Origin of the sequence: Pandoraea pneumonica (assembly GCF_049918595.1) — a bacterium.
Classification (GTDB): Bacteria; Pseudomonadota; Gammaproteobacteria; order Burkholderiales; family Burkholderiaceae; genus Pandoraea; species Pandoraea pneumonica_A.
This window is the reverse complement of sequence record NZ_JBNCRZ010000006.1, coordinates 171,226-227,751: the sequence shown is the minus strand read 5'-3', so window position 1 is coordinate 227,751 and position 56,526 is coordinate 171,226. Positions and strand designations below refer to the sequence as shown.

The window sequence follows — 56,526 nt, the reverse complement described above, 5'->3', positions numbered from 1 at the left end:
GCCGAAGTGCTCGAAGCGAAAACGCAATGGCAGACGGAAGCGCAGCGCATTGCGGGCGAAGCCGCGCGCCTGCGTGGCTTGGCTGCGACCTTCGAGCGCTGGCACGAACAGATGATTTCGCTCATGACCCAGAACCAGGACATGCACGCGAAGAACCACGAACTGGCGTCGATCGTGCGGCACGTGCTGATCGTCTCGCTCAATGCGTCGATCGAAGCGGCACGCGCAGGTACCGCCGGGCGTGGCTTCGGCATCGTCGCGAGCGAAGTGCGCGCGCTGGCGACGCGCTCGGAAGAACTGTCGAAGAGCTACCGCGACAGCCTGCATCGCAACGACGTGACGACGACGGCGACGTTTCAAGACATTCAGGCGGGCGGCAAGATGATTGCGGCGTCGCTCTCGAGCGTCGAGTCGCTGGCGCATCAGTTGCATTCCCGTCTTCACTAAGCAGGTGGCGTTGTGATCAGCAATCACGCACGCGAGAGTTTCGAGCGCATTCTCCACAAGGCAGCCCGCACGCGGCTGGCCCGTTCGGTGGATGCGCCTTGCGAGATCGTGCCGTTGGGTACCCGCCAGACGGAACCGGCGAACGATGCCAGCATCGATCTCGCCAAGCGTCATGCGAACGTGGTGGTGCTCACGATTTCGTCGATCGGCTTTCGCATGCTGCTGATTCTTCATTTCGACGAAGACGATGCGACGGCGGCGTACTTCGTGGGGGACGCGCAGGACAAATCGTTTCGGGAAGCGTTTCTCGAGATCAGCAATCTGTGCTGCGGTGCGATCAATCAGGAACTGCTGAACTACTTTCCCGACCTGGGCATGTCCACGCCTTATGTGCTCAGTGCGCGCTGCGTGCCGCATCTCATGCAACTCAAGCCGAATCACCTCGCGTCGTGGGAAATCACACTCGACGGTTCGGTGCGCCTGGCCGCCACGCTGTGCGTTTGCGCACATGCGCCGCTCGACTTCGTGGCCGAAGTGAGCGAGACGCAAGACAGCGGCGGCGAGCTGGAACTGTTTTGAATTCGCCCTACGTCTTGGCAAGGAACCCAATACGATGAACCGAAGCACCCCCCGCGAGTCGGTGAGCCATTTCCTGATCCTCGACGACAACGTCGAACACGAATATCCCGAAGCGCTTGTGCGCGGGATGATCGACATCACCGATGGCGCTATTCGTGGCCTGTTCGGCGACGTGTCCGTGACGTGCGAGTCGCCCAGCGTCGTGCGCGATCGCATCATCTTCGGCGAAGTCTTCAGCCTGATTCCGCTGGAGAGCGCGTGGTGCCGCGGCTACATGATGATGCAGGCCGAGCAGGTGCCGTTCATGCAACTGCTCGAACACACGGGCCGTTGCGAAGGGCAGGCCGGATTTCGAGAACTTAACGGCATGCTCGGCGAGATGACCAATCTCATCTGGGGCGCGTTCAAGAGTCGCTTCATGGGCGCCCCGGCTGCTGTTGACCACACGCAGGTGCAGGTGCCGCTGCTCATCAATCACAAGCAGAAGTACATCTCGTTCGGCACCGATAACCCGCAGCTGTGCTTTGTCTATCAACTGACCGATCCGGTGAGCGGGCAGATCGTCACGCTGCATCAGCACTTCGTCTTCAGCCTGAACTGGTCGCCCGAAGCGTTCCGCGAAGCGGCGCAAACGGTGGCAGAGCCGGTCGAGACCGGCGCGCTGGAAATGTTCTGAGCCACGGGCTCGCTATCTATCCAACATTCACCCATACACAAGGACAACACCATGTCGAAGATTCTCGTGGTCGACGATTCGAGCACCGTGCGCGACGAAGTCGCCGGTTTTCTGCGCAAAAACGGCCTTGATGTCGACACGGCCGTCGACGGCAAAGACGGTCTCGCGAAGATCAAGGCCAGCCCCGGCGTGAAGCTCGTCATCAGCGACGTGAACATGCCTAACATGGACGGCCTGACGATGGTCGAGAAGATTCGCGGCGAGCTCGCCAACAGCTCGGTCAACGTGGTGATGCTCACCACGGAGAGCAGCCCGGCGATGAAAGAGCGCGGCAAGGCCGCCGGTGTGCGTGGATGGATCGTCAAGCCGTTCAAGGGCGACGCCGTGCTCGAGACGTTCCGCAAGCTCGCCAGCTAAGGCAAAGCGGTTATCGAGCGATGCGATGGCGGTCTGGTGCCGCCTTCGCGCGCTACCGCACGCATTCCCGCACATTTCATACCGCTCATCGATGCGATGATTCGCGCGCCGGACCGTCGCCAGCGCGCAGCGTCGGCGTTACACTGCTGACTTTCCCGCATCACGCGAGACCCTGCGTATTCTCGCTATCTCACCATGAGCGTCGTTTCCCAGAAAAAGAAGCCGGCTCCGGCCGAAGTCGTCGCGCCAGTATCCGGCGACGACGCGGCGCCCGATACCAACACGGCCGATGGTCGTCCGCGCCGCTCGAAACTGCGCCTGACCTACGTCATCGCCAGCCTCGACCGCTTGCTGCGCCGCCACATGTCCGAAGCCCTCGCGCCGCTGGGGCTCACACTGGCGCAGTTCACGGCGTTGTCGGTGCTGGACGCTCGCGGCAAACTCTCCAACGCGCAACTCGCACAGCGCTCGTTCATCACGCCGCAATCGGCCAATGAGGTTGTCGGCGTCATGGCGTCGCGCGGATGGATCACCCGCGAGCCCGATCCCAATCATGGCCGCATCGTGCTGCTGCAACTGACCGACGAAGGCCGCACGGTCCTCGCGCAATGCGAGGCCGTCGCCAAAGAGATCGACGCCCGCATGCGCACGGACGTGAGCCGCGAAGATGCGGCGGCCGTGCAACGCCACCTGGAAATGTTCGTGCGCAATTTGCGCGACTGAACGCCTCGTCACCCGGACGTCTCCGGATGACTTTTCCCTGACTTCCTGTCGTTTTTGACGCAGATCGGAGCGCACCCCGCCCGGGTGCGCTCCGGGTTTGTCCCGAGCCTCTCTTGGCTTGTATTGTCAGGTAGCTTGATATTAAATGGAGGCCGCTGCGGCACTGTCGCGCCTATTGCACTTGCGTCGTTAATATCAGGTTTCCTGATTAAATGAGGGCGAGGCATCGGCACATCCCGCAGGTCATTACATCAGGCGCCGTCTGTCGCACGTCGACGGGCGGTAGCAGGAGTTCATGGAGATCACAGGAGACACTATGGAATCGAATCGGGAGGGAGGCGCGCCGTCGCTAACGCTGGGGAGTGAGCGTGCGGGCAGCACGGCGAACCCGGTGGTGCTGACGCTGGCGTTGTGCTTTGCCGTGGCGCTGCTCGAAGGGCTCGACCTGCAATCGGTCGGTGTTGCCGCACGCGGTATGGCCAAGGAGTTCGGGCTGAGCGTGGCGCAAATGGGCATCGCCTTTTCGGCGGGGACATTCGGACTGTTGCCCGGCGCAATGGTCGGCGGTCGTCTCGGCGACAGCATTGGCCGTAAGCGCGTGCTGATGCTCTCGGCGGCGATGTTCGGCGTGCTCTCGATTGCTACGGCATTCGTGTCCGATTTCTGGATGCTGGTGATCGTGCGTGTACTCACGGGTATCGGCCTTGGCGGTGCGATGCCGAACCTTATCGCGCTGTCGTCTGAAGCGGTCGCGCCGCGCTTGCGTGGCACCGCCGTGAGCATCATGTATTGCGGCATTCCGTTGGGCGGTGGCATTGCCGCGACCATCGGCATGCTCGCGGTGAGCGATGCAGACTGGCGTCATATCTTCTACGTGGGCGGTGTCGGGCCGTTGTTGTTGCTACCGCTGCTTGCTGCCTTCCTGCCGGAATCGAAAGCGTTTGCCGATGCCACGTCGCAAGGCCAACGCACGACGCCTGCGCCGGTCATGTCGGTGTTGTTCTCCGAAGGCCGTGGCATGTCGACCGTGCAACTGTGGCTGAGCTACTTCTGCACGCTCATCGTGCTGTACTTCCTGCTCAACTGGCTACCGTCGCTGATGGGCTCGCGTGGCCTCGCACGCGGCGAGATTGGCTGGGTGCAGATTCTCTTCAACGTAGGTAGTGCTGTCGGCGTGCTGTGCCTTGGCTTGCTGATGGACCGCGTGCGCATGTCACTCGTGATCGGCGGGATGTATCTCGGCATGATCGCCTCGCTGATCGGACTCGCCGCTGCGCAGGGCTTCGCCGTACTCGCAACGGCGGCTTTCTTCGCAGGCATGTTCATCATCGGCGGGCAATCGGTGCTCTATGCGCTGGCGGCGGCCTATTACCCGACGGCCATGCGCGGTACCGGCGTCGGCGCGGCCGTCGCTGTCGGGCGTATCGGCTCCGTCGTCGGGCCGCTCGCGGCAGGCATGTTGCTCGCTGTGGGCAGCAGCGCTGCCGTGGTCATCGGGGCCAGCGTGCCCGTGACCATCGTTGCGGCGCTCGCCGCCCTCACGCTCATCCGTCGTCCCCGCGCAGCCGACTGACCCGGTCGTTCACTGGTTGGCTTCGCTTATCGCGACGGATGGCGTTCGGCACGCCCCCGTCGCGTTTTTTCGTGTGCAGCCGCTGCACGCTGGCTGTGCTTGCCGACGCAGACCAAAACATCAAAACAACACCGATAACATTGGAGACTCGCATGGCCCTTTCTTCTCGCACGCTTCTTTCGCTGTCTGCCGCTGCGGCACTCGCTGCGCCCGGCTTCGCGGCCGCCCAATCGAACGTCACGTTGTACGGCATCGTCGACACCGGTATCGAATACGTCTCGCATGCGAGCGTGAATGGCGCCGTGTGGCGCATGCCGGGGGTGACCGGCGAATTGCCGTCGCGCTGGGGTTTGCGCGGCTCGGAAGATTTGGGCGGCGGTCTCGCCGCGATCTTCCAGTTGGAGAGCGGCTTTAACCTGCGTGGCGGCGATCTGGGGCAGGGCGGCCGGTTGTTCGGCCGACAGGCGTTCGTCGGCGTGAAGAGCCCGTACGGCACGCTCTCGGTCGGACGTCAGTACACGATGACGTACTACGCGCTGCTCGGCTCCGACGTGCTCGGCCCGGATATTTATGGCATGGGCTCGTTCGATGCTTACATTCCGAACGCGCGCACCGATAACTCGATTACTTACCAAGTCGGCTGGCAAGGGCTGACCTTCGGCGTGGGCTACTCGTTCGGGCGCGACAGCGGCGGCACGGGCAATTCGCCGGGGCAAGGCACTTGCGCGGGGCAAGTGCCGGGGCAGTCGATGCAATGCCGCGACTGGTCGGTCATGCTGAAGTACGACGCGAGCAACTTCGGGGTGGCGGCATCGTATGAAGAACAACGCGGTGGTACCAATGCGGCGGCCAATTTCTTCGACGGACTTGCGACGACCGCACTCACCAGCAGCAGCGACATCGATGCGCGCGCGACGGCAGGGGCCTACTACAAATACGGGGCGTTCAAGGTCGGCGGTGGCTGGCTGGGACGTCGTGTGTCGACAGCTTCGGTCAACACGCACTCGAACCTGTTCTATCTCGGCGCGGCGTACAACGTCACGCCTGCATGGCTCGTCGACGGGCAGGTGTATCGCATCATCAACAGCGACCACGACACGCGCGGCACGATGACCACGCTGCGCGCCACGTACTCGCTCTCGGTGCGCACGGCGGTCTACGCGCAAGCGGCGTATCTGTTCAACAGCGCCAAGGCAGCCTATTCGGTCAGCGGCGGCGGTGGCGGCACTACGCCCCCGGCAGGCGTGGGCCAGACCGGCGTCATGATGGGCATGCGCCACACGTTCTGATCACCGCGAGTTTCGAGATCAGGGTTTCCCCTGAAAACAACGGGCTTGCAATGTAAGGTTGCCTGATATTAAATGTGTCCATAGGCAGCACCGCGCGCCACTCCCGGCGCGCGGCGAGAGACCGCCGGACACTTGGGATTTACGCAAAATGAATGCATACGAAGGACGCTGGAAAACGATCGACGTGAAGGTGGAAGGCGGCATTGGCTGGGTCACCTTCAATCGTCCGGAGAAGCGCAACGCGATGAGCCCGACGCTCAACAGCGAAATGATTCAAGTGCTCGATGCGCTCGAACTCGACGCTGATGCTCGCGTAGTGGTGCTGACCGGCGCTGGCGCTGCGTGGACGGCGGGCATGGACTTGAAGGAGTACTTCCGCGAGATCGACGGTGGTCCGGAGATCGTGCAGGAGCGCATTCGCCGCGACGCGTCCGACTGGCAATGGCGCCGTCTGCGCATGTACGCCAAGCCGACCATCGCGATGGTCAATGGCTGGTGCTTCGGCGGTGGCTTCTCGCCGCTCGTGGCCTGCGATCTGGCCATTGCTGCCGACGACGCCGTGTTCGGTCTGTCGGAAATCAACTGGGGCATTCCGCCGGGCAATCTGGTGAGCAAGGCCATGGCCGATACCGTGGGGCATCGCCGCGCGCTGCACTACATCATGACCGGCGACACGTTCAACGGCGCACAAGCCGCCGAGATGGGACTGGTGAACGAAAGCGTGCCGCTGGCTCAACTGCGCGAGGCGACCATTGCGCTCGCAGGCAAGCTGCTCGAGAAGAACCCGGTGGTGCTGCGCGCCGCCAAGCACGGCTTCAAGCGCTCGCGTGAACTGACGTGGGAGCAGTGCGAAGACTACCTGTACGCCAAGCTCGATCAGGCGCAACTGCGCGATCCGGAGCATGGCCGCGAGCAGGGCCTGAAACAGTTCCTCGACGACAAGTCGATCAAGCCGGGTCTGCAAGCTTACAAGCGCTGAGCACCGGGCTGCGGCGAGCAACACAACAAGCAAGACGACGAGTGCAAGCGCGAGAGGAGACAAAGCAATGCATGAAGTACAGATGCTGATCGGCGGCCAGTGGCGCGGCGCGCAGAACGGCGCCACGTTCGAGCGGATCGACCCCGTCACTGGCGAGGTCGCCTCGCGTGCCCCTGCTGCGACATTGGCCGATGCCGACGCCGCCGTCGATGCCGCACAAGCCGCATTCCCCGCGTGGGCAGCACTCTCGCCGGGCGCACGCCGTGCGCGGTTGCTGGCAGCGGCAGAGCGCATGGATGCGCGTGCGGCCGAGTTCATCGCTATCGGCGCCGCAGAGACGGGCGCCATGGCGAACTGGTACGGCTTCAATGTGATGCTCGCAGCGAACATGCTGCGCGAAGCTGCGGCGATGACCACGCAGATCGACGGGAGCGTGATTCCTAGCGACGTGCCCGGAAGTCTTGCGCTGGCAGTCCGCTCTCCGGTTGGCGTGGTGCTTGGCATCGCCCCGTGGAACGCACCGGTGATTCTCGCGACGCGTGCGCTTGCCATGCCGCTCGCTTGCGGCAACACGGTGGTGCTCAAAGCCTCGGAGCAATGCCCGGGCGTCCATGCGCTGATCGGTGCATGTCTGCATGAAGCGGGGCTCGGCGACGGCGTGGTCAACATCGTGACCAATGCGCCTGCGGACGCGGGCGACATCGTTGCGCGGCTGATTGCGCACCCCGCCGTGCGCCGTGTGAACTTCACCGGTTCGACGCACGTGGGCCGCATCATCGCGCGCGTCGCTGCGGAGCATCTCAAGCCTGCATTGTTGGAGTTGGGCGGCAAAGCGCCTGTGCTGGTGCTCGACGATGCCGATCTCGATGCCGCCGTCGACGGTATCGCCTTCGGTGCGTTCTTCAATCAAGGGCAAATCTGCATGTCGACGGAGCGCGTGATTGTCGACGCCCGCATCGCCGACGCCTTTGTCGAGAAACTCACGGCCAAAGCGGCGAAGCTTCACGCCGGTTCGCCGACATCACCCGATAGCGTGCTCGGCGCAATGGTGAGCGCGCAAGCGGCCTCGCGCGTGGCGGCGCTTGTCGAAGACGCGCGCGAGCATGGCGCACGTTTGCCGCTGGGCTGCCGCGTCCAAGGCGCGATCATGCAGGCCGCGATTGTCGATGGCATCACGCCCGCGATGCGTTTGTACCGCGAAGAATCGTTCGGCCCCGTGGTGACGATTCAACGCGTCGATGGTGACGACGAAGCCGTGCGCGTAGCGAACGACAGCGAATTCGGTTTGTCGGCAGCGATCTTCAGCCGCGATGTCTCGCGCGCGTTGCAGTTGGCTAAACGTATCGAGTCAGGCATCTGCCACATCAATGGTCCGACCGTGCATGACGAAGCGCAGATGCCGTTCGGCGGCGTGAAATCGAGCGGTTACGGACGCTTCGGCAGCAAGGCGTCGATTGGTGAATTCACGGAACTGCGCTGGATCACCGTGCAGACGACGCCCCGGCATTACCCCATCTGAAGGCAAACGGTGCCCGTCGCGATAGACGCCTGAGAGCGTCGCGCGGCAGGCCGGACGCAGGAGACAGTGTTTTGAACCAAGGCAACATCCCGGCTGGCGCCGCAGCGCACCGCTATCGTCACGTCGCTATCGGCAACCCCGGTGTGGCGTTTCGACGCGAGGGCGAGTTCTGGTATTTGCGCTCGCGTGAAACCCTCGGCGATTTTCCCGAGCGGCTGACCGATCGTCTCGTGAGCGGTGCAGCACAGCACCCGGAGCGTTGGCTCATTGCCCGCCGCGGTGCCGACGGTGAATGGATCGGTATTAGCTACGCCGAGATGCTGGCGCGCGCACGCTCCATCGGTCAGGCGTTGCTCGATCGTGGGTTGTCGCAATCGCGTCCTATCGCCATTCTCTCGGGCAACGATCTGGAGCACTTCCAACTGGCCCTCGGCGCGATGTTCGCCGGGGTGCCGTTCGCGCCGATTTCGCCTGCGTATTCGATCGTGTCGACCGATTACGGGAAATTGCGCCACACGCTCGGCTTGCTGCAACCAGGGCTGGTCTATGCCGCGGATAGCAAGCTCTATGGCCGTGCGATGGATGCTGTCCTTGGCGACGATGTGATCCGTGTCACCGCCGATGGCGCGAATGGCACGCTGGCGTTCGATGCGTTGCTCGACACCGCGCCACGCGATATCGACGCAGCGCATGCAAAGGTCGATGGACAAACCATCGCCAAGATTCTTTTCACCTCCGGTTCGACGCGTCAGCCGAAGGCTGTGCCGACCACGCAACGCATGCTGTGCAGCAACCAGCAGATGTTGCTGCAAACGTTCCCGACATTCGGCGAAGCACCGCCCGTGCTGATCGATTGGCTGCCGTGGAATCACACGTACGGCGGCAGCCACAACGTGGGCATTGCGTTGTACAACGGCGGCACGCTGTATATCGACGACGGCAAACCCGTGGCAGGCAAGTTCGAAGAGACGCTGCGCAATCTTCGCGAGATTTCGCCGACGGTCTATTTCAACGTGCCGAAGGGCTGGGAAGACCTGGCGATCGCGCTGGAGAAAGATGCTGAACTGCGCGAGCGTTTCTTTGCCAAGGTGAATCTGTACTTCTTCGGCGGCGCTGGATTGTCACAGGCGGCGTGGGATCGGTTGGAGCGCGTGACCGAGACGCACTGCGGCGAGCGCATTCGCATCATGTCGGGTCTCGGGATGACCGAAACGTCGCCGAGTTGCATGTTCACCACCGGCCCGATCATGCGCGCGGGTTACATCGGATTGCCCGCGCCCGGCTGTGAAGTGAAGCTCGCGCCCGTGGGCGGCAAGCTCGAAGTACGCTTTCGCGGGCCGAATGTGATGGGCGGCTACTGGCGTCACGAGGCGAGCGATCCTGTCTTTGACGAGGAAGGTTATTACTGCACCGGCGATGCCGCGACCTTCGTGGATATCGCGCAGCCGGAGATCGGTCTGCAATTCGATGGCCGCATTACCGAAGACTTTAAGTTGAGTTCAGGCACGTTCGTGAGCGTCGGGCCGCTGCGGGCACGCGTCATTTCAGAAGGCGCACCGTACGTGCAAGACGCGGTGGTGACGGGCATCAATCGCGACGACATTGGGTTGTTGGTGTTTCCGCGTGTGGACGATTGCCGCAGGCTCAGCGGGCTGGCGTCCGATGCACCTCTCGCCGACGTGCTGGCGTGCGCACCGGTGCGTGAGTTCTTCGCGGGCCTATTGCAGAAGCTGAACGTGCAAGCGGGCGGTAGCGCGACGTACGTGGCGCGACTGTTGCTGCTCGATATTCCGCCGTCGCTCGATCGTGGCGAAGTTACCGACAAAGGATCGATCAATCAACGTGCGGTGCAGGATCACCGCGCGGCCAGCGTCGATGTATTGCATGCCGCACAACCGGGTGACGATACGCGCGCCATTCTGGCCCCGGCGAGACGCTGAGATGACTTATCCGGAAGTGCGCAGTGCGCCGGACGATATCGCGTTCGTACTGGAGCGTTTGGGTGTGGGCGATGCGCTGATGCGTCTCGCGCCATTCCGTGAGTTCGACACCGCAACACTGATGCAGGTGGTGGAGGAGGCGGCGCGCTTTTCTCGCGAGGTACTCGCACCGCTCAATGCCGTTGGCGATCGGGAGGGTTGTCATTGGCAAAACGGTGAAGTGCGCACGCCCACGGGGTTTGCCGATGCTTATCGCCAATACCGAGACGCGGGCTGGCCGTCGCTGCCCTGCGACCCCGCGGTGGGCGGCCAAGGCTTACCCATCGTCGCGCAAGTGGCATTGCAGGAACTGAGCGCTGGCGCGAATCTCGCATGGACCATGTACCCGGGCATCTTGCACGGCGCTTACGAATGCGTGCATCGCTTCGGCAGCGCCGCGTTGCAAGATGCATGGCTCACGCCGCTGGTGAGCGGCGAATGGCTCGCGACGATGTGTCTGACGGAACCGGGCGCGGGCAGCGATTTGGGCCAGATTCGCACGCGCGCCGAGTGGGTCGACGAGCAGACAGTGCGTGTGACTGGCGAGAAGATTTTCATCTCCGGCGGCGAGCAGGATCTCACGCCGAACATCGTGCATTTGGTGCTGGCTCGAACCGCCGATGCTCCGGCGGGCAGCGCGGGGTTGTCGCTCTTTCTCGTGCCGAAGTGGTTGCTTGATGGCGAACGAAACGCTGTTCATTGCACCGGTATCGAACACAAGATGGGCATTCGCGGCAGTGCCACGTGCTCGATGGCTTTCGAACGCGCTACCGGCTATCTCGTTGGACGACCGCATGGCGGCCTCGAAGCGATGTTCGCGATGATGAATTCGGCGCGGCTGCATGTCGGGGCTTCAGGCTTGGGGCTAGCACAGCACGCCTATGAGATGGCAGCACAGCACGCCGGTGAACGCGTTCAGTCGCGCGTGCCCGGTGCTCCGGCGGGAACACCCATTGCAGGACACCCGGCCGTCTGGCGCTTGCTTGAGGGGCAACGCGTCGCTGTCGAGGGCGCGCGTCTGCTGCTGTATCGGGCCGCACTTGCCATCGATGAGGCGAATCACGCGGACACAGACGACGCCCGGCGACAGGCCAATGCGCTGGCCGCGCTACTCACCCCGATCGTCAAGGCAATGCTCACGGAGCAAGCCTTCGAGGGGGCGAGTGCGGCGCTGCAAGTGTTCGGCGGCTATGGGTATGTGGAAGAGACGGGCATCTCGCAGGTCATGCGCGACGCGCGTATTCCGATGATCTACGAAGGCACGAACGAGATTCAGGCCATCGATCTGTTCATGCGTAAGGTTGTTCGCGATAACGGGGCAGCGCTCGGGCAATGGCTTGACTGGGTAAGTGCGCAATTGAGCGCGGCGCATACCATCGACACGCTTCACGGATTTCGTGATGCCTTCGTCTGTGTCGGCGAATGGCGCGCTTTGCAATCGCAAGCCATCGCATTGGCGCAAACGTCGCCTCGCGCCGCGTTGTGTGTCGCGGGCGAAGTCATGCGTGTAATTCATGGGCTGTCGATGGCGGGGCTTTGGGCGCAGGCGGCGCTCGCCGACACCGATGATGCGTTCGGCAAACGCCGCGCTGCACGTTACTGGCTCAAATTCGAACTGCCGGAAACGCGCCGTGCGATGCACATCGTCGCCGCGCAAATTGCCGAACCGGAGACCGTCGAATGAATCTCGATAAAGTCGTCGCCATCGACACACACGTTCACGCGGAAGTCTCGTGCTGTCAGCCACCGGACCTGTTCGGCAAAGCGTTTGACGATGCCGCCGACAAATACTTCGGCACTGTGCTCAAGCAGAATCGCCGTCCGACGATCCCCGAGACCATCGCTCATTACCGCGAGCGCAACATCGGCTTTGTGATGTTCACGGTCGATTGCGAGGCGAACATCGGCCGTCGGCGAATACCGAATGAAGAGATCGCGGGCTTCGCGCAGGAGAACGCCGACATCATGATCGCGTTCGGGAGCATCGATCCGCACAAGGGCCGCATGGGCGTGCGTGAGGCGCGTCGGCTGGTCGAGGAATTCGGCGTACGCGGGTTCAAGTTCCACCCGACGATGCAGGGCTTCTTCGCCAACGACCGTATGGCGTACCCGATGTACGAGCTGATCGCCGAGTACAAGCTGACGGCGGTATTTCACAGCGGACATTCGGGCATTGGCTCGGGCATGCCGGGCGGTGGCGGCCTGCGGCTCAAGTTTTCCGAGCCGATTCATCTGGACGACGTGGCGACCGACTTCCCCGAGATGAACATCGTGATCGCGCACCCGTCGTGGCCGTGGCAGTCGCAGGCGCTCTCCATCGCGCTGCATAAGCCGAACGTTTATATCGACTTGTCGGGCTGGTCGCCGAAGTACTTCTCGCCGGAGCTGATGCAGTACGCGAATTCGCTGCTGCGCGAAAAGATGCTGTTCGGCTCCGACTTTCCGTTGATTACGCCTGACCGTTGGTTACGCGACTTCGAAACAGTGGGATTCCGCGACGAAGTCAAACCGCTGGTGCTCAAGGAAAACGCGGCCCGGATGCTCGGGCTTGCCACATCGCAAAGCACCGTCACGGCCTGATGCCCCTGAAATCAACGAAGCCCCGGCACGCCGTAGCGCACGCGCGCGGCGTCACGCATGGCGCTGATGAGCGTTTGCTCGGGCGGCGTGGGCATGGTGTCGTTGCGCCAGAGAATGCCGATGGATTCCTCGGTGCCTTTGGTCGCGAAAGGCAGGGCGCACAGCGCGCCGTCGGCGAGATCGTCCTGCACGGTGATCTCGGAGGCGATCCAAACCACATCGTCGCGCAGCGTCATGGCGCGTGCGAGGGACATCGAGAGCAATTCGGAATAGTCGTCGAGCGCGCCCACACCATGCGCTCGCAAGAAACTGTCGGCGGTGTGGCGCAGGATCGTGCCGTGGGGCGGGAGCACGACGTGGTAACGCGCAATATCGGCCATCGACACGGTGCGCTGCTTCACCAGTGGATGTTCAGGGCGGACCACAACACAGAGCGGCGTGGCGTACAGATGCTCGAACGTGAGCCCCGTCATGCCTTCCGGCCCGGACAAACGGCCGAGGGCGAGCGCGACGTCGCCCGACTTCAACTGCGCGAGCAACTGCTGATTCGCGCCCGTATGCACCTGCACCACGATGCCGGGCCACTCTCGCCGGAAAGCTTCGAGCACGGCGGGCATCATCGCGGCGGCCAGCGTGGGCAAGACGGCGATCTCGATGACGCCCCCCGTCTGGCCGACGGCGCGCGAGAGCACGTCGATACCCTGACGCAACGCACTCACGCTCGCGCCCGCATGGCGCAGGAACAATTCCGCCTGTGCGGTCGGGCGCGCGCCGTTGCGGCCCCGGTCGAACAGGCGCACGCCGAGCAGGCCTTCGAGCTCGGCGATGGTCTTGCTCACCGCTGGCTGGGTGATGGACAGCGCCTCGGCCGCCCGTTGCAGGCTGCCGTGCTGCGCGACCGCCAGCAGGCATTGCAAGTGGCGCAGCTTGATACGCCCGTCGAGTAGATGTCTTTCCATGCCGGAAAGTTATGAAAAGCCTAAGAAAATGTCAATAAATATATCCGTTGATTATGGATATAGTGTTGGCAACGAACCATAGAAACTGGCAGCAAGGGCGTGTGAACCAGCCTTAAGCCAGACCCGTCAACACAAAATGGAGTGAGACCATGTCGAAGTCGACAACCGTCCTGCGCCCGCGCGATTGGGATTCGCATCCCAAGCTCATCGACAGCGGATATAAGTCCACCGCGCTGCGGGGCCCCAAGGAACTGCTCGTTCCCGTCAAACAGAATCTGGCAGACCTGCGCTCGCCGGTCTACGGCAACGGCATCATCGGCGCGCTCGACAGCGATCTGACGCGTAATGCCGTGCGCAATGGCGAGCCGCTCGGCGAGCGCATCATCGTCACGGGACGCGTGCTCGACGAAGGCGGCCGTCCGGTGCCCAATACCCTCGTCGAACTGTGGCAGGCGAACGCCTGTGGCCGTTATGTGCACAAGGTCGATCAGCACGACGCACCGCTCGATCCGAACTTCCTTGGTGCGGGCCGCGCCATGACGGATGCGCAAGGCCGTTACAAGTTTCTGACGATCAAGCCGGGTGCCTACCCGTGGAAGAACCACCACAACGCGTGGCGTCCGCAGCATTTGCACTTCTCGGTGTTCGGCCAGTACTTCGCCACCCGTCTCGTCACGCAGATGTACTTCCCGGGCGACCCGCTGCTCGCTTACGACCCGATTTTCGAGGCAACGCCGGCGCATGCCCGCGATCGCCTGATTGCGCGCTTCTCGATGGACATCACCGAGCCCGACTACGCGCTGGGATACGAATTCGACATCGTGCTGCGCGGTGCCGACCAAACGCCGATGGAGTCCTGAGCCATGTCCAACTACAAGCAAACGCCCTCGCAGACCGTCGGCCCGTACTTCGCTTATGGCCTCTCGCCCGAGCAGTACCTGTACGACTTCAAGAGCGCTTTCACGCCTGTGGCTGCCACCGACCGCGCGAAGGGCGAAGCGATTCGCCTGATCGGTCAGGTGATCGACGGCGCGGGTAACCCGATCAACGACGCGCTCATCGAAATCGTGCAAGCCGACGCCGACGGGCGTTATGTGCAGACGGCCGAGGATATCGAGCGCACTGGCTTTGCCGGTGCGGCGCGATGCGGTACGGGCACCGACGCCGAGAACCGCTTCGTGATCGAGACGATCAAGCCCGGTTCGACGGGCCCCGGCGAAGCGCCGCGCATCGACGTGGTTCTCACGATGCGGGGCTTGCTCAATCATCTGTTTACGCGTATCTATTTCGACGATGAGGCAACTGCCAACGCGGCAGACCCCGTACTGCAACAGGTGCCGTCCGAGCGACGCCACACGCTGGTCGCGCGCCGTGAGGTGATTGGCGGGCGTGTGACGTACCGGTTCGATATCCGGATGCAGGCGCACGGGGGCCAAGCGGAGACGGTCTTCCTCGACCTCTGACGTCGGCTGAAATTGGCGCGGCTTCGGGCTGCCGGCACTAAGGTGCTGGCGGCCCGTCGCCGTATCTGCATTTTTGCAATGCAACAACCACCATCGACTCTCCGATGACGGAACTGCTTGACTCCTTGCTGCGCGGCGCTGCCGTGTCGGCGCGCTTCTCGCGCGACGCCACGTTGCAGGGCATGCTCGACTTCGAAGTGGCGCTCGCGCGCGCCGAAGCCGATACCGGCCTGATCCCGGCGTCAGCCGTGGCACCGATTGCGACTGCCGCGCGTGCGGCCGATCTCGATTGGCCCGCCATGCGCGACGCCGCCGCTTGCGCGGGCAATCTCGCTATCCCTCTGGTCAAGCAACTGACGGCGCGCGTGAAAGCGCTCGATCCCGAAGCCGCACGTTTCGTGCACTGGGGCGCGACCAGTCAGGACGCGATCGACACTGGCCTCGTGCTGCAAGTGCGTGGCGCACTGGATGACCTTGGCGGCGACCTCGACGGCCTGATCGCGCAGTTCGCCGATCAGGTACGTGCACATCGCGCGACGGTCATGATCGGGCGCACGTGGCTGCAACACGCATTACCCATCACCTTCGGTTTGAAACTGGCAGGCACGCTCGACGCGCTGCTGCGCGCACGCGCCGACTTACTCGCGCTGCGCGAGCAGGTGCTGTGTGTGCAGTTCGGCGGTGCCGCAGGCACGTTGGCCTCGTTAGGCACGCAGGGGCCTGCGGTCGGTGCGGCGCTGGCGAAGCATCTGGGCTTGGCGGATGCCGCAACACCGTGGCACGGCCAGCGCGACCGCATCGTACGCGTCGGTAGCTGGGCCGCGTCGCTCACCGGCTTGCTGGGCAAGTTCGCCCGCGATACGGCGATGCTCACGCAAACGGAAGTGGGCGAGATTGGCGAAGCCTCCGGCCCGGGCCGAGGCGGCTCGTCGACGATGCCGCACAAACGCAACCCGGTCGGCTGCGCTGCCATCCTGGCTGCGGCCGCACGCACGCCGCAACTCGCGGCGACGTTGTTCGGCGCGATGCAGCAGGACCATGAGCGCGGGCTGGGCACGTGGCACGCCGAGTGGGAAACGCTGCCCGAACTGCTCATGCTGTGCGGCGGTGCGTTGGCGACGTCGCGTGCGCTGATCGACGGCTGGACGGTCGATGCGGCGCGCATGCGTGCCAATGTCGATATCACGCATGGTCTGATCATGGCTGAAGCCGTCACGATGGCGTTGGGCGAATCGATGGGGCGGCTCGAAGCGCATCGCCGCGTCGAAGCGCGTTGCCGCGACGCCGTCGCGCAACAGCGTGACCTGCTCGATGTTCTGCGCGAAGACGATGAGATCACGCGCGTGCTCTCCGATGACGCCCTCGTGCGGCTCACGGACCCTCAACATTATCTGGGCGCTGCCGAGACGTTTGTGAGCCGCGTATTGGCGCTCGCGGACGCGGCGGCCCCCGACTCCTCTCAAGACGGGAAACCCCAATGAACGATCAAGAACGCTACGACAACGGCATGCAGGTGCGCCGTGCTGTGCTGGGCGATGCGCACGTCGACCGCACGCTCACGCGCCGCAATGAATTCAACGACGAGTTTCAGAACTTCATTACGCGCTTCGCATGGGGCGATATCTGGACGCGCCCGGGACTCACGCGCCACATGCGCAGCATGATTACGCTCTCGTTGCTCATCGCGCTGAATCGCGGCGACGAGTTCCGCATGCATGTGCGCGCAGCATTTAACAACGGCGTGACGCGCGACGAGATGAAAGAGCTGTTCATGCACGCGGCGCTGTACTGCGGATTGCCCGCCGCGAATCAAGCCATTCACGATGCCGAGAAGGTGTTCGCGGAAATGGAAGCGGCCGAGCCCGGTTCGACCACGCGCACGCGTGACGACGCACAAGGCTGAGGAGACGATTCGAATGACCGTAGAACGTCTGATCGACGTAGGCGATGCCACGTTGCGCGTGGCCATCGATGGTGCCGACCATGCACCGGCACTCGTGCTGTCCAACTCGCTGGGCACCACGCTCGAGATGTGGGCGCCGCAAGTGAGCGCGCTCTCGCGCGACTTCCGCGTGATTCGCTACGACACGCGCGGTCATGGCGGGTCGTCGGTGACCCCGGGGCCATACAACCTCGCCCAATTGGGGCGAGACGTAGTGGCGCTGCTCGATGCGTTGGGTATCGCTCGCGCGAGCCTTGCCGGTGTATCGATGGGCGGTATGACGGGTATGTGGCTCGGTATTCACGCACCCGAGCGTTTGGATCGTCTGGCGATCGTCTGCTCGTCGGCGCACATCGGCGGTGAAGACGGTTGGAATACTCGCATCCGCGCAGTGCAGGCCGATGGCATGGGCGCTGTGACGGATGCAGTCGTATCGCGCTGGTTCACGCCGTCGTATCCGCAACGCGAACCCGCCACGGTCGATGGCATGAAGGCGATGTTCCGGTCGCTCTCGCCGGAAGGCTACGCCGCCGCATGCGGCGCTGTGCGCGATATGAATCAGTTGGACGAGATCGCCGCGATCAAGGCGCCGACGCTGGTGATTACCGGTTCGGAAGATATGGCGACGCCGCCTGCAATGTCGACGGCCATCGTCGAGCGCATTGCCGGGGCGCAGCAGGTGATCGTGCCGGGGGCGCATTTGTCGAACATCGAATGCGCTTCGGCCGTGACCACGGCGTTGTCGTCGTTCCTGCGCGGCGAAGCGTGACCCTACAGCGCTTGCGGCACCTCGTCGCCTAAATGCTCGTGCTGGGCCGAGCGCCGAAACGCTGACGGCGTGACGCCCACATGCCGCTTGAAGACCCGGCAGAAGTACGCCGGGTCCTGAAAGCCGAGTTCGTACGCGACGTGCGATACCGGCGCGGGGATGTAGATGAGTTTGCGGCGGGCTTCGAGCATGAGGCGATCCTGCACCAGATCGAACGCCGACTTGCCCGCGATACGTCGGCATAGCCGGTTGAGCTTGCTTTCCGTCACGTGAAGCTTTTCCGCATACGCGGGCACACTCCATGCCTCGGTGTAGTGCGTTTCCACCAGCGCGCGAAAGCGTGCGAATAGATCGAGTTCTGTGCGTCCGGCGCGCGACGCAGAATCGTGATGAGCGCGCAATCGCGTGAGTAGCAGCAGCACGCTGCGCGTGAGCCATCCGACCATCTCCGCATGCCCGAGTTGCGGGCGCGAAAACTCGTCCATGATCAGGCCCAGCAGGGTATAGAGGCGGTCGCGCGTTTGCGGGGCGTCGCCCAGCGCGAAGAGCCACGGTTTGCGCAGCAGCGATTCGATATCGGCATCCACGCCGAACGCGGCATCGAACGGCACGCTCTGCGCCATCGTCAACACAAAGCCATGCGCACCGCGGCTGAAGCGGAAGTTGTGCACTGCTGAGGGATGCACCGTGATGACAGCGGGGCCTTCCACTTCCCACGTCTCGTCGTCGACGTTGGCTTCTACGGTGCCTTCGAAGATCGCGAGTACTTGAAACAGTCCCAAATGGCGGTGCGTATCGATATGCCAGTCGTACAAACGGCTGCGCGTCTCGATCCATTCGATATGGACGAAGTCGCCACTGTCGGTCTCATGCAATTCGCCGTAGAGCGAGAACTCCGGAATGGCCTCGCGCGCCGCGCGCAGCCGGGATGACGAGCCTGACATACTGGTTTTCCCTTGGGCGAAGTTGTCGGAAAAGTACAAGAAACTCGTCGATTCATCCATTCAATGCGACGCGCGCGGTCCATAAGATATGACGCATTCGCCCCTCGTGACAAGGTATCTGCGCGTGTTTCGACATGCTCGTTTACACGCAGTCCGAAGTTGGTGCAATGCGTGAAGTGCAGCCAAGAAATACAACGCTCGCGCATGCCGTTTGTGTCCGCAGAGGGCGACGCAAATTTCAGGAGACAACCTTATGCGTACCCATTACCCCGTCGTGATCGTCGGCGCTGGCCCTGCCGGGCTGCTGCTTTCCCATTTGCTGCACTTGCAGGGCATCAAATCGATCGTGCTCGAATCGCGCTCGCGTGAGGCGGTCGAATCGACCATTCGCGCCGGTGTGCTGGAGCAGGGCACGATGGATATTCTCAACGAGACGGGCGTGGGCGAGCGCATGCGCCGTGAAGGGGCGGTGCACCACGGTATCGAACTGGCGTTTGGTGGCGCGCGTCATCGCATCGCGCTCACCGAATTGACCGGACGTGCCATCACGGTCTACGCGCAGCACGAGGTCATCAAGGATCTGATCGCCGCACGCGAGGCCGTACAGGGCGAGATTCTGTTCGACGTGTCCGACGTCTCGGTGCACGACGTCGATAGCGCGCAACCCAGCGTGCAATTCGTCGTGGGCGGTCAGAAGCATCGTCTGACCTGCGACTTCATCGCGGGGTGCGACGGCTTCCATGGCGTATGCCGCGCGGCAATTCCGTCCGACGTGCGCGAGGAGTACCAGCGCGTGTACCCGTTCGGCTGGTTCGGCGTGCTGGTCGAAGCCCCGCCATCGTCCGACGAGCTGATCTATGCCGCCCACGAACGCGGCTTCGCGCTCATCAGCACGCGCTCGCCGATGGTGCAGCGCATGTATTTCCAGTGCGATCCCGCGGAGCGCGCGGAAACTTGGAGCGACGAGCGCATCTGGCACGAACTGCACACACGCACGGAGAGCGACGACGGTTGGCGCCTGAAGGAAGGGCGCATCTTCCAGAAGAACGTCGTCGCGATGCGCAGCTTCGTCGCGACGCCCATGCAGCACGGGCGGCTCTTCCTCGCGGGGGACGCGGCGCATATCGTGCCGCCCACGGGCGCCAAGGGGATGAATCTGGCCGTGGCGGACGTGTGGCGTCTGGCGCGCGCGCTCGACGACTTCTACCACCGCGATACCGAAGACGCGCTCAAGGGCTATTCAGAGGCGGCGCTCAAGCGCATTTGGCGTGCGGAACACTTCTCGTACTGGATGACGCGCATGCTGCACCGTCTGGACGACGCCTCGCCGTTCGAGCAGCAAATGCAGCGGGCCGAGCTGGAGTACGTGGTGAGCTCGCGTGCGGCGTCGCTGACGCTGGCGGAAAACTATGTCGGGCTGCCGCTGGCCTGACGGCTGGCCGTGCTATAAGGTTCGCACCCCGGCCCACGCTGCCGGGGGCATAACCGCCCGTTATGGATGGTCTGACGAAAGATCATTTCGAGCGGTGGAGGAAAGACGTACAGTAGCGTCAAAATCGGGACAAACGTGCGGGGCACCCGCCGTCTACGCAAGACGCAGCCCGATTCAGAACGACGACATACGGAGCGCCAAAGCTCCGAGGAGACAGCTTCATGACCCAGACGCGCACGGTGGATGTGCCCGCCTATATCAACGCACAACGGTTTTCCGGCTACCAGTGGCTGGTGCTGATTCTGTGTTTCTTCATCGTCGCCATCGACGGATTCGACACAGCAGCTATCGGCTACATTGCGCCCGCACTCGTGCAGGAGTGGGGCATCGATAAGGGCTCGCTCGGCCCAGTACTCTCGGCGGCGCTGTTCGGTCTGGCAGGCGGTGCGATCTTCGCAGGCCCGCTCGCCGATCGTCTCGGACGCAAAACGCTGCTCGTGCTCTCGGTGGTGTTCTTCGGCGTGGCCAGTCTCGCGACGGCCTTTGCGCAGGATCTGACCACGCTCACCGTACTTCGCTTCCTGACGGGGCTCGGCCTTGGCGCAGCGATGCCCAATGCCGTGACGCTGATCTCGGAGTTCGCACCTGAAGCGCGGCGTGCGGTGATCGTCAACACGATGTTCTGCGGATTCCCGTTGGGCGCATCGGTCGGCGGCTTCGTCGCCTCGTGGCTGATTCCGACGTTCGGCTGGCATAGCGTGCTGGTGCTGGGCGGCGTGTTGCCGCTGCTGCTTTCAGTGTTGCTGATTTTCTTGTTGCCCGAGTCGGTGAAGTATCTCGTCGTGCATCAAAAACCGGTGGAACGCGTGCGTCGCATTCTGTCGCGCATTTCGGGCGAGTCGCTGGACGATGTGGCGACATTCACCGTCATCGAGGCTGCACCGAAGCGCGCCGCGTCGCCCATCGGCGTGGTGCTCTCGAAGCAATACGGGTTTGGTTCGGTGATGTTGTGGGTGACCTACTTCATGGGGCTGGTGATCTTCTACCTGCTCACAAGCTGGATGCCGATCTTGTTCAAGGATGCGGGCTTCACGGTGCAGCGTGCCGCGTTGATTACCGCGCTGTTCCCGCTGGGTGGCGGTGTCGGCACGATTCTGTCGGGCTGGCTGATGGACAAGTTCAACGCACAGAAGGTGGTGGCTTTCGGCTACGCGCTGACGGCGGTGCTGGTCTATGCCGTAGGGCAGGCGATGGGCGATATCGGCATGCTGGTGACGCTGATCTTCCTCGCAGGCACGGCAATGAACGGTGCGCAATCGTCGATGCCGTCGCTCGCCGCGATGTTCTATCCGACGCATGGCCGGGCGACGGGCGTGGCGTGGATGCTTGGGATTGGCCGCTTTGGCGGTATTGCGGGGGCACTGCTGGGCGCGGAACTGATGCGCCGCCATCTGGGCTTCTCGGCGACGTTCTCGCTGCTGGCGATTCCGGCGGTGATTGCAACCATCGCGTTGCTGGCCAAGAACGCTTGGGAGCGCGCACGTGGCGATCAGGTGTCGCCGCAAGACGCCGCCGACGCGCGCAAGTCTGCCGCGATGCACTGACCATCGATTGACCGTAGTTGTTGTGTTGACGCGGCGCCTTGTGCGCCGCGTTTTTTATGGTCGACGGAGTTAAGGCGTGTCGGCGAAGAAATCATCATCGACCTTGGGGAGAGCCCGCAATTCGGATGCCTTAAATTGAAGCTCTTTCGGGATCATTTCTTTAACGTTTGGACGTCTGCGAAATCCGGTGAAAAGTGAGTAATCTAAGATGTAGGCTTCAAATCTTTCCCCAGCCTTTCTCGGAGTGATCGACTGATGGATTAAGTGAACCATGCGGAGATCGCTTAGCACTTGAACTACTATGCGTTCCGATGAAACATCACTTCTTACGAGAAATGCATTTATCTTGTTTACATCTAGACACAGCTTTTCCAGGCTGGTCAGAGCCGTCCGAAGAGTTCCTGCTTCATTTCTGGCGTCTCGTTGAAGATCGTCCATCTTCTGCTGCCCAAATTCACCAATTGCCACATTGACATCGGATAGCGTGATCGTCGCATGACGGTTTCGGTTGGCATGCTCCAAAGATCGGCCAAACATCTGGAGAAAATCTCTGGGAACGCCGGCATTTGCCCACGCCAATCTCCGAAAAGCCTTCTCTGGGATAACGGAATTTGTCAGGCTATAACCAACAGCCCTCAAGAATCCTTCCAAGATGGCCCTGAGGTGTGTTTCGGCAGCCTCTGGATTTTCCAGTGTTAGATCAAGTGATATATATTGCGCATCGCCCGGGACTTGTAGGCCTTTGTGTGTCGATGGCGAGTAAACATTGAGTAGCGAGCTGAGACCAGCAACCTTGATCCACCCGTTTGCGCCTTTTAACGCGGCATTGAGTGTGTGTAATAGCGAAGGTTGAGAGTCGTGCCTGATTAAGTGAAAATCGTCAAGGAATACAAAGGCGTTACAAGATAAGTTCTTTGTAAGGGATGTAAGTGCTCGCTTGATGATAACGGGCGCTCGTTCTACTGAGACTTTTCCTGAGCTAATGTCCTCGGAGGCTTTGAGTAGTGGTGCCGTGTCGACGCTGGCCGCAGACCTTGTGGCGACTTCTTGCGCAGAAGCGGCCAACGTCGTGCACACGTCGTACATTACCTCTCGAATTAATTCTTCACCTTCGAGAGTTGAGTACGTCTGCATGTCGAGGACAGCGACGACCGACGCAGTTTGGGCGAGTAACTCTGTTGCTCGACGGATCAACGTAGACTTTCCAACTCCTCGACGCCCTCTAACGATATGTGAGGCCGGTTGCGCGAGTTGATGATCCTCTCTCTTTTGGAATGGCACATATGGCACCGTATATCCTTGAGTAGAGGCCCCCTGTGAGACTTCTCGTGTCGATCTTGTCAGGAGGGTGAGAAGTGCGCTGGCCTCAATAGACGCAGGGAAGCTTTTTGATTTTACTGGCGCAAGCGCCATTGCCCCCCGGAAGGGATTGTCTTCATGAAGACTGTTCTGACTTTCATATAGGGCGTACTCATACAGCGGTGCCTCTTTGCCAACGGAAAACTTGAGGAACTCGCGATTTCCAATTATCGCTCTGATAGATGGGACGCCTGTCACACCGATTTCGCGTTCAAACGCGTCGATGGCTTCACGGGCACTCGTATCTATAGTTGTCTGAGAAGTCATAGCGTCATACCACATTTTTTGTTCAGATAATCTTTGGCCGCGACTAAGAATGCTTCTGCGTCGGCTATTGCCTCGCTTGGCCTCATCGTATTTTCGGAGGTTGTGGAGCCCCAATTGTCGTAATCAGCGCGCAGACGATGCTCATACAATTTGCCGACTCTGCTCGCCCAAGACCCCACATCAGGAAAGTCGCGAGGCAAATCCGATGAGGCTTTGCTATGGTCGTCACCCTTTAGGCTCACATTGCCTTGGACCATATAACGAACGCTCTTTGACGCGTTGTAGGCCGCATAATAGGCACGGGAAAAGCACGCTCTCGAGCATCCGGATTTTCTTATCTTTTTTGCTTCATCGAGATGCTCCTCTGCCAAACGAAACCAAGAGGCTCCTACATGCTTCGCGTATTTCGATAATCCGGGCGTCGGCCATCCAAGTGTGCTTAGTTTTCGCTCCAACTCAAGGAAATTGGACGACAGTTTCATGAATTCCAACTCATGTACTGGTAGTTTATTCGTTGCCATGGATCGTCGCGAAATAATGCGATGTGTAATCGATGGCAGATTCTACATTCTTATGTTTTGTAAGTTGTTGTGCGTCGTCCGAAAACTTATATTTCGGCTCTGGGAGAAATCAGCGGTTACAGACGCTCGATCATCGCCATCGCGGCAGCGGGATTGCGCTCTTTGAAGCCGCTGATGACATACAGGTAGACATCGCGGCCTTTCACTTTGGGCGGGGTGCCGGAGACGGTGTCGAGATCGGCGGGCATGCCGCCGTTGGCGAATGTCTTGGCGCGCTCGATCCAAGTGGTCATGGCTTTGGGGGCATAGCCGAGTTTGTAGCGCTCTTCGGTCCCCATGATTCGCGCATAGACAAATGGTGCCGTGATGTCGGCAATGCACGGAAATTCCGCGTCGCCTGCCAGCACGACGGCCGCCTTGTACTTCCGCGCCAACGCGATGAACTCGGGCGCCGCGAAACTCTCGTGCCGTACTTCGAGCGCGTGGCGGATTGGGTGACCGCCCGCCGAAGTGGGTAACAGGTTAAGGAAGGTTTCGAAGTCTTCCGCGTCGAATACTTTGGTCGGTGCGAACTGCCAGTTCACCGGGCCAAGCTTTTTGCCAAGTTCCAACACGCCACTATCGAAGAATCGTTGCACCGATTCCCCGGCGTCGGCAAGCACGCGGCGATTCGTGGCGAAGCGCGAGGCCTTCACCGAAAACACAAAGTCGTCCGGAGTTTCGTCGTGCCAGTTGCGAAACGTCGCGGGTTTTTGCGAGCCGTAGTACGTGCTGTTGATTTCGATCGAGGTGAGATGTCGGCTGGCGTATTCGAGTTCGCGGCGCTTGGGCCATTTCTCGGGATAGAACGTGCCTTGCCATGGTGCGAAGTTCCAGCCGCCCACGCCGATACGAATGCGGTGGCCGGTGGAGACGTCTTTCGATTTCGAAGCTGCCATCGGGAAAGGGCGCGAGAGGCGCGTTCGGGTGACGAGTGTCCCGATGGTGAGACACCCACACGGCGCGCGTCAATGGAGGCGACACGCGCAGTGTGGGTATTGCGGCGAACTTAGTTGTGTCGGCGTCCGAGATGAAGCATGCGCTCGCGCACTTGCTCTTCGGCACGCCAATGCTCGGCCGGTTTGACCAGATCGCTGCGGCTGATGATGCCGATGAGACGGCGTGACGTGGCGTCGGCCACAACTGGCAGACGCTCCAGGCCGTGGGCGGCAAAGCGCGCCGAGACGATGCGTCCGGTCTCGCCGGGCAACGCCACGAGCGGCGGATTCACGCCGTACAACTGGCCCAGCGTTTGCAGACCGTTGTCTTGTGCGCGGGTGAGTGCTTGCCGGTCAACCATGCCCAGCACCGCATGCGTAGCGTCGGTCACGGGATACGCGCGATGACGCTGACCGGCGCCGAAAGCCTGCGCGGTGGCATCGTCGATGGACATCGCCGCCGACAGGGCGACAGGCTCGCGCGTCATCAGCTCGCCGACGTGCAGACGCTCAAGCGGATCGACACCGTATTCGCGATGAATGTGGCGTCCACGTCGCGCAATCTTCTCGGTCATGATCGAGCGCGGCATGATCCAGATACTTACGCCGTAGGCGACGCCGCAAGTGAGCAGAAGTGGCAACAACGCGTTCACATCGTGCGTCAGGCCGAGCGCAAAGACGATGGCTGTCAGCGGCGCACCGAGCACGCCCGCAAGCGTGGCCGCCATACAAATGAGCGCCCAGAGCGAAACGTCGCCGCCCGGCAACACCGGCGCGAGCAACGTGCCGAGTCCGGCACCGATCATCAATAGCGGGGCCAGCACCCCGCCCGACGTGCACGAGCCCAGTGCGATGGCCCAGATAACCGCCTTGACCAGCAGCAGCGCGAGCGCTGCATGCATCGTGAAGTGCCCCGCGAGCAAGTCGGCAATGACGTCGTAACCGACGCCCAGTGCGCGCGGCTGCAAATAGCCGCCGATACCCACGGCGAGGCCGCCGATGGCGGGCCACCACATCCAATGCACCGGCAGCTTGTGAAACGCGTCTTCGATGGCGTAAAGCGCACGCGACATGCCTGCCGACAACACCCCCGCGCAGACACCGGCAATCACACAAGACACGAGCGCGATCGGTACCACGGGCGGTGTCGTCATCGGGAACAGCGGCCCGGCTTCGAGCATCAGGGGCCGGGCAAAACCAGCAACGGCGCATGCCACGATGACCGGCAACAAACTGCGAGGGCGCCATTCGAATAGCAGTAACTCAACGGCGAGCAACACCGCAGCGACCGGCGTGCCGAAGACGGCGGTCATCCCGGCGGCTGCCCCGGCAACGAGCAGCGTCTTGCGCTCGGCGGCGCTCAGATGGAACGCCTGTGCGATGAGCGAGCCGACCGCGCCGCCCGTCATGATGATCGGGCCTTCGGCCCCGAACGGTCCGCCGCTGCCGATGACGATGCCCGACGACAGCGGTTTGAGCACTGCCACGCGCGGCGACATCTTGCTCTTGCCGAAGAGAATCGCTTCGATCGCTTCAGGAATACCGTGCCCGCGAATCTTGTCGCTGCCGAAGCGTGCCATCGCACCGACGATTAACCCGCCGATTACTGGGAGCGCGATAACCGCCAGCCCTAACGTGTTGTGCGCTGGGGAGTTCGGCGCGAAGGACAGCGTCTGATAGAAGAACAGGTTGGTGAAGCCCTGAATCAGATGCAGCAGCAACCACGCAGCAGGCACGCCGCAGAAGCCGATGAAAGCCGCCAGCGCAATGAGCCGAGGCAGCCCCGGCGTTTGCGCAAAATCGCGCGCATGCGCAGGCGGGGCCATCGGAGAAGTCGTATCGGAAACGGATGACATGAACTGGCCGTTGCTTACAGGTGAACGCCACGAATGTGGAAGATGTCCGCGAACGTCGTCAGTTCGTTGCGGTGTTGTGCGGCAAGTTTGGCGAGGCACGCTTCGCCCACAGACGAGAGATGCACTTCGACGACGCGCCGGTCGCTCTCGTTTTGGCGACGTGTGACGAGCCCGGCCTTTTCGCATCGCGCGACGAGTGCGACCACGCTGTGATGCACGGCTTGCAGGCGCTCCGCTAATTCACTAATCGACGCCCACTCGCGTCCCGGTATACCTTTCACGTGCAGCAGCAACAGATACTGTTGCGGCGTGATGCCACCTTCTCGCGCGGCCGTCTCGCTGAAGTTCAGAAACCGGCGCAGGCGATAGCGAAATTCCGAAAGCGCCTCGAAATCGCTCTTGTTCAGGGCGTCGGCCGTGATGGGGGCCGGGTCGTTGGCGGCAGGCGAAGTGGCGTGGGTCATGATTGAATGGGTTTCGAATGGGTTCTGAATAGGTCGAAAGCGATTAGTAACGAAGCATAGGCCCGAAAGCGCAAAAATATATCACGACACGATATATTTTTCGGGCTTAGGGATAGCCGGGGATGACAAAGCGGGGGCGGGGCGTGCAGAATCGCAAAAAAACGAGACTCAGTAGTGACTGGAACTCGATCCCCGCCGAGACGTCGCCAAATGTGGTGACGAGCGCCGTCCGAGCGGGCCGACCTCTGACAGGGAGGAGACATGGCTTCCACGGTCCGGCGCCACTGGCGTGCGGGTACGTTGTTGTTGATTTCGGTGGCGTTGGGCTCGACGGTCGCCGCTTATCACTACGCCACAGGCTTCGAGCTTGGTGGCGGTGTCTTTCAGCAAATCGGATTCGGACGGGCTGACGCAGCGCCAGTGGCGCAAGCGCGCGGCGCGCCGCCGTCGGCGTGCGAGGGCAGCGATTGCCCGCCTCGTGTGACGACCACTTCACACTGATGCACTGACGCATCGACCACTCATGCACTCACGCATTTGCACTGCGTGCCAATGCGACGATGCCCGCACGAGACTCATCTCATGCGGGCATCGGTACGGCCCCCGTTGTGGGCGGCCGTCAGTATCAACGGTGAGTGGGATTCCGCTTAGAACGTGTGACGCACGCCGATGGTCATGGCGCTTTGCGTGGCATCGCGTCCCGGTGCACCGCCGGTCACACCCGGGTTGTACATATTCCACGCACGCAGGTTCGCGAAATACGAGTAGATGTCGGTGCGCTTGGACAGGAAGTAATCCACCCCGACGTTGAACTGGAGCAGGCGGCCGGTATCCGGAGCGCCGACGAACGAATAGCGCGAATGCAGCACCGCGCCGACCAGTTCAAGGTTCGGCAGCACCCAGTAGTTCACACCCACGTCGAACACATTGGTCGCATTGTTGTTCGAGCCAGCGGCGGCGAAAGCCCCGGTGCTTGCCGCGCTGGTGAACGTGGTGGCGAACGGTGCCGAAGTGCCGCCAAAGCGTGCGAGCGGTTGCAGCGTGCGCGACCACGAGGCGTAGATGCGCGCCTTGTCCCACTTGTAGCTCGTACCCACCATCCACGTGCGGATACATACGTCGCCCGCATGTCCGTATGCCGGATCGCACCCCGCACCTGAACTTGCGCCCACGTCGCTCGACGAGTTGGCCGCAGCGGTGCCCGTGCCCAGGCGCGATTGCCAGTACCCGAAGCCAATGCCGAAGCCGCCATATTTGTAGTTCGCGCCGAAGCCGAGCGACTGACCCGTCGACATCGAGCCCGGCGTGCCGCCGAAGCCGTACGTCGCGTTGGCGGTCAGGCCGCGGAAGTCAGGCGAGTCGTAGCGAATCGAGTTGTTCGAGCGGTTGCCGCCAACCCGATCGAGATTGTTGTCGTGCACGCCGTTGATGAACGTGCCTAAGTTGTAGACGCTCGAGTACCACGTGGCGATTTCGTCGATGTAGTCCTTGCGGCGGCCCAACTGCACCGTACCGTACGGGCTCGACAGCCCAACGACCGACGTGCGTCCGAGCGGCAGGTTGCCTTGCCCGGCCGTCCCATTGGCGACCGAGAAGCCCCCTTCGAGGATGAACAGGGCTTTCATGCCGCCACCCAGATCCTCCGTCCCCTTCATGCCCCAGCGCGACTGCTGAAGATCGCCGCTATCCACGCTGAATCGGTTGCCAGTTGCCGTACCGCTCGGGCCAGCGACCTTGCTGACGTACGTGACCCCGCTGTCGAGCAAGCCATAGATCGTCACGTTCGATTGCGCGAATGCCGATGCGCTCAATACGGCCGTGCTCAGGCCCAGAACTGCCAAGCGTGCGATTGGCCATGCCTTGTGATTCATATCCCCCCTCCGGGTGTTTTTGAGTGATTTGTTCGAATGTTTTAATAATTAAAACGACGTTTTGAAAATTATCGATTCGAGTGAGGCAAGCCGTCAACCGCCGAGAAAAAATTACTGGCGTGAGAATGGCGAGGATTCGACAAGACATGCATTTCAATGATTGAAACGCTTGAAATTCAGAAGGTTTTGATGCGATAACGAGAGGCTCGTCAATGATCGCCGGGCAAAAAGGTCATCGAGGGTGCTTGACCGGCCAAATTTTTTGAGGCTTAATTTTTAATACGTTGTTTTAATAAATAAAACATTGGCGTTTCGAAGCGATTGGGAGAGGTGGTTTCCGGTCGCGAAGTTGCGGTCAAGAGGTTGGAAAAAATTTCGATGGTGACGCAAGAAAACAACAAAGCCGCTTCCCAGCGTGCGCAGGTGGCGGGCCCGACGCTGGTGTTATCCGCCTCAGCCCATGCGGCGTACTTCGTCACGCCCGCGCAAGGGGCGTCGCTGCCGATGGTGTTCGACTCGCCGCACAGCGGCATCGAGATACCTGAGGACTTCGGCACGATTGCGTCGCACGAAGCGCTCCTCTCCGGTTGGGACGCTTTTGTCGACGAGTTGTGGGCTTGTGTGCCTCGCCATGGCGGCACGTTGATCGGTGCGAAGTTTCCGCGCACTTATATCGATGCCAACCGCGCCGCGACCGATATCGATGCCGACATGCTCGATGCGCCGTGGCCCGGCCCGATCGTGCCGGAGAAGTATTCGGCGCGCGGTATGGGGTTGCTGCGTCGCTATGCGCTGCCGGGTATGCCCATGTACGACCGCAAGCTCACGGTGGCCGAAGTGCAGCATCGGCTCGACGCGTACTACCTGCCTTATCGGGCGGCGCTGGCCGACGCGGCGAATGCGGCCGTCGCAGAGCATGGTGCGCTGTGGCATGTCGACTGCCATTCGATGAAGTCGCGCGGCAATGCGATGAATGTGGACGAAGGCGTACAGCGTCCCGACATGGTCGTGAGCGACCGGCTCGGCACCACTGCCGACCCGGCGTTCACGACATGGGTGGCCGAAGCCTTGCGTGAGCTTGGCTATCGCGTGCAGGTCAATACGCCGTATCAGGGAGGGGATCTGCTCACCGCCGTGAGCGATCCGGCGAAACGCCGCTCCAGTTTGCAAATCGAGATCAACCGGGCGCTGTACATGGACGAAGCGCGCTTTGTGAAGCACGCGGGATTTGATACGCTCGGGCGCAATCTGGAAACGTTCACTGCTGCGCTGGCCCGTTGGGTGCAGGCGCAGCTAAGCCCGAAGGAAATCTCATGAACTACATCGTCGATTCCGTCGACAGCGCCCTTAAGCTGCTCTCGCTGGTGGCCGAGCACCCGGGGCTGGGGGTGACCGAGCTGTCGAATCGCTTGGGCATCAACAAGTCGCGCACGTATCGCATGCTGTGCACGCTGGAGCACAACCGCTTCGTGTTGCAGGACGAGCGCACCACGACTTACGCGCTGGGGCCGCAGGCATTCGTGATCGGCGTGGCGGCGTCGCAGCAGAACATTCTCGTGCGGGCTGCGCAGAAGTCGATGCTGGTGCTCAATCAGGCAATCAACGAGACGATTGTGCTGCGTGTGCGCGAGGGACTCGAAACGGTGTGCGTCGCACGTTGCGAGACCACGCACCAAGTGCGCTCGGTAGGTGCGGTGGGCAATCGCCGTTCGATCAGCTCTGGGGCGTCCGGCAAGTTGTTGCTGGCGTTCGCGCAGGATGCGATCCGCAATGAGTTTTTCGCGCGCATGAAGCATTTGCCGGCGGCGGCCGAGCCGATGGCGTTCGCCGAAGAACTGGCGGCCGTCACACGCAAGGGCTATGCGATGAGTGCTGGCGAAGTGACGAGCGGTGCGGTGGCGATTGCCGTGCCGGTGCGCGATGTGTCGGGCGAAGTCGTCGCGGCCATCTCGATCTCAGGGCCGGAAGCTCGTATTAGCCGCATCGAAATTCCCGACTACTTGGAGCGTCTGCAAGCGTGCAGCCGCGAGATTTCGGCAGAACTCGGGTACGTCGGCACCGCCGGTGCCGCTGCATCCAACGCCGCACCGCCCGCGAACCGGGTGGCATAGCGCGTCAGTTGCCCGCTGGCTCCGCAAGAGAGCACGGGCAGGGCGCAGCGCGACGTCATTTCACAAACACAACGAGACAACAGGCAGGACTTCCATGACAGCGCTTGCGCCGACGCCCGTCGACGGGCATTCCCATTCCGCTTCGCTTCCCGCGTCGGCACCGGGTCACACGGGTGAGGCTGCCCACGCCGATCGAGGCGACGGTACCTCCGGCCGAGAAGAGAAACCGCACGGCAAGATGCTTCATCCGGTGGTGATGATGCTCTGGGTGTTGATCATGGCGGTCGCCATGACGTGGTGGGTCGACGCGGGGCGCTTCGAGCGCGCAGGCAAGCTGGTCGTGCCGGGCACGTATCAGGTGGTGCCGAAGACGCACGACGTGAGCATGCTCGTCGCACCGAAGGCGACGCACAGCACGCCCGAGCAGGCCCAGCCCGCCAACGTGGTGTCGGCGTTTCTCGCCGTGCCGCAGGGCCTGGTGAAGAACGCGCCGCTCATTTTCATGGTGATGTTCGTCGGCGGCATGTTCGGCGTGATGCGCAAGACCGGTGCCATCGATGCCGGTATCGACCGCCTGCTGCAACTCACCTCCGGCAACATGTACGTGCTGGCCCCGTTGCTGATGGTGTTGATCGCGCTGGGCAGCACGTTGCTCGGCTTCATCTCGGAATATCTGGTGGTGATTCCGATGGTGATGGTGCTCACGCGGCGCTTGGGGCTGTCGAATCTGTTTGCAGTGGCGCTCGTGGCGATTGCCGCGAAGATCGGTTACATCGCGTCGGTGACCAACCCGCTCGCACTGGCTGTCGCGCAGCCGCTAGTGGGGTTGCCGTTGTTCTCCGGGCTTGGCCTGCGCGTGGCGATTTTCGTTGTCTTCCTCGCGCTGGGTATCGCGTATTTCCTTTGGCACGTGTATCGCAGCGAGTATCGGCTTGCCGATGCTCGTGCGCATATGCAGGAAGTGGCGCATCTGCACGCGCGGCTCTCGGGGCGGCATAAGGCCACGTTGCTCGTGCTGGCGGTTGCGGCGGCCATGCTCGTGTACGGCACGCGTGAATTGAAGTGGGGCAATCTGGAGTTGTCGGCGTTCTATGTGCTGACGAGTCTGGTGACGGCGGTCGTGGGACGGCTCGATTCGCGCACGGCGGCCGATGCGTTCGTCGAAGGTCTCAAGGGCATGATGCTTGCGGGGCTGTTGATCGGCTTGGCGGCGTCCGTCGAAATCATTCTGCACGGAAGCTATGTGCTCGATACGCTCATCAACGACTTCACGCAGATGGTGCGCGGGCAATCGGCTGTCGCCGTGGCCAATGGGTTGATGGGCGTGCAGATGGCGTTGGACGTGTTTATTCCGTCGGTGTCGGGCAAGGCTGCCGTGAGCATGCCGATCATCGGACCGATTGCGCAGCTCTCGGGGGTGAGTCCTCAGACGTCGGTGTTGGCGTTCCTGCTGGGTGGTGGCTTGACCAACATGATCACGCCGACATCGGGGATGTTGCTGGCCTACTTGGCGACGGCGCGCGTCGGTTTCGGCCAGTGGCTGAAGTTCATTCTGCCGCTGTTCTTCGTGCTGCTGATTCTCTCGGGCGGGGCGCTCGCTTTTGCGGTGTTGAGCGGGTATTGATCGCAGTCATTGGCGCGCAAGCCAATGCGTTGAAGTCCAGCGATGCGCGCAAGGTAATATCGCGCGATGGACTCCCTGATTGCTGCCTCCGCCCGGGCACTGGCCGCCGGTGACCCGTTGGGTGCCTTGCAGCGCGTTGCGCTGCGAGACGACCCGCCTGCGCTCGCGCTGCGCGGTATCGCCATGGCGCAGCTTGGCGAGTACCCACGTGCGCGCGAGTTGCTCAAACGTGCCGCGCGCCGCTTCGGTGCGAACGAAGGCATGGCACGCGCGCGTTGCATCGTCGCCGATGCCGAAATCGCACTCGCCATGCGCGACTTCAGCGGATCGCTGCGCGCACTGCAAACTGCTGCCGCCACGCTCGATACCCACGCCGATGCCGCCAACGCCATGCTCGCGCGGTTGGTGATGGCCCGTCGTCTGCTGCTGCTCGGCCGTCTCGATGCGGCCGCGCAAGCGTTGCACGACATCGCCGTGCAAAGCGCACCCGTCCCCGCACGTCTCGTCGCCGTTTTCGAGCTAATTGCGACGGAATTCGCGTTGCGTGCACTGCGCATCGACGACGCACATGCCGCCATGGCCCGCGCGCAATCGGCCGCCGATGCCGCCAACGTGCCAGCGCTAACCGCCGAACTCGCGCAAGTGCGCACAGTGTTGTCGCGGCCAGTGGCGCGCTTGTGGCATCCCGATACCGAGCAGGTGCTGCGCTTGGATGATGTCGCGCACTTGCTTAAGTCCGGGGCGCTCGTGGTCGATGTTTGCCGTCGTGGCGTAAGCGCCGGTAACACGTGGCGACCGCTGGCACGTCGTCCCGTCCTTTTCTCGTTGATTCGCTGCCTGGCACAGGCGTGGCCTGCCGATGTTGCCCGCGAAACCCTGATTGCGGATGCCTTCGGGTTGCGACGTGCCGATCAGATCGATGAGACTCACCGCGCCCGTCTTCGCGTGGAAATTGGCCGCCTGCGCGCCCTGCTCAAAGGCGTGGCGTCGATTGACGCGACCCCGCGAGGCTTCGTCTTGCAAAGCACCGATGAACGCAACGTCTGCGTGTTGGTGCCGCCCATCGACGATGAATTTGCGTCGGTCATCGCGTTGCTCTCCGATGGGGCCGCATGGTCGACGTCGGCCATCGCGCTCGCGCTCGACGCCAGTCAACGCACTGTGCAGCGGGCGCTGTCGACGCTGCATGAGGAAGGGAAAGTGCGCGCGGTGGGGCAGGCCAGAGCGCGGCGCTGGGTGTCGCCGCCGCTGACCGAATTCACGACGATATTGTTACTCCCTGCTGCGTGGTCGTTTAGCTAAAGTGACTTCACACCCTGGGGCCCCGGGCATGTGAACCGACAACTGGAGTTGACTATGACGAGCAAACCCCTGCAACGCAGCCGCAGCGAATCCGTGACTGCTGCCGATATCCTCTGCGAATACGGCCCGTTCAACGGCGCGGATCGCATCAACGGCGTAACCTTCGACGGCGAATCGGTCTGGGCATCCACCGGCCCGCATCTGGTCGCCTTCGACCCGGCCAACGGACAAATCCGCCGCACACTCGACACGCCGGGCGACGCGGGCACCGCGTTCGACGGCAAACATATCTATCAGATCGCCGAGACGCGCATCGACAAGATCGACCCGAAGACGGGCAAGGTCATTCACACGATTCCCGCGCCGGATAGCGGCAGCAGCTCAGGCCTGACATGGGCCGAAGGGCACTTGTGGGTCGGGCAGTATCGCGACCGCAAGATCCTGCAACTCGACCCCGAGACCGGACGTGTGCTGCGCAGCATCGAGTCGGATCGCTTCGTCACCGGCATCACATGGGCAAACGACGAGCTTTGGCACGGCACATGGGAGAACGATGAGAGCGAACTGCGCCACGTCGACCCGGTCAGCGGTGAAGTGCTCGCCCGAGTGGTCATGCCCGAAGGCATCGGCGTGAGCGGTCTCGAATACAACGGGATCGACCGCTTCTTCTGCGGCGGCGGCATGAGTGGCAAGGTGCGCGCTGTACGGTATCCGCAGCGCTAAAACAAAACTGACGGTCGCAGTACGTGGGCGGAGGCTATCGACGGCGATAGCCTCTGCCTATTTCATAGATTTCAATAATCAATTTCTATTGTTCGATAGCATTCGGCATACTGGCAACACTTTCCACCCAGTCAGAGAGACAACGACATGCCGATCATCAACACCCAGATCAAGCCGTTCAAAGCCACCGCTTTCCACAATGGCGATTTCACCACCGTGACCGAAGACACCCTCAAGGGTAAGTGGTCGGTTGTGGTGTTCTACCCGGCCGACTTCACCTTCGTGTGCCCGACCGAGCTGGGTGATCTGGCTGACCATTACGAAGAATTCAAGAAGCTGGGCGTCGAGATCTACAGCGTGTCGACCGATACCCACTTCACGCACAAGGCTTGGCACGACACGTCGGACACGATTCAAAAGATTCAGTACCCGATGATCGGCGACCCGACGCTCGCGATCTCGCGCAACTTCGATGTGCTGATCGAAGAAGAAGGTTTGGCCCTGCGCGGCACGTTCGTGATCAACCCGGAAGGCGAGATCAAGCTGTGCGAAATCCACGACAACGGCATCGGCCGCGACGCCAAGGAACTGCTGCGCAAGGTGCAAGCGGCCCAGTACGTGGCATCGCACCCGGGCGAAGTTTGCCCCGCCAAGTGGACGCCGGGCGCTGAAACCCTGAGCCCGTCGCTCGACCTGATCGGCAAGATCTAAGCATCACCGCAGCAAACGCCGCTCACGTCACAGAGCGGCGCCCTCCGCCGGCGCACTCGCCCCCCTGAACCGGGTGCGCCGGCACCTCTCCCGAATATCGACGTCGCCATCGCCAGCTTCACGCTGATGCGGTTGCCCCTGTTCACCCTATCGAGACGGATTACACGCCATGTTGGACGCGAACCTCAAAGCCCAGTTGCAAACGTACCTCCAGAAAGTCACGCGCCCGATCGAGATCGCCGTGTGGCTCGACGACAGCCCCAAAGCGGCCGAGATGAAGGCGCTGGTCGACGAGATCGCGCCGCTCTCGACGCGTATTGCTGTCGTGACACGCGATGACGCCAACGAGCGCCGTCCGTCGTTCGCGATCGGCGCGCCGGGTGAGGCACCGCGTATCCGTTTTGCCGGTCTGCCGATGGGACATGAGTTCACGTCGCTGGTGCTGGCGCTGCTGCAAGTGGGCGGCCACCCGGTCAAACTCGATGACGACACCATCGAACAGATTCGCGCACTCGACGGCGATTTCCGTTTCGAGACGTATATCTCGCTGTCGTGCCAGAACTGCCCGGAAGTCGTCCAGGCCCTGAACGTGATGGCGCTCATCAACCCGCGTATTCAGCAAGTGACCATCGACGGCGCACTGTTCCAAGGCGAAGTCGAAGCGCGTCAGGTGATGGCCGTGCCGACGGTGTTCCTCAATGGCGAGTCGTTCACGCAAGGCCGTACCAGCGTGAAGGAACTGCTCGCCAAGCTCGATACCGGTGCTTCGGCACGTGCGGCGAAGGCGCTTGAAAGCAAGCCCGTGTACGACATGCTGATCGTCGGCGGTGGCCCTGCCGGTGCGGCGGCTGCGATCTACGCCGCTCGTAAGGGCATCACGACGGGCGTTGTCGCCGAGCGTTTCGGTGGTCAGGTGCTCGATACGATGGCCATCGAGAATTTCATCTCGGTCACGCACACCGAAGGCCCGAAGTTTGCTGCCGCGCTTGAGCAGCACGTGAAGGCGTACGACGTCGATGTGATCGACACGCAGCGTGCCGAAGCGCTCGTGCCCGGCAAGATTCACGAAGTGCGCCTCGCGAGCGGTGCGGTGCTCAAGGCCCGTTCGATCGTGTTGGCCACCGGTGCGCGCTGGCGCGAAATCGGCGTGCCGGGCGAGCGCGACTATCGCAACCGCGGTGTGGCGTACTGCCCGCACTGCGACGGTCCGCTGTTCAAAGGCAAGCGCGTTGCTGTGGTGGGTGGCGGTAACTCCGGCGTTGAGGCCGCTATCGATTTGGCAGGCGTCGTCAAGGAAGTCACGCTGATCGAATACGGCACGCAGTTGCGCGCCGATGAAGTGCTCCAGCGCAAGCTGCGCAGCTTGCCGAACGTGCGCGTGCTGATGAATGCCCAAACCACCGAGATTACCGGCGATGGTCAGAAGGTGAACGGTCTGGTGTATCGCGACCGCGTCTCGGGTGAGACGACGACGGTGGAACTCGAAGGCGTGTTCGTGCAGATCGGTCTGGTGCCCAATACCGAATGGCTCAAGGGCACGCTGGCGCTGTCGCGTCACGGCGAAATCGAAGTCGATGCCAAGGGCGCGACGTCGATCCCGGGTGTGTTCGCCGCAGGCGACGTGACGACGGTGCCGTTCAAGCAGATCGTGATCGCTGTGGGCGAAGGCGCCAAGGCATCGCTGGGTGCTTTCGAGCATTTGATGCTCAGCTCGGTCGACGACGAAGTCGAGACGCCGCGCGAAGCCGTCGCCGCTTAACGATTGCATCGCCAGATGTGCAAAGGGGCAGCCGTGAGGCTGCCCCTTTTTTTCACTACAGCAACGTTAAATATCAGGCGTTCGCCGGTTTGCCTGCGAGGCGCGACGCGAGCATGAGCAACGTGCCGCTCACTGCCATCGACACCACCCCCATCGCCATACCCTGACCGATCGAGCCTTGCTCGAACTGTCGCCACACGAAGATCGAGACGGTTTGCACGCCGCTCGGTGCGAGCAGCAACGACGTGACCAACTCGCGCGAGGCAATCGCAAACACGATCATCAGCGATGCCGCGAGTGCGGGCATCACCAACGGCAGCGTAATGCGTCGCAGCGCGACACCGGCAGGCGCGCCGTGCACCCGCGCAGCGGCTTCAAGCGAAGCAGCCCTCTGACGCAAGGCGGCGCTGGTGTAACGCACCGGATATGGCAGCAGCAAGCAGCTGTACGAGAGCAGCAAGATTCCCCACGTGTTGTATGGCGTGACCGGCCAGAACGGCAGGTTCCACGCGAGGATCAGGCCCACGCCCACGACGATGCCCGGCAACGCATGCGGCAGCAGCGACAAGCCGTCGATCAGCACGCGGCCGCGCATGGTCGATTTCACCACGCACCACGCACACAAGAAGCCCAGCACACCCGTCACCAGCGACGTGCCCAGCGCGAGCGACAAACTCGTCGCCAATGCTTCAAGCCCTTCCGCACCTTGACCGAGCAGTGCCGCGAAATGCGCGGTCGTCAGGTTTGCCACCGACAAACCGCCCGAGAGCGTGCCGGAGAATGCCGTTGCCAGAATCGAGAACAGCGGTGCAACGGTGGCCAGCAACGCCACGGCACCGAAACCCACGATGACTGGCCACTGCCAGCGTCCGAGCGCTCGCGGCGGTGAGGCGATGGGCTTGCCCGTTTGCGTCTCGAAGTCCTTCCCCGCAGACAACCGATGCTGAAAGATGAACGCGAGCAGCGCAATCGTCGCCAGCACGACCGACAGAATCGAAGCCCCCGGCAAATCGATGGGCCAATCGGCAAAGCGGCCTTCGATAGATGTCACCAACACGGAGAATCCGGCACGTGCACCCAATGCCGCAGGGGCACCGAATTCTTCGATGGCCATCGTGAACGCCAACAGCAAACTCGCCGCAAACGCGGGCAGGGCCAGCGGCAGCGTCACGCGTGCAAACGCGCGCCATGCCGATGCGCCGTGCACACGCGCCACGTCGGCCAATCGCGAGCCGGTGGTGGCCAACGAGCGAGACACCGCGAAGTACACGACCGGGAAGATATTGAGCGTCATCACGAAGACGAGGCCCGGCAGCGAAAACAGGAAGCGTCCGGCGTCGAGACCGGTGAGCTGCTGCGCGTAACCGCCGGTTTGCAGCAACAGCATCCAGCCTAATGCCGCGAGATACGGCGGCACCAGAAACGGCAGCAGAAAGCACAGATCCCACACCCGCGCGTAAGGCACATGAAACAGCCCGCGCACGGCTCCGAGGGCACCGCCGACGAGCGCGGTGCCCAGCGCCACCGACACCCCGAGTTGCAGGGTGTTGCCGATGAGCGGCAACGTGCTGTCGTGCGAGAGCGTGGACCAAACGGCGGAGAAGGGCCCGGCAAACGAGCCCTGTGCGAGATGCGGGAAAACGGCCTGCAACAGCACGAACGCGACCGGTAATGCCACCACGACGGCGAGGGCTGCGACCGTCGCCGTCGGGAGGAGTCGGAACGATTTCACGTGAGCTTAGTGTTGGCCGTTGAGTTTCGCGAAACGGGCCAGCACTTCGGCGCGCGAGGCGCTCGACGACTGCGCGTCGCCCTGCGGCAGCAGACGCAGATCCTTGAACGAGGCACGCTTGATGGCGATGTCCTCACGTGCCGGAATCAGCCACGCTTCTGCCACCAGTTGCTGACCTTCGTCGGAGAGCACGTAGTCGATGAACTGACGCGCTTCGTTTTGCAGCTTCGACGTGTTCAGAATCATCATCGGACGCGGTGCAATCACGGTGCCGCTCGTCGGGAAGATCACCTTCACCGCTTCGCCACCCGCCGCTGCCGCATAAGCCACGTAATCGACCGCACCGAACACGGCCGCCTTTGCGCCTTGCAGCACCGGGTTGAGCGCCTGAGCGTTCGGGCCCGAGACGACCATGCCGTTTTGCTTCAGATCGTCGAAGAGCTTCCACGCTTCGCCGCCCAGGCGCGCTTGCAGGCCCAGCAGCAAGTCGGCCGATGCGCCGGACAGTGCCGGGTCAGGCATCGTCACGAGGTTGCGATACGCGGGCTTGGTCAGGTCGCGCCAGTCATGCGGCTCGGGCGTGCCCGACTTCGCATTCCACACGATGCCGAGCGCCGAGAGGCCCTGCGCGACGTAGTGCGTCGTCTTGAACGGGGCGGGTACGCGAGCGGCATTAGCGCTCTGGAACGGTGCGAGCCAGCCGCGCTTTTCGAGGTCTTGTGCGGTGTCCCACGAAGCGGAGATGAGCACGTCGGCACGCGGGTTGGCCTGTTCGGCTTCAATGCGTGCCATCACCTTGCCGGTGGTGGCCTGGAATACATCGACTTTAATGCCGGTCTTTTTCTCGAAACCCGTCGCAAGTTTCTTGCTCAGGTTGCCGGGGCCGGCGGTGTAGACGGTCAGCGCATGTGCGTGTTTTGCGCCGACACTTGCAGCAAAGGCCATGGTGAGTGTCGCGATAATTTTGCGGTGGAGCATTATGGGCTACCTCGTAATACGTTTGTCAACGCGCCCGTGGGCGAGGATTACGATCTGATCGGCCAGCGCTTCGGCTTCTTCACGGTCGTGGGTCACGTACACGGCGGTCGTGCCCAGACGCGAGAGCAGTGCGCCGATGTCGGTGCACAGGCGCGTTCTCAGATCGCGATCGAGGTTGGATAACGGTTCGTCGAAGAGCAGCAGGCGAGGGGCCGCGACGATGGCGCGTGCAAGCGCGACGCGTTGTTGCTGGCCGCCCGAGAGCGCTTGCGGACGGCGCGTGCCGTAACCGGCGAGGCCGACCAGATCGAGCGCCTCTTCCACGCGTTGTGCGCGCTCGGCGCGTTTCACGCCGCGCATCTCCAGCGGGAACCCCACGTTGGCCGCCACGCTCATGTGCGGCCACAGTGCATAGTCCTGAAAGACCATGCCGAGCGAGCGCAATTCGGGTGAGTGGCAAACGGTGCCGCTGGCGACCACGGTGTCGTCGAAGCGAATCTCGCCGCCGGTCGGCGCGAGCAACCCCGCGAGCAGCTTGAGCAATGTGCTCTTGCCGCAGCCTGAGGGGCCGAGCAGTGCGGTCGTGGTGCCGGCCGGGACGTCGAGATCGATGCCATCAAGTACGCGCGCTGCCCCAAATGTCTGGTGCAGCGCGCGCAACGAGAGGCTCACGCCTGTGTTTCCCGGCGACACGCCGCCTTGCGAAGGGCGTGTGTCGCGCGTCATCAGAACACGTGCTTGACGCCGGCCATCGTGCCGAACTGGTTCTTCCCGGCCACCACGTTGGTGCCGAAACCGTTCAGACCGAGGTCGGAGCCGTTACGGTTCACGACGTAGCCCATGTTGACGTAGACGTCGGTACGCTTCGAGAAGCTGTAGTCGGCGCTGACCTGGAACGACAACGGATCACGGTTCGTGCCGTAGAAGTTCTGGTACATGGCGGTGGCCGACAGGTCGAGCGCCGGCGTGGCGTGCCACGTGGTGCCCAGCCAGTAGTAGCTTGACGCTTCCACCGGGCTCTTGTTCAGGGCCGAGAGGTGGATTGCCTTGGCGTTCAGGTAGCGGTAACCCACGTACAGGTCGACGCTTTGCAGCGAGTACTGCACGGCCGCTGCGATACGGCGGTCGACGTTGCCTTCATAGCCGCCGACCTTCGAGGTCATGGCTGCATTCGGGAGCACCGAACCGCCATTCTTCTGGTCGTAAGCGATCACGAACGACAGCGGGCCGTTGGCGTAGCGCAGACCGGCGTCGATCACTTGCGCACGGCGGTTGTCGCCCGGCGTGGTGCTGGCCGCACCGAAGCTCACGTCGTCATAACCCTTCGAGTACTGCACCATCGCTTCGAAGGCGCCGAACTTGCCCGAGTAACGCAGGCTGTTGTCCAGACGGTCGGAGAACGCGGTGTCCTGCATCTTGATGGCGTAGACAGCGTTGTTGAGCGGGTTGAACTTGCTCACCCAGTCAAGGAACACGCCGCCCTGACGGCCGATCGAGACCGCGCCGAAGGCGCTGTTCGACAAGCCGACATACGCCAGACGGCCAAACTCGCGACCGCCCTGAAGGGACGTGCCGTTGCCGAGGTTGAAGCCGTTTTCGAGCAGGAAGAATGCCTTGTTGCCGCCACCGAGGTCTTCAGAACCTTTCAGGCCCCAGCGCGAACCGGCGAGGTTGCCCGAGGTGACACGCGAGAGGCTGACGGTGTTGCCGGCGGCGTTCTTGTCGGCGTTGGTGAGGAATTCGACACCCGAGTCGATCAGCCCGTAGAGCTGAACGTTTGACTGGGCCAAGGCGGGCATGGGCAGGCTGCTGGCAAGCGCCAGGCAGCACCCCGCCGCCGCAATGCGGAAGTTGGGTTTCATTACAGGAGTCCTCTTTGGGATTCAATTGAGCCGTCAGGTTAAGCGGCGAACATGTCGCCAACATGACAATTCATCGGCATCCGAAAGAGGACTGCGCTGTGGTTCAGGCCGTTGGGTTTCCCGGTAGCGTGATGGTGAAGCGTGCGCCGCCCAGCGGTGAGGTGTCGACACCCACCTTGCCGCCATGCAGTAACGCAATGCGGCGCACGATGGCAAGACCCAGCCCGAAGCCGCCGGTCGCACGGTTACGGCTGCTATCGAGCCGGTGAAAGGGCTCGAAGATGCGCGCACGATCCACAACCGAGATGCCTTCGCCGTCGTCGTCCACGTAGATCATGACGCTGCCGTCTTCGCAGGTTTTCGCACCGCATACGATGCGCCGCGTGGTGTGGCGCATGGCGTTGTTGAGCAGGTTTTGCACGGCACGTGCGAGCAACTTGGGTTCGACTTCGACACAATCGGCCCCGGGTTCGGCGCTGATATCGAGCGCAATGGAGCGAGACGCCAGCACCTCGGTGCAGTTGGCGGCGAGGCTGTCGAACATCAGCCGCAAGGACACAGCATGGCGTGTCGGCGGTGCCGTGATCTGATCGAGGCGGGCGAGCGAGAGCAGTTCGGTAACCAACTCATCCAGTTCGCGAATATCGCCTTTGAGCGCGGCGATGCGCTCGTTGGCGTCGGGTTCGTGGCGGCGCTGTTGCAGAATTTCGAGGCCGAAGTCGAGACGCGCGATCGGTGTGCGCAGTTCGTGCGACACGGCGTTGATCATCTCCTTTTGTGTGGTGATGGAGCGTTCGATACGCTCGGCCATCGTGTTGAATACGCTCGCGAGCGCAGCGAGATTCGAGAAGCGCGAGACACGCGCTCGCGAGCTGAAATCGCCTTCGCCGAAACGTGAAGCCGCACGGTTGAGCGACTGCACATCGGTCCAATACCAGCGCGACCAAGTAAGTACGGCGAGCAGGATCAGCAATGCCACGACGGTGTAGGCGAGGTAGTTGATCTGGCGCAGATTCAGGTCGGTGCCGGTCACGGAGGTGAGCACCCAGTCGGATTTCAGCAGGCGCACGGCGTAGTGATCGCCGTCGATGCCGTTGGCAACGACGAGGCCGTCCTCGAGATCCTTGCGGGCATATTCGAATGGGAGCGGCAGGCCCTTGAGCGGCTTGATCTCGATCTTGTCGTTGCCGTGCGATTCGAACTTCGCAATGAATGCGGGCCACTCCGATTCCGGCAGCTTTTCGAGCGACTGGTTAATGACCCAGACATACGCGCCCATTTGCTTCTGCGCAGACCGGTTCAGGATGTCGTAGAAGAAAAAGCCGAACGTGTTGTTGATCAGCAAGATGGCGGCGACGACAGCTAACGCGACCAGCCCATAGAGCTTCAGAAGAATGCGAAACATGAATCAACTCTCCCAGGCCGAGGGGCTGAAGAGGTAGCCCCGGCCCCAGACTGTCTTGATGCGCTGCGGCTCGCCGTCGGTGTCTTCGAAACGTTTGCGCAGCCGGTATATGCCGACGTCCACGGTGCGGTCGATACCGTCGAATTCGATGCCGCGCAGTTGTTGAAGAATTTCGTCGCGCGTGACCACGCGCCCCGCGCCCTTCGCCAGAATCAGCAGCAAGCTGAATTCGTTCGACTTCAACTCCACCGGCAGGCCGCGCCAGAACACCATGCGATCGCGCGGCACGATACGCAACTGTCCGAACGACAGACCGTCTTCGGTCGGCTCATCGATTTCCGCGAGCGGCACGGCGCGTCGCAGCAGGGCGCGTAGCCGGGCGAGCAGCAGCCGGGGTTCGACCGGCTTGACGACGTAATCGTCGGCACCGACTTCCAACCCCGCCACCTGGTCGTAGGTGTCTTCCCGTGCCGTAAGAATGAGGATGGGCGTCGTGCTCACTGCGCGGAGTTGGCGGCACACCTCCATGCCGTCCATGCCGGGCAGCATCAGATCGAGCACAACGATGTCGGGAGCGAAGGCGCGGTAGCGCTCCAGCGCACGCGCGCCATCTCCCACGACGGCAACTTCGAAGCGATAAGCGTGCAGATATTCGGTGACGAGTGCGGCAAGCCGCGCATCGTCCTCGACGAGCAAGACACGGTACATGGCCGTATTCCTTTCCTGTTGTGCTGTGCCGCGGCGTTTGGCGGCATTCCCGTGAGGCGCATTTTACTGCCCGGCAGCCCCGCCGGGCGGGCGTTTCAAACCTGTGAACAAACGAAAACATTTGTTCACAACTCTCCTAAATCGAATAACAGTCACGCCGCCGGTTCGCGCCTACCATGCGCTCACCTTGCAATCCGTTCGTCCAACGCGCCGATTGCAACCTTCCAATAATTTGTAGGAGTCCCATGAAAAACCGCCTTCTTCCCCGGGTTGCCGCGCTGAGCGCCGCAGGTGTCGTGTTTGCCGGTGTCGCGCCGCAGGCGTTTGCCGTCGATCCGTCGCGCTACAGCGGCATTCAACCCGATGCGAGCCTGCCCACGCAGGCACCGGAAAGCGGTTACGAATTCACCATCGGCGGCGGTGTCGGTTACTCGCCGCGTTACATGGGTAGCAACGAATACCGCGTGACTCCGGCGCTAAACCTGGCGCTGCAAACCCCGTACGGCGTGTTCGTGGGGCTGGGCGGTATCGGTTACCGGCTGCCGCTGCCCGCCGGGTTCTTCCTGTCGGCGGCGCTGTCGTACGACGGCGGCCGTAAAGACCAGAAGAAAGGGCTGGATTCCGGCTCGGACAAGCTGCGTGGCATGGGCGACGTCAAAGGCTCGGTGTTCACGACGTTGCAGGCGGGCTACGCCATCGGCGATCTGGCGGTGGTGAGTGTCGCCACTGACATCCCGCTCACGAACCGCGATCGCGGCAATGTCTATCGCTTCTCGGTGGATAGCGTCGTGTACAAGTCGGCCGTCGATTCGGTGGGCGTGAGTGCCACGGCCCACTTTGCCAGCGGCAAGTATGCGCAAACGTATTTCGGCGTGACGGCCAATCAAAGCCTGAACTCGGGCTATCGGCAGTACTCGGCTGGCGGCGGCCTGTACGGCGTGAGCCTGACGGCGAACTGGACCCACAAATTCACCAAGCACTGGAGCACTACGGTTGCCGGCGGCCTGATTCGCTACACCGGCAATGCATCGAAGAGTCCCATTGTGTTTAACAAGACCAACTATCAGGTCGCCACCACGCTCGACTACACGTTCTAACGACGTGGTGCGGCGCGGCGGGCCTGTTTCTTAGTATTGCGAGGCAATAGCCATGCGAATTCTCGTCACCGGCAGTACCGGTTTTGTGGGCGGCGCGGTCGTCGCTCAACTTCTCAAGGACGGCTTCGGGCCGTCGCTGTTGCTGCTCGTGCGCGCGCGCACCAGCGCCGACGGACTCGCACGGGTGCGCGCCGCGATGGACCGTTTTCGTGTCGCGCCCGTCCACCGGCTCTCGCTCACGGAAGCGAACATCGTGTGTGGCGATCTGGCGCAGCCGATCTCGTTCGACGACGATCCTCGCATGCGCCGCGTTACGCACGTGATTCATGCGGGCGCGATTGCCTCGTTTTCCGCGCATCCGCAACTCGATGCGGTGAACGTCGAAGGCACGCTGGCGCTCGCGCGGGCGGTGGCGGCGTCACCGGTGCTGGAGCGCTTCGTGCATGTGGGCACGGCCATGGCGTGCGGCGATGCGTTGTCCGGCGTGGTGAAGGAATCGCACGATCTGGCGCGCGCCGATCATCAGTTGGTGCCGTACACGGCGTCGAAGGCCGAGGCCGAGATGCGGCTGCGGCGCGATTGGCCCGGGCTGCCGCTGGTGGTCGCGCGGCCGTCGATTGTCGTGGGCCACACCCAACTCGGCTGCGAGCCGTCGGGCAGCATCTTCTGGATGTTCCGCATGGTGCAGTTGCTGGGCGCTTTCACGTGCGGGCTCGATGACCGGCTCGACGTGGTGCCTGTCGACTTCTGTGCCGACGCGCTGATCGATCTGGCGTTTTTGCCGCGCTTGCGTCACGACCTGTATCACGTGTCGGCGGGTCAATCGTCGACGCGCACCATTCGCGAGATCGAAGCGGCGCTCGCCAGAGCGCGGGGCGTGGCGCCGTTGGGCGAACGTTTCCGTCATATCGGCGACGCAGAGATCGAACGGCTGACACCGGCGCTTTCGCGCCAGCTCGGCACGGGCAATGGCCGGTTGATGGCCAAGGCGCTGCGCCGCTACGGCGCGTTTGCCGCGCTCGACTACGTGTTCGACAACCACCGTTTGCTGGGCGAAGGCACGTCGCCGCCGCCGCCCGTGACCGATTACCTCGATGTTTGCGTGCGCTCGTCGGCAGCCACTTCGGTGGCCGAGCAGATGGCGTGGGATTTCAAGTGAGTCCCGATGGAGGACGGGATGGGCGGCGCGCCAGTCCGGTTCGCTAGCTGCGCGGTGTGCGACGTACGATGGGGTCGTCGCATCCGTTCAGCATCACGCGGCCGGGCTGGCGGCGTCTGCCGCAAAGCATTGCGCGAGAAAGCGCTCGGTCGGACGGCTGAGCGCCTCCGCGTGCGGCACCAGCGCCGTGAGCAGGCGCTTGAGGCCGTGCGGGGGATCGATGCGCACGGATCTGAGCGCGGCATCCTCATGTCGCATCGACATTGCAGAGACGAAGCCGATGCCCATACCGGCGCGCACGGCCTCTTTAATACTCTCCACACCCGCTAGCTCAAGGGCGACGCGCGGCTCCAGTCCCGAGACCGAGAACGCACGTGCGACAAGTGCGCGCACGCCGGAGCCCGGCTCGCGCAAGATCAGTGGATATTCGGCGATGCTTTGCAACGATGCGCCGCCGGGAAGGTGGGCCAGCGGGTGATCGGCCCTTGCAATGGCCACGACTTCGTCGTCGCGCCATGGCCGCACGGCCACGTCCGGCGACAAGCCGGGCGGCACCGCGCCTTCAATGAAGGCCACATCCAGACTGTCGAGCTGCGCCACGATCTCGCTCGTGTTGCCGTCGATGATGTGCAGGGCGACCGCCGGATAGCGTTGGTGGAATTCGGCGATGACGTACGGCAGCAGATAGCTGGCGGGCGTGGTGCTCGCGCCGATGCGCAGCGCGCCCGTTTCCAGTCCGCGTAGGCTGTCGCGCAGCGCTAGCGCCTGACGGTAGTCCTGACGCAGCTTGTTCGCGTACGCCGCGACTTGCTCGCCCACGGCAGTGAGCCGAATACCGCGCCCATCGCGGCGGTACAACGGCTCGCCGAACGATTCCTGCAATAAGCGCAACTGCCCGGAGACGGCCGGTTGCGACAGATGCAAGGCCTCGGCGGCATGGCTGATGTTGCCCAGTTCGGCCACCGTCGCGAAGGTCAGTAATTGGTCCGGCGTCATCGTGAATTCATCGGAAATGGTGATGATTGGTCGTCATCATAGCCATTTTTTCGATGGTCGGTGCGTCGAGGATCAGGTGAGGGCGGGTGGCTGGGCAACGAGTGCTTGCACTTCATCCCATGACGGTGCGTGCGCGCCAGTCCGAGTGCAAGCCAATGCTGCGGCGGCGGCCGCATGCTGAAGATGGGTGGAGAGAGGCGCTTTCGGTGCGCGCGACAAGCTGGCCAGCCAGCCACCGATGGCGGCGTCGCCCGCGCCGACGGTGTCGGCCACGGCGATGCGGTAAGCCGGTTGCGTGAGTTCGAGACCATCGGACGTGAACAAGCGCATGCCGTGCTCGCCGTCGGTGAGCAGTAACGTGGCTTGAGGTGCGACGCGACGGACTTCGTCCAGTGCAGCACCGTCGGCAAGCGCGGGATACAACGCGCGCAGGTCTTCGACGGACAACTTGAGCCACGTGGCGAGCCGCGCGACGCGGGCAAACGTCGCGAGGTAATCCGGGCCCATCAAATTGCGCAGATTCGGGTCGAAGCTGATCGCGACGCCTCGCGCGTGCAGTTGTTCGGCCAGGTCGATGAGGACGCTGGCGAGCGGTTCGCGCACGAGGCTGATACAGCCGAAATGCGCGACACGGGCTGCGTCTTGCCAGCCCGCTGGCAGCGAATGCGGATCGAAGGCGAGATCGGCGGCACCCTCACCGAGGAAGAAATAGGCAGGCGGATCGTGCCGATGGACAACCGCCAGCAAGGGAGGGCGATCCACCGGCTGGAGATATCGGGCGTCGAGGCCTGACGCTTCGGACAGGGCCAGCAGTTCGGTGCCGAACGGCGCGTGCGTGCTGATGGCACCGCCGTAGCCGGTCGGCACGCCCATCGCTGCCGTGACGCGAGCCACGTTCCAGCACGCGCCACCCGCACGGCTCACCCATTGGCGGCCATCGCCGGACGGTTGACGAATCAGATCGGTCAGCGCCTCGCCAAAGACGAGCAGAGCGGGCAGGGGCATGGCAGACATATCGAATGCAGGAGGACAGTGGCCGTCAGCATACCTGCGATACCTGCTGTGCGAGTTACTTGCCGTGCACCAGCAGCGCCACACCCGCCGCGAGCACCACGAGATTCACCACTTTCACGAACTGGGCGCGCGACAGATGGAGCGTGACGCGCTTGCCCAACCACATGCCGATCACCATCGCCGGGACAAGCGTGAGCGTCGTTATCAGCATCGGCAAATCGGCATAGACACCCGCAATCAGGAACATCACGGCGCGCGCCAGCGTGCTGAACCCGATCAGCGTGGCTTGCGTGACGCGCATCGATTCCACACGCTCGAGGCGGCTGGTCAGGTAGATCGCGTAAATGAAGCCGCCGCTGCCGAACATCGCGCTGAACACACCGCCCACCGTGCCGAACAGGATCGCCCATTTTTGAGAGAGCCGAGATTTGGCGCGCGGGCCGATCAGCGCGAAGACCGAGTAGCCGCAGACAAACCATGCGAGCGCGCGCAACAACGTCTCGGGGCGAAGGTGTAGCAGTAGTGCCGCACCCGCGAGGCTGCCGATAAGCATCGCGGGCAGGAGCCGACGCAATTCGCCTGTGTCAGCGGCGCGTGCATTGCGCACCACGTTGCCCGAAGCGGCGCTGAAGTCGAGCAACGCAAGCATCGGCACGATCTGCGCTACCGGCAGCGTGTAGGCCAGCACTGGACTGGCGACAAGCGCTGTGCCGAAGCCCGCGATGCCGAAGATGAGGTAAGCGACGACAAGGGCGGCACTCATCAACAGCCATGCATGGAGCGTGGGGAGTGCGCCCACGAGGGCATCGAACAGAGGGGACGGCATAGAAAGGTCAGTGTGGAAGGCTGCGGGTGGAGCAGGCGGCAAGATGTCCTGCGCTTTGCCTCAGCATAGGGCCGCGGTGCTGCACTGCGCCAATATAGAATGTGGCGATGTTCGATCTCGAAACGGCATGACCATGGTCTCGCTGCGGCAGTTGCGGTATTTCCTCGAAGTGGTGGACGCGGGCGGCTTTAGTGCGGCGGCCGAGCGGCTGTTCGTCGCACAGTCGGCGTTGAGTCGGCAGATCTCCGAGCTTGAGCGCGAGTTGCAGGCGGTGCTGCTGGAGCGCTCGTCCAAGGGCGTGTCGCTCACGCCCGCCGGTCGCACGTTTGTCGACGAGGCGCGCCGTGTGCTGACGGAGCTTGAAGGATCGGTGGCGCTCACCCGCAGCGTCGCGCGCGGCGAGCAGGGCACCGTGCGGCTCGCGCACTCCACGTCGGTGCCATTCGCGGGCGACCTGCCTGCGGCATTGCATGCGCACTTGTCTGTCAATGCGGGCGTCAGTGTCGAGATATCGACGTTGTCGTCCGAGCAGCAGCAAGACGAAATCGAAGCTGGCCGTATCGACCTCGGGCTGGTGCGCCTGCCCGTCCTGAGACCAGCACCGTCGCTGATTTGCGAGCGCATTGCCATCGAACGCTTATTGCTCTTGGTGCCTGCCGGGCACGCACTGGCGGGGGAGACGTCTGTGCGGGTGGCGGCGCTTGCTGACACGCCATTTGTATCGATTCCGCATCGCGAACGCGGCGGGTTGAGCTACCGAGTAGCCCAGTTGTGTCAGCAACACGGGTTCTTTCCCCGGGCGGCGGCGGCGACCTCGCGCAAGATCGCCCTCATCAATCTAGTGGCGGCAGGGTTCGGTGTGGCGATCGTGCCCGAGAGTCTGGCTGCGATGGCTGGCCCCGCCGTGTGCCGGGTCACGCTCGACGACCCGCATGCCGTGTGCGAAGTCGCTTTGCTGCGCCGCCGCGACGCGGGGGCGCTGGCTGTGGCGCTGGGCGAGGCGCTCAAACTTGCGTTATCGCAATCGATGGCGGACTTCGTGCGCGTGCAGTAAGTCCCGCGTAAGGCGTGCATGAGAGGGTGCCCCATAAAGTGCGAAAAGCACGCGGGGCAGGCCTGCAAACCGGCAGCGACAGTGTCGAAATGCCGCTTGCGCAAAGCGAAGAAACCCTCAAGTCGGCCGTTTTTTCTCCCGTTATACTTTTCGACACATCAGCTTGGGCGTGAACGCCTGTCAGGCGTTTTTTTGCATGCAAAGCAGCGTGCTTGCGCCCTCGCCATAAAAATCAGATCAGAGATGCGAGGAGACGACGATGGGGCTATTCACGCGCCGCGGGGCAGCCGCGCACACCGTCACAATCATGAGCGAGGTGGCCGACAGTGCCGGCACCCTCGGCATCGAGCTGTGCGATATCGCCGGTAACGTCGACGAGATCGCCGTGCGCATCAAGCGGCAGGCCGAGGTGTTCCAAGAGCTTCAACGCGCTGCCGCCGATACCAGCGAGGGAAATCAACGCATCGCAGTGGCCGCGCGCGAGGCGCGCGACGTCGCCGATCGCGCGAGTGCCGAGATTGCCGCGTCGCGCAGCACGGCCGACGCCTCGCTTGCTTCCATTCACGGATTGGTCGAAGGCGTGTCGGGCATGGCCGGTGAAATTGCCGGGTTGCGCGACGCGCTCGAGCACGTGGGCAAGGTGGCCGAGGGCATCTCGGTCATTGCGCGCCAGACCAATCTGCTTGCGCTTAACGCTGCGATTGAAGCGGCGCGGGCCGGTGCGGCGGGGCGCAGCTTCGCCGTGGTAGCCACCGAAGTCAAACAACTGGCGAGCAAGACATCTGAGGCGACGCAGCAAATCGAACAAACGCTGGCAGCGCTCGCCGAGCGCACGCAACGTCTCATGCGTGAGAGCAACACGAACGTGGCACGCGCGAACGAAGCCCGTGAAGGCACGCGCGCGATCGCCAGCGTGATCGAGACGGCGGGCACCGCGCTCGACACGTTCGACCGTCAGGCAGGGCAGATTGCGCAAGTGAGCGAAGCCATCGAGAACGAATGTGGCACGCTGGTGGCGCACGTCGATGAAATGGCCGATGGCGTCGCGCATTCTGCCGAGCATGTCGAAAGCGCGCGCGAGCGGATCAATGGTTTGCTGTCGGTCTCGGAGCATCTGATCGGGCTGATTGCCGAAGCGGATGTTGAAACTGAAGACACGCCGTTTATTCGCGCGGTGCGGCGTGCAGCTAAGCAGGTCGGCGAGACCTTCGAGGCGGCGCTCGCCAAGGGCAAGATCAGCGAGCAGGAGCTCTTCGACCGTCGCTACGAACCCATTCCGGGATCGAACCCACAACAGCTGATGGCAAGCTTCACGCGCTTTACCGACGAGACCTTGCCGACGATTCAAGAGCCGTTGCTCTCGCTGAGCGAGCGCATCGCCTTTTGTGCGGCGGTCGACGAGAACGGCTACCTGCCGACGCACAATCGCAAATTCTCGCAGTCACCAACGAACGACCCCGTGTGGAATGCCGCACATTGCCGTAATCGGCGATTGTTCAACGACCGCACTGGTGCGGCGGCTGGGCGCAACACGAAACCGCTGCTGTTGCAGACGTATCGGCGCGATATGGGGGGCGGCGAGTTTGTGGTGATGAAAGACGCGTCGGCACCGATCTATGTGAATGGCCGTCACTGGGGTGGCTTCCGGATTGCGTATCGCGTAGTGGCTTAAGCGGGTCGAGATTTCGTACGATGCGGGCACAAAAAACGCGCCGCTGATGACAACATCAGCGGCGCGTTTTCTGTTGAGCGGGGGAGGATTGGGCTATGCCCGGCGTGCTCCCCGTTCATCGATCAATAGCGGTACCACTGGCCGTGACGCCAGTAACCGTGACCGTACGGGCGGCCATAGTACGGACGGCCGTAGTAGACCGGTGCCGGAGCGACGTAGACCGGCGGCGGGCCGTAGTAGGCCGGGGCCGGCGCCACATACACGGGCGGGGGCGGGGCCACATAGACCGGCGGCGGCGCATAAACAGGACCCGGCACCACCAGCGGCACACCGATGCCGATACCCACCGAGACGTGTGCCTGCGCAGTCCCGATCGCACCCGCGGCGAGCGCGATTCCTGCGATGGCAAGGGCGGCAAACTTGGCTTTCATGATATTTCTCCTGCGGACTTGGCAGCGTACTGATGACAGCGCCCGGACGGCACCATGCCGACCGACTCGCCGGGTGCCCGCCGGCACCTTGGGTTCGTCAGATTCCTTGGCTTAACTTTACTGAAGTTCCGGAACGCGAGTGCTGCGCAATTGTTGCAAAGTATGCGCATTTGCACGGTGTGGGGAACGTTCGGGCGTGGATAAGCGGCCGCCAAACGTGTGAATCAGGCCCCCATTCTATTCAGAATCAACGGTTTGCGCTCGTTTCGGTTGACGGCAAACGGTGCCGCAGCGGCGAGAAACCGGTGATGGGCGCCGGGCACTTGTTACATTCATTTACATGGCCGGGCGTGCCTGTGGCGCAAAAACAGCGGCGGATGCCGCTTGCGCGACATCCGCCTGCCGTCGGTGTCCCCACCTGCCGGGCGTGCTGTGCTCGCTACTTTCGTGCGGCACCGCGCGCGCTCTGGGACACCCTCTCCTCCCTGCTAAACCGGGCGCGGCACCGCCGCGGGTTGGGTACTGCTGGGGTACTGCTGGGGTACTGCTGTCGTCTACGATCTTGTTATTGATTGAAGCGAACCTTGGCGTCGGCCACGCAAGCATCCTTGCTGGCGCCGGTCATGCTGTCGCAGCGTTCCACGGCAGCCTTGTACTGGGCCTTGTTCGCGTCGGCATTGGCGTCCTGACGGGCGGCCTGCGTGTCCTTGGACGATTCGCGGCTCGTGCGCATCACTTTGGCGTCGCCATAAGCCTTGGTTTTGGCCGCGTCGGCGTCCTTCACGCAGACATCCTTCTCATTGCCCTTGTTGTCGTTGCAGCGCAGCTTGGCGACGCCGTAGTCGGCATCGGCCTTGGCAATGGCGGCGTCGTAGCGGGCCTTCGGCGTGTTCTCGTAGTCGGCTTCGGCGTTCGCCTTGGCAACCTTCTCGTTACCCTTGGCGTTCTCGACGCAGACCTTCTTGGCGTTGTCCTTCATGTCCTCGCAACGCGCGAGCGCAGCCTTATAGTCGGCCTCGGCCGATTTCTGCGAAGCGTCGTAGCGGTCTTTGGCCGCCGCGTCGGCGGCGTTGGCCGAGGCGGCGCCAAAGGCGCCCGCGGCCAAGATTGCACAGGTCAGCCAGTTCAGAGCGAGTCGTTGTTGCATGTCTATGTCCTCCAGTGAACGAGCGGATGTCGGTCGTTGCGGTTACTTGTTGCGGTCGGCGGCACCCTGGATGGCTTCACCACCCTTTTCGATGTCCGTGCCCGCACCATGGACGGTGTTGCAGCCAGCAAGCCCCAGCGCGAAGCCGGAGAGCAGAGCGATAGCGATCAGTCGTTTCATTTGAGTTCTCCTTGAGAGATAGCGATAGCGGCGGCTTGGTTTGACCTAGGCAAGCTAGGCGGTGTGAAGTCTCGGGTGTCGATCAGCACGACCGGCACGACCGGCGCGCCCGCCTCCCGGCGGACGCCACCAGCGCGTGCTTACCAGAGCTTGTGTTCCTTGTTCCAGGTGTCGACTTCGCGCTCGGCGTCGGCCTTTTCCTTGCCGTAGCGCTCTTGAATCACACCCACGAACTTGTCGCGGTTGCCTTCAATTTTGAGCAGGTCGTCGTCGGTGACCTTGCCCCACTGCTTCTTGGCTTCGCCCTTCAGTTGGTTCCACTTGCCCTTGATCTGATCCGAATTCATGACAACTCCTTCTGGGTTGAGATGGGGGTACTCCGTGGTACTGACCGCAGCGTTAGCATCGTTCCGGTCGCCCGGTTCGATGCCGCATGCCATTGCACTGAAGCAATGACCGCGGTTGCCGCCCGGTGTGGCGGCGGGTGATTCCATGGTAGGGAGTGCCAATCGTTCGCGCTGTCAGCGGGTCTTGCGTCGCGCTGTAGGCGGAGTCGGGTAGCGCTGTCAGCGCATTCCCACGGGGGCGGGCGGGGTGTTGTCGGTCCGGTCGCTGGACGATTCGGACGCGGGGGGCTGCTTTGCGGGAGTGGCGGGATTTGTGGGATTCGTGGCGTCGGTGGGGCCGGCGGGCACGGCAGGATCGGTGATGTCGAGCACGTCGGCCGGCGGGCACAACGGCATGACCACTTGAATCTCGGTACCAATGCGCGCAGGCAACGAATGGATGTCGATGCGTCCACCTCGGGCCGAGACACGCTGACGCATGCCGAACAACCCGTGTGTCTTGGGTTTGTTGAATTGGTCGGGGGTGAGGCCGATACCGTTGTCGATGACTTCGAGGCGCACGCGCTGGTCGTCGTAGGCGAGCGCCACGCGCACGGTCGTCGCGCGCGCGTATTTCCCTGCGTTCGTGAGGGCTTCCTGCGCTACGCGGAACAGCGCGATCGCCGTGGCTTCCGGCAAGGCGAAGTCCTCTTCGGGAAGATCGAGGTCGAGCTTCCAATGTTGTTGATCGGCCGCCTCTTCGGCGAGTGAGCGCAACGCCGTCACCAGACCGAAGTTGATGAGCACGGTGGGGCGCAGATTCTCGATGATGCGACGCTTGATCTGAATGCCGGAATCGAGATTGCGCTGCGCACGCGCGAGTTTTTCGGCAATCACGGTGTCGGTGTTGCGCAGCTTGTGATGCGCCCACGTCACGTCCATCTTGCACGCGGTGAGAATCGCACCGAGCTCGTCGTGCAACTCGCGCGACAGACGCGTTTTCTCGTCTTCGCTCACGTTCTGCAAGTGGGTTGCCAACTCGTCGAGCTGCTCGGTGCGCTCGCGCACGAGGCGGTCGAGGTGGGCCTGCTGTTCGTGCAGTTGATCGCGTGCGAGTTGTTCCTGACGCATCTGTCGGCCAAGCGTGCGAAACAGCAAGATGAACAGCAGGATGGTGAGCACCGAGAGTGCACCCGCACTCACGGCCGAGATCGCTTGATCGAAGCGTCCGTCGTCCTGAGCCGTGCGTGCCCGCGCAAGTTCGCGGTTGTACAAGTCGGTGATGGCGTTCTGAACCGGTTCCATCGTGCCGAAGCCGAGGTTGTTCGGCGTGAGCGCTTCGTCGAGATTCATCTCGCCCTGCTTGAGCGCCGATCGCGCGGTTTCCATCGCGGTGATGCGCTGCGAGAAGAGCGTCATGACGTCGGCGAATTCGCGCGCGGCCGACGTGTCGTTCACATCTTCATAGTGCTGGATGATGAGCGCGGCCAAATCGCGAATGCGGCGCACGGACGACAAATACGGATCGAGATAGATCGGGTTGTTGGTGAGCAGATAACCCCGTTGGCTGGCCACGACGGTGGAGGTGCGCGCAATGATCTCGTTGAGCTCGTTGGCGGCGGTCATCGCTTGCAGTGCCGTCTCGTAGGTGGATGCGAGCCGACGGTGCGCAGATTCCAGCCCGATCAGGCTGCCGACCGTGATGACGATCGCAGCGATCATGGCGATGATCCAGCTTCGGCGACGCAACCAGGACGTGAACAGACGGGGCATTGAAGGGCCAATGGAAGGTAGGGGGCGCTTCGATCATAAGTCGAAAATCGCCCCATAACGCGAAATGTCAGCTAATTCCTACGCAAAAACCAGCGCCACCCGGGCAGTCCTGAACGCGGCGTTTTTCTACCATACATTCAGCGCCGAACGTTTTAAGTGATGGGTAAAACAAGGAGAACGCTATGTTGAAGTGGGCTTTGTTGTTCGCACTGATCTCGATTGTGGCAGGCCTGTTGGGCTTCACAGGGATTGCCGCAGGTGCGGCCGGGATCGCCAAGATTCTCTTCGTGCTGTTCCTGGTGCTGTTCGTGATCTTCCTGCTGCTCGGCCTGACCGTCGCCAAGAAGATCGTCGACTAGACGGTGCTGCCGGAGCCACCCATCGCGGTGGCTCGGGTGGCCAGGAATAAGTTGCCAATGCTGTCAATGCGGGTCTGGGCCGTCATTTTTGCAAGGAGCTAGCGATGCTTCACTACGCCGTCGTGTTTTTCGTGATCGCGCTGATCGCCGCGGTGTTCGGCTTCACCGGTATTGCCGCCGGCGCCGCCGAAATCGCCAAGATTCTGTTCTTTATTTTCCTCGTGATCTTTTTGGTCACGCTGCTCTTTGGGGTGGTTCGACGATAGCTGCGCACGGCCTGTGCCGGGGGATCGATAGGCTTCACACCATCGGCCCCCGTGCGCGGCCAGCCCCGTCCCCACAACACAACCGCAGGAGAATTCGCTCATGCATACCGCCAAGCACGCCA

General features: G+C 62.6%; 55 protein-coding genes (1 of these 55 only partly in view). 33 read left to right on the top strand and 22 right to left on the bottom strand.

Annotated features, from left to right (window positions below; translation table 11 throughout):
- The 12 genes from ACPWR9_RS22855 to ACPWR9_RS22800 form a co-directional block, all read left to right on the top strand.
- Positions 1-447 carry the 3' portion of a methyl-accepting chemotaxis protein gene (locus ACPWR9_RS22855; protein WP_426300996.1) on the top strand. The gene continues 282 nt to the left of window position 1, outside the view, so only the last 447 of its 729 coding nucleotides appear in the window; the start codon falls outside the window, past its left edge; the stop codon is at positions 445-447.
- A gap of 12 nt (positions 448-459) precedes the next feature.
- Complete coding sequence (locus ACPWR9_RS22850; protein WP_426300994.1) at positions 460-1,026, top strand: hypothetical protein; 567 nt, start codon at positions 460-462, stop codon at positions 1,024-1,026.
- 34 nt (positions 1,027-1,060) lie between these two features.
- Positions 1,061-1,702 carry a chemotaxis protein CheX gene (locus ACPWR9_RS22845; RefSeq protein WP_426300992.1) on the top strand — a complete coding sequence of 214 codons (642 nt, stop codon included), beginning with the start codon at positions 1,061-1,063 and terminating at the stop codon, positions 1,700-1,702.
- Between the two features lie 51 nt (positions 1,703-1,753).
- Complete coding sequence (locus ACPWR9_RS22840) at positions 1,754-2,119, top strand: response regulator (protein WP_058375623.1); 366 nt, start codon at positions 1,754-1,756, stop codon at positions 2,117-2,119.
- 195 nt (positions 2,120-2,314) lie between these two features.
- Positions 2,315-2,842, top strand: coding sequence for a MarR family winged helix-turn-helix transcriptional regulator (locus ACPWR9_RS22835; RefSeq protein ID WP_426300990.1), 528 nt, complete (start codon positions 2,315-2,317; stop codon positions 2,840-2,842).
- 316 nt (positions 2,843-3,158) lie between these two features.
- On the top strand, positions 3,159-4,415 hold the full coding sequence (gene mhpT / locus ACPWR9_RS22830) for a 3-(3-hydroxy-phenyl)propionate transporter MhpT (RefSeq protein ID WP_426300988.1): 1,257 nt from the start codon (positions 3,159-3,161) through the stop codon (positions 4,413-4,415).
- A gap of 152 nt (positions 4,416-4,567) precedes the next feature.
- A complete protein-coding gene (locus ACPWR9_RS22825) occupies positions 4,568-5,704 on the top strand; it encodes a porin (protein WP_426300986.1) in 1,137 nt (378 codons plus the stop codon).
- 148 nt (positions 5,705-5,852) lie between these two features.
- On the top strand, positions 5,853-6,683 hold the full coding sequence (locus ACPWR9_RS22820; RefSeq protein WP_150681803.1) for a p-hydroxycinnamoyl CoA hydratase/lyase: 831 nt from the start codon (positions 5,853-5,855) through the stop codon (positions 6,681-6,683).
- Positions 6,684-6,750: 67 nt separating this feature from the next.
- Entirely contained in the window at positions 6,751-8,202 is a 1,452-nt protein-coding gene (locus tag ACPWR9_RS22815; RefSeq protein WP_426300984.1) for an aldehyde dehydrogenase, read from the top strand.
- Positions 8,203-8,273: 71 nt separating this feature from the next.
- Complete coding sequence (locus ACPWR9_RS22810; protein ID WP_426300982.1) at positions 8,274-10,142, top strand: feruloyl-CoA synthase; 1,869 nt, start codon at positions 8,274-8,276, stop codon at positions 10,140-10,142.
- A 1-nt stretch (position 10,143) separates the two neighbouring features.
- The gene (locus ACPWR9_RS22805; protein WP_426300980.1) at positions 10,144-11,865 is read left to right on the top strand and encodes an acyl-CoA dehydrogenase family protein; all 1,722 of its coding nucleotides are present in this window, start codon (positions 10,144-10,146) and stop codon (positions 11,863-11,865) included.
- Positions 11,862-12,761: an amidohydrolase family protein gene (locus ACPWR9_RS22800; protein WP_426300978.1), complete on the top strand. Its 900-nt coding sequence runs from the start codon at positions 11,862-11,864 to the stop codon at positions 12,759-12,761. Before ACPWR9_RS22805 ends, ACPWR9_RS22800 begins: the two co-directional genes overlap by 4 nt.
- An 11-nt stretch (positions 12,762-12,772) precedes the next feature.
- Here ACPWR9_RS22800 and pcaQ read toward each other — a convergent pair whose 3' ends face one another.
- Complete coding sequence (pcaQ, locus tag ACPWR9_RS22795) at positions 12,773-13,720, bottom strand: pca operon transcription factor PcaQ (protein ID WP_426300976.1); 948 nt, start codon at positions 13,718-13,720, stop codon at positions 12,773-12,775.
- A gap of 149 nt (positions 13,721-13,869) precedes the next feature.
- Between pcaQ and pcaH the strand changes: the two genes are divergently transcribed.
- The 5 genes from pcaH (at position 13,870) to pcaD (ending at position 17,894) form a co-directional block, all read left to right on the top strand.
- Complete coding sequence (pcaH, locus tag ACPWR9_RS22790; protein WP_150681809.1) at positions 13,870-14,580, top strand: protocatechuate 3,4-dioxygenase subunit beta; 711 nt, start codon at positions 13,870-13,872, stop codon at positions 14,578-14,580.
- A 3-nt stretch (positions 14,581-14,583) separates the two neighbouring features.
- Positions 14,584-15,183 (top strand): protocatechuate 3,4-dioxygenase subunit alpha, encoded by a 600-nt coding sequence (gene pcaG, locus ACPWR9_RS22785; RefSeq protein ID WP_426300974.1) that lies wholly within the window; start codon positions 14,584-14,586, stop codon positions 15,181-15,183.
- Positions 15,184-15,287: 104 nt separating this feature from the next.
- Complete coding sequence (locus ACPWR9_RS22780; RefSeq protein WP_426300972.1) at positions 15,288-16,664, top strand: 3-carboxy-cis,cis-muconate cycloisomerase; 1,377 nt, start codon at positions 15,288-15,290, stop codon at positions 16,662-16,664.
- Positions 16,661-17,086 carry a 4-carboxymuconolactone decarboxylase gene (gene pcaC / locus ACPWR9_RS22775; protein WP_426300970.1) on the top strand — a complete coding sequence of 142 codons (426 nt, stop codon included), beginning with the start codon at positions 16,661-16,663 and terminating at the stop codon, positions 17,084-17,086. The genes ACPWR9_RS22780 and pcaC overlap by 4 nt, the downstream gene beginning before the upstream one ends.
- Positions 17,087-17,099: 13 nt before the next feature.
- Positions 17,100-17,894, top strand: a complete 795-nt coding sequence (gene pcaD, locus ACPWR9_RS22770; RefSeq protein ID WP_426300968.1) for a 3-oxoadipate enol-lactonase — start codon at positions 17,100-17,102, stop codon at positions 17,892-17,894.
- A 2-nt stretch (positions 17,895-17,896) separates the two neighbouring features.
- Here pcaD and ACPWR9_RS22765 read toward each other — a convergent pair whose 3' ends face one another.
- A complete protein-coding gene (locus ACPWR9_RS22765; protein WP_426300966.1) occupies positions 17,897-18,838 on the bottom strand; it encodes a helix-turn-helix domain-containing protein in 942 nt (313 codons plus the stop codon).
- 253 nt (positions 18,839-19,091) lie between these two features.
- Between ACPWR9_RS22765 and pobA the strand changes: the two genes are divergently transcribed.
- Together pobA and ACPWR9_RS22755 are read left to right on the top strand one after the other, a co-directional pair.
- Complete coding sequence (pobA, locus tag ACPWR9_RS22760; RefSeq protein WP_426300964.1) at positions 19,092-20,270, top strand: 4-hydroxybenzoate 3-monooxygenase; 1,179 nt, start codon at positions 19,092-19,094, stop codon at positions 20,268-20,270.
- A 221-nt stretch (positions 20,271-20,491) separates the two neighbouring features.
- On the top strand, positions 20,492-21,874 hold the full coding sequence (locus ACPWR9_RS22755) for an MFS transporter (protein WP_426300962.1): 1,383 nt from the start codon (positions 20,492-20,494) through the stop codon (positions 21,872-21,874).
- 69 nt (positions 21,875-21,943) lie between these two features.
- Here the strand turns inward: ACPWR9_RS22755 and ACPWR9_RS22750 are convergent, their stop codons facing one another.
- From ACPWR9_RS22750 to ACPWR9_RS22730, 5 genes are all read right to left on the bottom strand, one after another.
- On the bottom strand, positions 21,944-23,500 hold the full coding sequence (locus tag ACPWR9_RS22750; RefSeq protein ID WP_426300960.1) for a hypothetical protein: 1,557 nt from the start codon (positions 23,498-23,500) through the stop codon (positions 21,944-21,946).
- Complete coding sequence (locus ACPWR9_RS22745; RefSeq protein WP_426331126.1) at positions 23,497-23,982, bottom strand: HEPN domain-containing protein; 486 nt, start codon at positions 23,980-23,982, stop codon at positions 23,497-23,499. The genes ACPWR9_RS22750 and ACPWR9_RS22745 overlap by 4 nt, the downstream gene beginning before the upstream one ends.
- A gap of 155 nt (positions 23,983-24,137) precedes the next feature.
- On the bottom strand, positions 24,138-24,959 hold the full coding sequence (locus ACPWR9_RS22740; RefSeq protein WP_426300956.1) for a DUF72 domain-containing protein: 822 nt from the start codon (positions 24,957-24,959) through the stop codon (positions 24,138-24,140).
- 110 nt (positions 24,960-25,069) lie between these two features.
- Positions 25,070-26,824 (bottom strand): chloride channel protein, encoded by a 1,755-nt coding sequence (locus tag ACPWR9_RS22735; protein WP_426301053.1) that lies wholly within the window; start codon positions 26,822-26,824, stop codon positions 25,070-25,072.
- Positions 26,825-26,868: 44 nt separating this feature from the next.
- Positions 26,869-27,318, bottom strand: coding sequence for a MarR family winged helix-turn-helix transcriptional regulator (locus tag ACPWR9_RS22730; protein ID WP_426300954.1), 450 nt, complete (start codon positions 27,316-27,318; stop codon positions 26,869-26,871).
- 261 nt (positions 27,319-27,579) lie between these two features.
- Between ACPWR9_RS22730 and ACPWR9_RS22725 the strand changes: the two genes are divergently transcribed.
- Positions 27,580-27,819 carry a hypothetical protein gene (locus ACPWR9_RS22725; protein ID WP_426300952.1) on the top strand — a complete coding sequence of 80 codons (240 nt, stop codon included), beginning with the start codon at positions 27,580-27,582 and terminating at the stop codon, positions 27,817-27,819.
- A 146-nt stretch (positions 27,820-27,965) separates the two neighbouring features.
- Here ACPWR9_RS22725 and ACPWR9_RS22720 read toward each other — a convergent pair whose 3' ends face one another.
- Positions 27,966-29,189, bottom strand: a complete 1,224-nt coding sequence (locus ACPWR9_RS22720) for a porin (RefSeq protein WP_426300950.1) — start codon at positions 29,187-29,189, stop codon at positions 27,966-27,968.
- Between the two features lie 504 nt (positions 29,190-29,693).
- Here ACPWR9_RS22720 and ACPWR9_RS22715 point away from each other — a divergent pair.
- From ACPWR9_RS22715 to ahpF, 7 genes are all read left to right on the top strand, one after another.
- Complete coding sequence (locus tag ACPWR9_RS22715) at positions 29,694-30,506, top strand: N-formylglutamate amidohydrolase (protein WP_426301051.1); 813 nt, start codon at positions 29,694-29,696, stop codon at positions 30,504-30,506.
- Positions 30,503-31,300, top strand: a complete 798-nt coding sequence (locus ACPWR9_RS22710) for an IclR family transcriptional regulator (RefSeq protein WP_426300948.1) — start codon at positions 30,503-30,505, stop codon at positions 31,298-31,300. Before ACPWR9_RS22715 ends, ACPWR9_RS22710 begins: the two co-directional genes overlap by 4 nt.
- 94 nt (positions 31,301-31,394) lie before the next feature.
- Positions 31,395-32,924, top strand: coding sequence for a YfcC family protein (locus tag ACPWR9_RS22705; protein WP_426300946.1), 1,530 nt, complete (start codon positions 31,395-31,397; stop codon positions 32,922-32,924).
- Between the two features lie 66 nt (positions 32,925-32,990).
- Positions 32,991-34,226, top strand: coding sequence for a helix-turn-helix domain-containing protein (locus ACPWR9_RS22700; protein WP_426300944.1), 1,236 nt, complete (start codon positions 32,991-32,993; stop codon positions 34,224-34,226).
- A 54-nt stretch (positions 34,227-34,280) separates the two neighbouring features.
- Positions 34,281-34,949: a hypothetical protein gene (locus tag ACPWR9_RS22695; RefSeq protein WP_426300942.1), complete on the top strand. Its 669-nt coding sequence runs from the start codon at positions 34,281-34,283 to the stop codon at positions 34,947-34,949.
- Positions 34,950-35,096: 147 nt separating this feature from the next.
- Positions 35,097-35,660, top strand: coding sequence for an alkyl hydroperoxide reductase subunit C (gene ahpC, locus ACPWR9_RS22690; RefSeq protein ID WP_426300940.1), 564 nt, complete (start codon positions 35,097-35,099; stop codon positions 35,658-35,660).
- 169 nt (positions 35,661-35,829) lie between these two features.
- Positions 35,830-37,419: an alkyl hydroperoxide reductase subunit F gene (gene ahpF, locus ACPWR9_RS22685; protein WP_426300938.1), complete on the top strand. Its 1,590-nt coding sequence runs from the start codon at positions 35,830-35,832 to the stop codon at positions 37,417-37,419.
- A 73-nt stretch (positions 37,420-37,492) separates the two neighbouring features.
- Here the strand turns inward: ahpF and ACPWR9_RS22680 are convergent, their stop codons facing one another.
- From ACPWR9_RS22680 to ACPWR9_RS22655, 6 genes are all read right to left on the bottom strand, one after another.
- Positions 37,493-39,151, bottom strand: a complete 1,659-nt coding sequence (locus tag ACPWR9_RS22680; RefSeq protein ID WP_426300936.1) for an ABC transporter permease — start codon at positions 39,149-39,151, stop codon at positions 37,493-37,495.
- Positions 39,152-39,157: 6 nt separating this feature from the next.
- Positions 39,158-40,096, bottom strand: a complete 939-nt coding sequence (locus tag ACPWR9_RS22675) for an ABC transporter substrate-binding protein (RefSeq protein WP_426331125.1) — start codon at positions 40,094-40,096, stop codon at positions 39,158-39,160.
- A gap of 39 nt (positions 40,097-40,135) precedes the next feature.
- Positions 40,136-40,801 (bottom strand): ABC transporter ATP-binding protein, encoded by a 666-nt coding sequence (locus ACPWR9_RS22670; RefSeq protein ID WP_426300932.1) that lies wholly within the window; start codon positions 40,799-40,801, stop codon positions 40,136-40,138.
- 53 nt (positions 40,802-40,854) lie between these two features.
- Positions 40,855-41,991 carry a porin gene (locus tag ACPWR9_RS22665; RefSeq protein WP_150681831.1) on the bottom strand — a complete coding sequence of 379 codons (1,137 nt, stop codon included), beginning with the start codon at positions 41,989-41,991 and terminating at the stop codon, positions 40,855-40,857.
- 103 nt (positions 41,992-42,094) lie between these two features.
- Positions 42,095-43,396 (bottom strand): ATP-binding protein, encoded by a 1,302-nt coding sequence (locus ACPWR9_RS22660; RefSeq protein WP_426300930.1) that lies wholly within the window; start codon positions 43,394-43,396, stop codon positions 42,095-42,097.
- 3 nt (positions 43,397-43,399) lie between these two features.
- The gene (locus ACPWR9_RS22655; protein WP_426300928.1) at positions 43,400-44,104 is read right to left on the bottom strand and encodes a response regulator; all 705 of its coding nucleotides are present in this window, start codon (positions 44,102-44,104) and stop codon (positions 43,400-43,402) included.
- 245 nt (positions 44,105-44,349) lie between these two features.
- Between ACPWR9_RS22655 and ACPWR9_RS22650 the strand changes: the two genes are divergently transcribed.
- Both ACPWR9_RS22650 and ACPWR9_RS22645 read left to right on the top strand, forming a co-directional pair.
- Complete coding sequence (locus ACPWR9_RS22650; protein ID WP_426300926.1) at positions 44,350-45,201, top strand: MipA/OmpV family protein; 852 nt, start codon at positions 44,350-44,352, stop codon at positions 45,199-45,201.
- A 52-nt stretch (positions 45,202-45,253) separates the two neighbouring features.
- Positions 45,254-46,360 (top strand): SDR family oxidoreductase, encoded by a 1,107-nt coding sequence (locus ACPWR9_RS22645; RefSeq protein ID WP_426300924.1) that lies wholly within the window; start codon positions 45,254-45,256, stop codon positions 46,358-46,360.
- A 93-nt stretch (positions 46,361-46,453) separates the two neighbouring features.
- Here the strand turns inward: ACPWR9_RS22645 and ACPWR9_RS22640 are convergent, their stop codons facing one another.
- The 3 genes from ACPWR9_RS22640 to ACPWR9_RS22630 all read right to left on the bottom strand — a co-directional run bounded on the left by ACPWR9_RS22640 (position 46,454) and on the right by ACPWR9_RS22630 (position 49,196).
- Positions 46,454-47,356, bottom strand: coding sequence for a LysR family transcriptional regulator (locus tag ACPWR9_RS22640; protein ID WP_426300922.1), 903 nt, complete (start codon positions 47,354-47,356; stop codon positions 46,454-46,456).
- Positions 47,357-47,428: 72 nt separating this feature from the next.
- The gene (locus tag ACPWR9_RS22635) at positions 47,429-48,361 is read right to left on the bottom strand and encodes a carbohydrate kinase family protein (RefSeq protein ID WP_426300920.1); all 933 of its coding nucleotides are present in this window, start codon (positions 48,359-48,361) and stop codon (positions 47,429-47,431) included.
- 64 nt (positions 48,362-48,425) lie between these two features.
- Complete coding sequence (locus ACPWR9_RS22630; RefSeq protein WP_426300918.1) at positions 48,426-49,196, bottom strand: sulfite exporter TauE/SafE family protein; 771 nt, start codon at positions 49,194-49,196, stop codon at positions 48,426-48,428.
- A gap of 127 nt (positions 49,197-49,323) precedes the next feature.
- Between ACPWR9_RS22630 and ACPWR9_RS22625 the strand changes: the two genes are divergently transcribed.
- Positions 49,324-50,250, top strand: a complete 927-nt coding sequence (locus tag ACPWR9_RS22625) for a LysR family transcriptional regulator (RefSeq protein ID WP_426300916.1) — start codon at positions 49,324-49,326, stop codon at positions 50,248-50,250.
- A gap of 259 nt (positions 50,251-50,509) precedes the next feature.
- Complete coding sequence (locus tag ACPWR9_RS22620) at positions 50,510-51,922, top strand: methyl-accepting chemotaxis protein (protein WP_426300914.1); 1,413 nt, start codon at positions 50,510-50,512, stop codon at positions 51,920-51,922.
- A gap of 122 nt (positions 51,923-52,044) precedes the next feature.
- Here the strand turns inward: ACPWR9_RS22620 and ACPWR9_RS22615 are convergent, their stop codons facing one another.
- The 5 genes from ACPWR9_RS22615 to ACPWR9_RS22595 form a co-directional block, all read right to left on the bottom strand.
- On the bottom strand, positions 52,045-52,353 hold the full coding sequence (locus ACPWR9_RS22615; RefSeq protein WP_426300912.1) for a hypothetical protein: 309 nt from the start codon (positions 52,351-52,353) through the stop codon (positions 52,045-52,047).
- 565 nt (positions 52,354-52,918) lie between these two features.
- Entirely contained in the window at positions 52,919-53,500 is a 582-nt protein-coding gene (locus ACPWR9_RS22610) for a hypothetical protein (RefSeq protein ID WP_426300910.1), read from the bottom strand.
- A gap of 42 nt (positions 53,501-53,542) precedes the next feature.
- Positions 53,543-53,680 (bottom strand): entericidin A/B family lipoprotein, encoded by a 138-nt coding sequence (locus tag ACPWR9_RS22605; RefSeq protein WP_084656361.1) that lies wholly within the window; start codon positions 53,678-53,680, stop codon positions 53,543-53,545.
- A gap of 140 nt (positions 53,681-53,820) precedes the next feature.
- Complete coding sequence (locus ACPWR9_RS22600) at positions 53,821-54,027, bottom strand: CsbD family protein (protein ID WP_426300908.1); 207 nt, start codon at positions 54,025-54,027, stop codon at positions 53,821-53,823.
- 219 nt (positions 54,028-54,246) lie between these two features.
- A complete protein-coding gene (locus ACPWR9_RS22595; RefSeq protein ID WP_426300906.1) occupies positions 54,247-55,728 on the bottom strand; it encodes a CHASE3 domain-containing protein in 1,482 nt (493 codons plus the stop codon).
- 233 nt (positions 55,729-55,961) lie between these two features.
- Here ACPWR9_RS22595 and ACPWR9_RS22590 point away from each other — a divergent pair, with 233 nt between their 5' ends.
- Both ACPWR9_RS22590 and ACPWR9_RS22585 read left to right on the top strand, forming a co-directional pair.
- Positions 55,962-56,138, top strand: a complete 177-nt coding sequence (locus tag ACPWR9_RS22590) for a DUF1328 family protein (protein ID WP_042114863.1) — start codon at positions 55,962-55,964, stop codon at positions 56,136-56,138.
- A 104-nt stretch (positions 56,139-56,242) separates the two neighbouring features.
- Positions 56,243-56,404: a DUF1328 domain-containing protein gene (locus ACPWR9_RS22585; protein WP_039374862.1), complete on the top strand. Its 162-nt coding sequence runs from the start codon at positions 56,243-56,245 to the stop codon at positions 56,402-56,404.
- Positions 56,405-56,526: the final 122 nt, after the last annotated feature.

Coding starts and splice junctions, on each gene's coding strand:
- pcaH (WP_150681809.1), top strand. CDS start 13,870: ATGTCGAAGTCGACAACCGTCCTGCGCCCGCGCGATTGGGATTCGCAT.
- ACPWR9_RS22715 (WP_426301051.1), top strand. CDS start 29,694: ATGGTGTTCGACTCGCCGCACAGCGGCATCGAGATACCTGAGGACTTC.
- ACPWR9_RS22820 (WP_150681803.1), top strand. CDS start 5,853: ATGAATGCATACGAAGGACGCTGGAAAACGATCGACGTGAAGGTGGAA.
- ACPWR9_RS22765 (WP_426300966.1), bottom strand. CDS start 18,838: ATGTCAGGCTCGTCATCCCGGCTGCGCGCGGCGCGCGAGGCCATTCCG.
- pcaD (WP_426300968.1), top strand. CDS start 17,100: ATGACCGTAGAACGTCTGATCGACGTAGGCGATGCCACGTTGCGCGTG.
- ACPWR9_RS22835 (WP_426300990.1), top strand. CDS start 2,315: ATGAGCGTCGTTTCCCAGAAAAAGAAGCCGGCTCCGGCCGAAGTCGTC.
- mhpT (WP_426300988.1), top strand. CDS start 3,159: ATGGAATCGAATCGGGAGGGAGGCGCGCCGTCGCTAACGCTGGGGAGT.
- ACPWR9_RS22845 (WP_426300992.1), top strand. CDS start 1,061: ATGAACCGAAGCACCCCCCGCGAGTCGGTGAGCCATTTCCTGATCCTC.
- ACPWR9_RS22620 (WP_426300914.1), top strand. CDS start 50,510: ATGGGGCTATTCACGCGCCGCGGGGCAGCCGCGCACACCGTCACAATC.
- ACPWR9_RS22780 (WP_426300972.1), top strand. CDS start 15,288: ATGACGGAACTGCTTGACTCCTTGCTGCGCGGCGCTGCCGTGTCGGCG.
- ACPWR9_RS22645 (WP_426300924.1), top strand. CDS start 45,254: ATGCGAATTCTCGTCACCGGCAGTACCGGTTTTGTGGGCGGCGCGGTC.
- ACPWR9_RS22725 (WP_426300952.1), top strand. CDS start 27,580: ATGGCTTCCACGGTCCGGCGCCACTGGCGTGCGGGTACGTTGTTGTTG.
- ACPWR9_RS22840 (WP_058375623.1), top strand. CDS start 1,754: ATGTCGAAGATTCTCGTGGTCGACGATTCGAGCACCGTGCGCGACGAA.
- ACPWR9_RS22610 (WP_426300910.1), bottom strand. CDS start 53,500: ATGCAACAACGACTCGCTCTGAACTGGCTGACCTGTGCAATCTTGGCC.
- pobA (WP_426300964.1), top strand. CDS start 19,092: ATGCGTACCCATTACCCCGTCGTGATCGTCGGCGCTGGCCCTGCCGGG.
- ACPWR9_RS22655 (WP_426300928.1), bottom strand. CDS start 44,104: ATGTACCGTGTCTTGCTCGTCGAGGACGATGCGCGGCTTGCCGCACTC.
- ACPWR9_RS22675 (WP_426331125.1), bottom strand. CDS start 40,096: ATGGCCTTTGCTGCAAGTGTCGGCGCAAAACACGCACATGCGCTGACC.
- ACPWR9_RS22825 (WP_426300986.1), top strand. CDS start 4,568: ATGGCCCTTTCTTCTCGCACGCTTCTTTCGCTGTCTGCCGCTGCGGCA.
- ACPWR9_RS22700 (WP_426300944.1), top strand. CDS start 32,991: ATGGACTCCCTGATTGCTGCCTCCGCCCGGGCACTGGCCGCCGGTGAC.
- ACPWR9_RS22705 (WP_426300946.1), top strand. CDS start 31,395: ATGACAGCGCTTGCGCCGACGCCCGTCGACGGGCATTCCCATTCCGCT.
- ACPWR9_RS22720 (WP_426300950.1), bottom strand. CDS start 29,189: ATGAATCACAAGGCATGGCCAATCGCACGCTTGGCAGTTCTGGGCCTG.
- ACPWR9_RS22710 (WP_426300948.1), top strand. CDS start 30,503: ATGAACTACATCGTCGATTCCGTCGACAGCGCCCTTAAGCTGCTCTCG.
- ACPWR9_RS22695 (WP_426300942.1), top strand. CDS start 34,281: ATGACGAGCAAACCCCTGCAACGCAGCCGCAGCGAATCCGTGACTGCT.
- ACPWR9_RS22660 (WP_426300930.1), bottom strand. CDS start 43,396: ATGTTTCGCATTCTTCTGAAGCTCTATGGGCTGGTCGCGTTAGCTGTC.
- ahpF (WP_426300938.1), top strand. CDS start 35,830: ATGTTGGACGCGAACCTCAAAGCCCAGTTGCAAACGTACCTCCAGAAA.
- ACPWR9_RS22635 (WP_426300920.1), bottom strand. CDS start 48,361: ATGCCCCTGCCCGCTCTGCTCGTCTTTGGCGAGGCGCTGACCGATCTG.
- ACPWR9_RS22750 (WP_426300960.1), bottom strand. CDS start 23,500: ATGACTTCTCAGACAACTATAGATACGAGTGCCCGTGAAGCCATCGAC.
- pcaQ (WP_426300976.1), bottom strand. CDS start 13,720: ATGGAAAGACATCTACTCGACGGGCGTATCAAGCTGCGCCACTTGCAA.
- ACPWR9_RS22805 (WP_426300980.1), top strand. CDS start 10,144: ATGACTTATCCGGAAGTGCGCAGTGCGCCGGACGATATCGCGTTCGTA.
- ACPWR9_RS22615 (WP_426300912.1), bottom strand. CDS start 52,353: ATGAAAGCCAAGTTTGCCGCCCTTGCCATCGCAGGAATCGCGCTCGCC.
- ahpC (WP_426300940.1), top strand. CDS start 35,097: ATGCCGATCATCAACACCCAGATCAAGCCGTTCAAAGCCACCGCTTTC.
- ACPWR9_RS22745 (WP_426331126.1), bottom strand. CDS start 23,982: ATGAAACTGTCGTCCAATTTCCTTGAGTTGGAGCGAAAACTAAGCACA.
- ACPWR9_RS22650 (WP_426300926.1), top strand. CDS start 44,350: ATGAAAAACCGCCTTCTTCCCCGGGTTGCCGCGCTGAGCGCCGCAGGT.
- ACPWR9_RS22630 (WP_426300918.1), bottom strand. CDS start 49,196: ATGCCGTCCCCTCTGTTCGATGCCCTCGTGGGCGCACTCCCCACGCTC.
- ACPWR9_RS22640 (WP_426300922.1), bottom strand. CDS start 47,356: ATGACGCCGGACCAATTACTGACCTTCGCGACGGTGGCCGAACTGGGC.
- ACPWR9_RS22595 (WP_426300906.1), bottom strand. CDS start 55,728: ATGATCGCTGCGATCGTCATCACGGTCGGCAGCCTGATCGGGCTGGAA.
- pcaC (WP_426300970.1), top strand. CDS start 16,661: ATGAACGATCAAGAACGCTACGACAACGGCATGCAGGTGCGCCGTGCT.
- ACPWR9_RS22585 (WP_039374862.1), top strand. CDS start 56,243: ATGCTTCACTACGCCGTCGTGTTTTTCGTGATCGCGCTGATCGCCGCG.
- ACPWR9_RS22605 (WP_084656361.1), bottom strand. CDS start 53,680: ATGAAACGACTGATCGCTATCGCTCTGCTCTCCGGCTTCGCGCTGGGG.
- ACPWR9_RS22735 (WP_426301053.1), bottom strand. CDS start 26,824: ATGGCCCCGCCTGCGCATGCGCGCGATTTTGCGCAAACGCCGGGGCTG.
- ACPWR9_RS22600 (WP_426300908.1), bottom strand. CDS start 54,027: ATGAATTCGGATCAGATCAAGGGCAAGTGGAACCAACTGAAGGGCGAA.
- ACPWR9_RS22730 (WP_426300954.1), bottom strand. CDS start 27,318: ATGACCCACGCCACTTCGCCTGCCGCCAACGACCCGGCCCCCATCACG.
- ACPWR9_RS22800 (WP_426300978.1), top strand. CDS start 11,862: ATGAATCTCGATAAAGTCGTCGCCATCGACACACACGTTCACGCGGAA.
- pcaG (WP_426300974.1), top strand. CDS start 14,584: ATGTCCAACTACAAGCAAACGCCCTCGCAGACCGTCGGCCCGTACTTC.
- ACPWR9_RS22815 (WP_426300984.1), top strand. CDS start 6,751: ATGCATGAAGTACAGATGCTGATCGGCGGCCAGTGGCGCGGCGCGCAG.
- ACPWR9_RS22740 (WP_426300956.1), bottom strand. CDS start 24,959: ATGGCAGCTTCGAAATCGAAAGACGTCTCCACCGGCCACCGCATTCGT.
- ACPWR9_RS22625 (WP_426300916.1), top strand. CDS start 49,324: ATGACCATGGTCTCGCTGCGGCAGTTGCGGTATTTCCTCGAAGTGGTG.
- ACPWR9_RS22755 (WP_426300962.1), top strand. CDS start 20,492: ATGACCCAGACGCGCACGGTGGATGTGCCCGCCTATATCAACGCACAA.
- ACPWR9_RS22590 (WP_042114863.1), top strand. CDS start 55,962: ATGTTGAAGTGGGCTTTGTTGTTCGCACTGATCTCGATTGTGGCAGGC.
- ACPWR9_RS22665 (WP_150681831.1), bottom strand. CDS start 41,991: ATGAAACCCAACTTCCGCATTGCGGCGGCGGGGTGCTGCCTGGCGCTT.